We start from the raw sequence: 55,064 nt of genomic DNA, 5'->3' as shown, positions 1-55,064 counted from the left end.
GCAGGTAGAACAGGCGCGGCTCCAGGGTGTGCAGGTACGAGGTGCCGCCGATGGTGGTCTCGCGGTCGAAGAACATGCCCGCGTCCAGGCTGGCGATCGGCACGCTGCGGTGCGGCGAGGTGTTGCCGCGCAGCTGGTCGGGGGTTGCCGTGGCCGGATCGATGCCCGCGTCGCGGAGTGCCTGCAGCCGCGTCTGGTCGGCCAGCCCGCGGTCCAGCTCGTAACCGGTGTAGCGATAGGCGAGGGTCGGGGTGACGTACCAGGAGGCACCGGCGAACGGGAAGGTCACATACGGTTTCACGTCCAGGCGCGAGCCGTTGTAATACGGCGTCACGGTGCCGCTGGGCGCGAAGTCGTCCTCGATGCCCAGCTTTCCGTCGACATCGTCATGGGTGAAATGCACCGCTTCGGCGTACACGCCCGCTTCCAGCCACGGCAGCAGCGGCTTGTCCCAGTTGACGAACAGGCGCGGCTGCCGGGAGTAGGGCAGCGACGCGTCGGTCAGCGTGTAGTCGGTGTTCTGCCAGTAATCGGCCATCAGCCCCGCGGTCCAGTTCTCGCCGGTTCCGTAGATGCCGACCTGGCTCTGCAGGCTGGAGGTGGTCACTCCCAGCAGCTTGCTGGAGAAGTCCTCGGTGTAGCGCTCGTCGCTGACCCAGGCGATGTTGGCGCGGGCCTGCCAGTTCGCGTCGATGTTGTGGTAACCCTGGTACTCGACCTGGCCGCGGTCGCGGTCGCGCAGCTTGTCATTGGGCAGGTAGGCGGTCTGCAGTTCGCCACGGCCGCCGTCGTACAGATAGCGGAACTCGTTGTCGAGCATCAGGCCGCGCTTGCTCATGTAGCGCGGGGTCAGGGTGTCGTCGTAGTTCGGCGCCAGGTTGAAGTAGATCGGCTGGGCGTAGTCGAAGCCATTGCGCCCGGACAGGCCCAGCTGCGGATACAGCAGGCCGGTCTGGCGGCGGTCATCGATCGGGAACTTGAAGTACGGCGCCCACAGCACCGGCACCTTGCCGATGCGCAGCACCGCATTGCGGGCGGTACCGAAGCCTTCGTCGTTGTCCACGTCGATCTGCGGTGCCGACAGCTTCCACACCGGCTGCGAGGGGTCGCAGGTGGTGTAGGTCGAGCGGTGCATCTGGCCCACCGAACCCTGCAGGTCGATCGAATCGGCGTCGCCATGGCCACGCCGGTCCACCAGCTGGTACTGGATGTCGCTGATCTTGTGGGTGTCCGATTCCTGGTTGCCTTCGGCGCGCTTGGCGGTCATCCGGATCGACGAATCCTGGTAGCGCACATTGCCTTCGGCGATGTAGTTGCCACTTTCGGTGTCGAAGCTCAGGTGGTCGGTGCCCAGGAACTGGTCGCCGCGCTTGAGCGCCACGTTGCCCTGGTACTGCGGCACGGTCGTGGTACCGGAGAGGGTATTGCCTTCGATATCGGTGGGTTGCTGGTCGCGGGTTTCGGCCGCGGCCTTGTCCGCCACGGGGGCGTCCTGGAAGGCGGGCAGGACATCGGCTACCGGGCACAGGCCCCAGTTCACCGGTTTGTCGTCGGCCATGGCCGGCAGGCAGATGGCGATGCTCAGGGGGAGAGGCAGCAGGCGGAGGGCTCGGCGCACGCGGGATTCGGATTCGGACGAAAACGGATCGTAGCTTGCCCCATCCCTTGCATAGGGGCAATGAAGGCCTGCTGCGGCCAAGGGTTCAGGTTCATCTCACAGCATCGCACCCACATGCGCCACGGAACATTCGGCCAGCGCCTGCAGGTCGTATCCGCCCTCCAGCATGGACACCATGCGGCCGCCACCATGGCGGCGGGCCAGGCTGCGCAGCTCGGCGGTGATCCAGGCGAAATCCTCGGTTTCCAGCATCAGGTCGGCCTGCGGATCGCGCAGATGGGCATCGAAGCCGGCCGAGACCAGCAGCAGCTGTGGGCGGAAATCGTCAATGGCCGGCAGCATTTCGTCGGCCCACGTGTTGCGGAAGCGGAAACTGCCGCTGCCCGGTGGCAGCAGGATGTTGAGCAGGTTGCCCGCGCCCCGGTCGCGGCGCAGGCCCGAGTTGGGGAACAACCCGGCCTGGTGGGTGCTGTAATAGGCCACGCGCGGGTCGGCCACGAAAATGTCCTGGGTGCCGTTGCCGTGGTGGACGTCGAAATCGACCACCGCGATCCGCTCCAGCCCATAGCGATCGCGCGCGTACGCGGCTGCAACGGCAATGTTGTTGAAGAGGCAGAACCCCATCGCCGTGGTCGCGGTGGCGTGGTGGCCGGGCGGGCGCACCGCGCAGAACGCAACCGGATCCCCGCCCAGCATCACCGCATCCACCGCAGCCACGCCGGCACCGGCGGCATGCAGCGCGGCGCTGGCCGAACCGGGCGAGGTCATCGTGTCCATGTCGATCAGCCGCAGGGCCTCAGTCTGTGGCGCCAGCACCAGGTCGATCAGCGCGCTGTCGTGCACACGCGCCAGTTCGCCGAACTTTGCCGGCGGCGCCTGGCGCCAGTCCAGCTGGTCCGGGTAGGCGGACCGCAGCGCGTCGAGCACCACCTGCAGGCGCTCGGGACATTCGGGGTGGCCGCGGCCGGGATCGTGTTGCAGACAGGCGGGATGGGTGAAAACCAGCATGCGGACAGGGTTCCGGGGCGGTAGGACGGCTCAGCCGTGGCGGCGGGTGTGCTGCCAGAGGACCTCGCCGTGGCCATCGGCGCGGGCGAGCACGCGGGCCAGCACGAACAGCAGGTCCGACAGCCGGTTGAGGTAATGCAGGGCTTCGGCGCGCACCGGTTCCTGGCGGGCCAGGGTGACCGTTTCGCGCTCGGCGCGGCGCACGATCGTGCGGGCCAGGTGGCAGCGTGCGGCGGCTTCGCCGCCACCGGGAAGGATGAATTCCTTCAACGCGGGCAAGCCGGCGTTGTAGTGATCCAGGTGGTGTTCCAGCGCCTGGACGTCGCCCGCCTGGATTGCCGCATGGCCGGGAATGCACAGCTCGCCGCCCAGGTCGAACAGCTGGTGCTGCACCGTGGTGAGCAGAGCACGCACGTCATCGGGCAGCCCGACCGCCAGCAGCACGCCGAGCGCCGAGTTGGCCTCGTCCACGCTGCCGAAGGCGTTGACCCGCGCCGCATCCTTGGCCACCCGGCTGCCGTCGCCGAGGCCGGTGCTGCCGTCATCGCCGGTGCGGGTGTAGATGCGCGACAGCCTGTTGCCCATGCGCGCCGGGCTCAGCGCAGCGCGTCGCGACGGGCGTGCAGCAGCTTGACGACCTGTTCGGTGGCCAGCTGCAGCGCGGCTGCCAGACCGACGTAGACGGCCACGGTACGCAAATAAGGCAGGAACCAGTCCGCGTAGTTGCGGGCCCAGCCCTGCACGGTGGGGGCCGCGACCACGTCACTGGTCCAGTAGAAGCCGCTCTGCGCGAACAGGTGGCACACCGCCACTGCGGCCAGCAGCAGGGCGGATCCCTTGGCCAGTGCGGCCCAGTCCGCGCTGCGGTAGCCCTGGCGCAGCAGCGCGCCGCCGGCCCACATCGCGAAGTAGGCGGGCACCAGCAGTGCGGTACCCGGCGAGACGCAGTAGTGCTGCCAGTAGCCGATGCCGCTGGCGCGGATCACCAGCACGTCGATCACGATGGCCAGCACCATCAGCAGCGGAAAGGCCCAGCGCGTCCAGCTGCGCAGGTGGAAGCCGGCAATGAAGAACACCGCCCAGGACGCGTCGGGGATCGCCGCGAAGTGGTTGACCCGGGTTGCCGCCATCAGCAGCACGAGCACGAACAGGATGAAGGCGCGTTGGGCAGTGGAGGTCATGGGGGCGGGGGTCGGGAGTCCAGCGTTCATTCTAGCGCCTGCCGCCACGGGGCGTAGCCGGGCCGCACGCACTATCATGGGCGGCATGAGTAAACGTCATGACGTAGTGATCGTGGGCGGCGGCCTGGTCGGCGCCAGCCTGGCCATTGCCCTGGACCGGGCCGGCCGCGATGTCGGGCTGGTCGAGATCGCGCCGGCCGGCATGCTGCCGCCAGTGTTCGACCAGCGCAACCTCAGTTTTGCTGCCGCCACGGTCAACGCTCTCACCACCTTGGGGGTGATGCCGCTGCTGGGCGCGGCGGTGGGCCCGATCACCCGCATCCACGTCAGCCGCGCCGGCGATTTCGGCCGGGTCCAGATGGAGGCCGCGCAGTACGATCGGCCCTGGTTCGGCCAGGTCGTGGTGGCGCGCGATTTTGGCCAGGCACTGGAAACCCGGCTGCAGGGCCTGCACCACCTGACCCGCTACCGGCCGGCCCGTTTCGTGCGGCTGGGCGCCACGATCGATGGCTGCCGCGAAGTGGTGATCGCCGATGATGGTGGTGAGCGCAGCCTGCTGGCGCGGCTGGTGGTCGGCGCCGATGGCACCCGCAGCGGCGTGCGCGACGCACTGGGCATCGGCGTGGATGAACATGATTTCCAGCAGACCCTGTTCGTAGCCCGCGTCCGCCCGGCGCGCGCGCCGGACGGCACCGCGTTCGAACGCTTTACCGATACCGGCCCGACCGCCTTGCTTCCGCGGGGCGACCGCCACTACGGAGCGGTACACGGCGTGGCCCGCGACCAGGCCGAAGCGGTGCTGGCACTGGACGACGCGGCGTGGCTGGCGCGGCTGCAGCAGGCCATCGGCTGGCGTGCGGGGCGCCTGCTGGAAAGCGGCCCGCGCAGCGCCTACCCGCTGGTGCAGGTGCTGGCGCAGCAAGTGGTGGGTGAGCGCGCGGTGCTGCTGGGCAATGCAGCGCAGACCATCCATCCGCTGGGCGCGCAGGGCTTCAACCTGGGCCTGCGCGATGCGCTGACCCTGGCCGAACTGATCGAAACGGCCGACGACGTCGGCAGCGATGCACTGCTGCAGGCGCATGTCGCGCGCCGGGACGAGGATCGCCGCCAGACCATCGCGTTCTCCGGTGGGCTGGCGCGGCTGACCAGCAATCCGGCGCCGCTGATGCGCCCGCTGCGCAGCCTCGGGCTGCTTGCGGCGCAGGCCACCTCGATGCAGTCGATGCTGGTCGGCGGCGCGATGGGCTTCCGCGGCGAGGTCCCGGCGCTGTGCCGTGGAGCCGGCGCATGAGCCGGCGTGCGCGGGATGTGATCGTGGTGGGCGGCGGCGTGGTCGGCGCCGCGTGCGCGTTGGCGCTGGCCGAGGCTGGGCTGCAGGTCACCCTGGTCGAAGGGCGCGAGCCGCCGGCGTGGCAGCCGCAGCAGCCGGACCTGCGGGTGTATGCCTTCGCCCCGGACAATGCGCAGCTGCTGCGCACGCTCGGGGTGTGGCCGGCGGTGCTGGCCGCGCGGGCCTGCGCGTACCGGCGCATGCGGGTCTGGGACGCGGCTGGCGGCGAGGAACTGCAGTTCGACGCAGACCGCCTGGGCCGTGAGCAGCTGGGCTGGATCGTAGAGAACGATCTGCTGGTGGACCGGCTGTGGGCGGCCCTGCCGGCGGCGGGTGTGCAGCTGTGCTGCCCGGCGCGGGTTGACGCGCTGGAACAGGATGCCGACGGCGTGCGCGTGCGGCTGGAGGACGGACGCCGGCTGGACGCGGCGCTCGCCATCGCCGCCGACGGTGCGGACTCGACCCTGCGCGGCTTGGCCGGACTGCAGGTCAGCCGACAGGAGTACGGTCAGCGTGGCGTGGTCGCCTACATCGATACCGAGCAGGGCAACCAGGCCACCGCCTGGCAGCGCTTCCTGACGACCGGGCCGCTGGCGGTGCTGCCGGCGGGCACGCACCGCAGCTCCATTGTCTGGACGCTGCCCGATGCCGAGGCCGAGCGCGTGCTGGCACTGGACGAGGGGGCCTTCAACGCCGAAATTACCCGCGCCTTTGGCGCCCGGCTGGGCGCGATGACGCTGGCCTCGCGGCGCGCCGCCTTCCCGCTGCGCCGCCAGCTGGCCGGTGCTTACGTGGCCGGCCGTGTGCTGGCGCTGGGCGATGCCGCGCATGTGGTGCATCCGCTGGCCGGGCAGGGCGTGAACCTGGGCCTGCGCGATGTGGCGGCGCTGCATGCCACGGTGCTGCGTGCGCAACAGCGGCGGCAGGACTGGGCGTCGCCCGACCGCCTGCAGCGCTGGGCCCGCGAACGCCGCAGCGAGAACACGGTGTCGGCCTATGGCTTTGACGCAATCAACACCATTTTCTCCAACGACGAGATGCATTTGACCCTGGCGCGTGGTTGCGCGCTGGGCAGCGTGGGCCGGGTGCCGCCACTGGTGTCGGCCCTGTGGAAGCGCGCGGCGGGGTTGTAGGTCCAGGGGGATCGAAATCTGGAAGCGGGCCGGGCTGCCATTGCGCAGACTGCGGCGCGGCTGGCGCTGTCCGGCCCCGGCAGCACGCCGCGCGTCCCATCTTCCGGAACTCCCTATGGCACTTTCGCCCCTTGATCGTCCCCAGCCGCCTTCGTCGTCGCGCGCTCCCGAGTGCGCTCCGCGTGGTGGCTCCGGCGGGCGAGGACTGCAGCTCACCAGCATGCGCAACGGTGGCATGGCGTCCAAGCCGCTGGGTGATCTTCCTATGGTCACGCGCACTGCGCCTGTCAGTGCCCCCAGGACTACCACGGCGCCCGCTGAGCTGCAGCGTGACGGGCCCATAAGTTGCAAGGAAGCGCTGGAGCTGTTGATGTCCATGAAGCAGGGCCTCCCCGTAGAAGTATGCGTCGAGCTCAATAAGCTCAATTCGCGCGGTCACGTCTGACGCTGGCCAGCGGGTTGCCGCAACCGGCCTGGGATGATTGATTCTTGAAAGTGAATGCCCCCTGCGTTTACGCAGACTGAGCGGGTCTGGAGGCGTCCCACCGTAATGGGTGCGGCCGCATCGCCCCCTTTCCCGAGGAAGAATCATGAGCATTGCCAAGGTTCTCAACCAGCTGTTCCGGCCGGCGTCGTTCAACGCTGAAAAGACCGTGCGCGCGATCGTTGCCCATCCCGAGGCGGCCGCGGAGGATTTCAATGGGCTGATCACGCACATCAACAACAGGTGCCACCCGTACGGCATCGGCTGCCGGGGCGAGGAGGGCCGATGGGCGCAGGCGAACCTGGACAAGTTCGCCCGCTCCAAGGGCGCCGCCGCGCCGACCGAGGTCCAGGCCAAGCTCCTTCTGAACAGCCTCAAATCCCTGCAGCGCGACCTGGAGAGCCAGCGTCGCCCCGCGCAGTTGGCTGCCGGGGCGCACCCCAGCTGGAACAATGACCGTCTGAATGAATTGAACAAGGCGCTGAAACTGACTCACAGCCTGCAGCACTTCCGGGGCCCCGCCAGGGGCTGAGATTTCTTCAGCGCCCGGTCCAGGCCAGCACCGTGATTTCCTCACGGTCGTGGTAGAGCTGCTTGGCACGCACGGTGAGCGGTCGCCCGGCCTGCGCTTCGAACAGCTCCAGGCACAGCCGGGTTTCGTCCCAGCGCTTCTTCATCGGCAGCTTGAGGTTGAAGATCGCGTGCCGGCACCAGCCCTCGCGGAACCAGGTGGCCATGCGTTCGGCCACACGGCGCGGTTGCTCGACCATGTCGCAGACCATCCAGTCCAGTGGAGCTTCGGGCTGCCAGTGGAAGCCATCGGCGCGCAGGTGTTCGACCAGACCGGTTTCCAGTACGTGCTCACGCAGCGGACCGTTATCCACGCTGATCACATGCATGTGCTGGCGGGTGAGCACCCACGTCCAGCCGCCGGGTGCGGCGCCCAGGTCTGCCGAGCGCATGCCGGGCTTGACCAGCTGCTCGCGTTCTTCCGGGCTCATCAGCGTGAGCAGGGCCTCGTCCAGCTTCAGGGCCGAGCGTGACGGTGCGTCCGGCAGCAGCTTCAGCCGTGGAATGCCCAGCGCCCACGGGGCGCTGTCGCGGGTATCGGCCACGCAGACGAACGCATGGCGACCGTCGACGAACACGATGTGTACGCGCGGCAGGCTGGTGTTGGGCTTGTCGGTGAGCAGGCCGGCCTTGCGCAGCGCCGGACGCAGCGCATTGCCGAAGGCGCGGGCCAGGCCCGCCAGCGGTTTGCCTTCATCCGAATCGGGATGCTCCACCCACATGTCGCCGAAGCGCTGCTGGCCTTCCAACGCGGCCAGGATCGGGGTGATCCGGTCGGTCGGGTCCAGCTCGCGCAGTTCGGCCAGCACCACCAGCTTCTGGCGGGCGAAGATCAGCGAACGCCAGGGCAGCGCCTTGGACAGCGCGGCGCCTTCGTCGGTGGCGAACACTACATAGCCATCGTTGCGCTGGGTGCGGGCATAACCGGCAATGTTGGCGTAGGCGGCACGCTCGGCCAGCTCACCGGCCAGTTCGGGCTCGAAGCCCTGCCGGCACAGGCACAGCAGGCCACTCATCGACGCACGCCCATGGCGTGGCAATCAGTAATGCGCACCGTTGATCTCCCCGTACTGGCGCAGCACGGCGCGCGCTGCATCGCGTTCGATGCCGCGCACGACCTCGATGCCGCGCTTGTTGAGTTCGCCGATCCAGTCGGCCGGCAGCGGACCTTCATCGAACGGGGTCAGTTCTTCCACATCCTGCGCGCTGGCGCCGATCAGCAGCCGGTCGATGCCGGCCCAGATGGTGGCGCCGTAGCACTGGCAGCACGGCTGCGAGGAGGTGGCCAGGGTGATCGGGGACAAAACGTCGTTCAGGCGGGGGCTCTGCAGACGCTGCTGGGCCAGCATGTAGGCCATGTTCTCGGCATGCGCCAGCGAGGTGCTGTGCGGCACCACGCGGTTGACGCCGGCCGCGATGACGCGGTCGTCCGGTCCGAACACCACCGCGCCGAACGGGCCGCCGGTTTCCGCCTCCACGTTCAGCCGCGACAGTTCGATCGCCAGGGCGACCTTGGCGGCATCGCCGGGGTATGCACGGGCCAGGTCGATCTGGTCGTGGATCCAGGCGGGCAGGGTGAGGTGGACTTGCGCGTACAGCATGGGACAGGCCTTTCGAATGCGGTGGGGCTTACGCCGACCAGGTGTCGCGCAGGGTGACGCTGCGGTTGAACACGGGGGCGGCGGCGGTGTGGTCGCGGCGGTCGGCGACGAAATAACCGGTGCGCTCGAACTGGAACGACTGTTCTGGCGCGGCGGTGGCCGCGGCCGGTTCGACGTAGCCGGTGACGGTGCGGCGCGACTCGGGGTTGAGGTAATCGCGGTAGGTCTTGCCTTCGGACTCATCGTCCGGGTTGGGCACCGAGAACAGGCGGTCGTACAGGCGGATTTCGGCCGGCACGGCATGCACGGCGCTGACCCAGTGGATGGTGCCCTTGACCTTGCGGTTGGCGCCTTCCATGCCGGGACGCGATTCGGGATCCAGCCAGCCGCGCAGTTCGGTGATGGTGCCGTCGGCATCCTTGATCACTTCATCGCAGCGGATGATGCCGGCACCGCGCAGGCGCACTTCGCCACCGGGCACCAGGCGCTTCCAGCCCTTGGGCGGCACCTCGGCGAAGTCGTCGCGCTCGATCCACAGTTCGCGGGCGAACGGCACCTCGCGGGTTCCAAAGGCGTCGTCCTTGGGGTGGTTGGAGAAGGTCAGCGTTTCGGCATGGCCCTCGGGCAGGTTGGTCAGCACCAGCTTGACCGGGTCGACCACGGCCATGCGGCGCGCGGCGGCACTGTCGAGGTCTTCGCGCAGTGCGCCTTCGAGCACGCTGAAATCGATCATCGAGTTCTGCTTGCTGATGCCCACGCGTTCGGCGAACAGGCGCATCGCCGCCGGGGTGTAGCCGCGACGACGCAGGCCCTGCAGGGTCGGCATGCGCGGGTCTTCCCAGCCGTCGACCAGCTGTTCGGTGACCAGCGCCATCAGCTTGCGCTTGCTCATCACGGTGTAGTTGATGTTCAAACGCGAGAATTCGATCTGGCGTGGCTTGGCGGCTTCGCGCGGCAGGCCACGCTCGACCAGCGGCGCGGTCAGTGCATCGTCATGGGCGAAGTCGACGTTGTCCACGCACCAGTCGTACAGGGGGCGGTGGTCTTCGAACTCCAGCGTGCACAGCGAGTGCGTGATGCCTTCGATGGAGTCGCCCAGGGCATGGGCGAAGTCGTACATCGGGTAGATCGGCCAGGTATTGCCGGTGTTCTGGTGTTCGACGTGCTTGATGCGGTACAGGGCCGGATCGCGCAGGTTGATGTTGCCGCTGGCCATGTCGATCTTGGCACGCAGGGTGCGCGCGCCGTCCGGGAACTCACCGGCGCGCATGCGGCGGAACAGGTCCAGGTTCTCGTCGACGCTGCGGTCGCGCCAGGGCGAAGGGCGGCCAGGTTCGGTGAGGGTGCCGCGGTAGGCGCGCACTTCCTCGGCCGACAGGTCACAGACATAGGCCTTGCCATCGCGGATCAGCTTTTCGGCGGCCAGGTAGTAGGCGTCGAAGTAATCGGAGGCATGCCGCAGTTCGTTCCAGGTGAAGCCCAGCCAGCGCACGTCATCCTGGATGGCGGCCACGTACTCGGGGTCTTCCTTGGCCGGGTTGGTATCGTCGAAGCGCAGGTTGCAGACGCCGGCGAACTCACCGGCGATGCCGAAGTTCAGGCAGATCGACTTCGCATGGCCGATGTGCAGGTAGCCGTTCGGCTCGGGCGGGAAGCGCGTCTTGATTGCGGCATGCTTGCCGGCGGCCAGGTCCTCGCGGACGATCTGACGGATGAAATCCCGCTTTTCGTGGGTTTCCGGAAGGGCGTCGGTGGGGGCGGCAGTAGGCTCGGACATGATGCGCAGGCAGAAGGCAGAAAGAACGTCAGTCTAACGCGTCCCCCCGGGGCGCGTTAGACGGTAGGTGCCGACCGTTGGTCGGCACTCATCCCCCCGGGGCGCGTTAGACGGTAGGTGCCGACCGTTGGTCGGCACTCATTGGAGCACCAGCGTATGCTGCCCCCAGAATCCACCGGAGCGCGCCCATGCACGTGATCTACCAGGCCGACAACCTGTTCGACGCCCATCTGGTCAAGCACGCGCTGGAGGCAGCGCGGATTCCGGCCTTTGTGTTCGGCGAGTCGCTGTTGGGCGGAATGGGCGAGCTGCCGCTGTTCGGGGTGCTGCGGGTGTGCGTGCCGGACCTGGCCAGGCCCGAGGCCGAGCAGATCGTGGCCGGCCTGGACTTGGGCGGGCCGCAGGACGACCCCATATGGGACGGTGACGAAAGCGCCGGCCCGTTGCCGGCCTAGGAGAGCGCCATGTTGGGAATTGCCAAGGGCCTGTTGGGGATCGGGGCGTTCAAGCAGCGCCTGCCGCGCCCGGATGAAGCGTTGCCCGGCCGCGAACACCCGCTGCCGCTGCACAACCGGCACTACGTGAACAGCCACCCGCTGAAGGACGGCTTTGCCGGACTGGAGCGGATCCGCTTCGCGATGGGCTGCTTCTGGGGCGCCGAGCGCAAGTTCTGGACGCTGCCGGGGGTGTATTCGACCTCGGTGGGCTATGCGGGCGGGGTGACCCCGAACCCGACCTATGAAGAGGTCTGTTCAGGCCTGACCGGGCACACCGAGATCGTGGAGGTGGTGTTCGACCCGTCCATCATCGGCCTGGGCGAGCTGCTGCAGGTGTTCTGGGAGAACCACGACCCGACCCAGGGCATGCGCCAGGGCAACGATACCGGCACCCAGTACCGTTCGGCGGTCCACGCTACGTCCCAGGCCCAGTTCGATGCTGTGCTTGCCAGCCGTGATGCCTATCAGCAGCGGTTGACCGAGGCTGGGTTGGGGGCCATCACTACCGAGATCGAGTTCCCGGCGCCGGCGTATTACTACGCTGAGGATTACCACCAGCAGTATCTGGCCAAGAACCCGAACGGTTATTGCGGGATTGGTGGGACCGGGGTGAGTTGCCCGATCGGGGTTGGGGTTTAACAGCCTGCGATTGCGTTTGATGCTGGGGCTGCCGGGCGTTTGCCCGGCAGCTTCATGCGTTTTGGCGAACAGCCGCTGGGCCCGCGCATGGCCTGAGCTGGGCCGGCGGGTGCGGGTTTGCGGGACACGCCGCAAGTACGTCCGTGTAGGCTCGTTCGCGCCATCCATGGCGCTCTACGGTCCCGCAAACCCGCCCCCGCCGACCCTCGACGGTGCGTAGGTGGCCACGGGAAGATCAAGAACGGCGCCGATCATTTTCATGCGTTGCCGGACGCGGTGGCGTTCCGTGCGTATTGATTCCTTGTGCGAGGCCGTAGAGCCACGCCCTGCGTGGCTGCCTTTTGCATCCGCCCGCGACTCACCATCTGGGGCGGCCGACGGCCGCCCTGCTCGGATCAATCGAAACGCCGGCCGTTCGCGGATATCCAAACAAAAACGGGACAGATGCAATCGCTGCATCCGTCCCGTATTGCGTTCGAGAACGCAGGAACTGCTTACAGCCGTTCGCGAATCGTCTGGCGCAGCGCTTCCAGGTCCTTGGCAAACGCGTCGATGCCGGCGGCCAGCTTCTCGGTGGCCATCGGGTCGGCCGCGAGGTCGGCGGCGAATTTCGCTGCGTCGATCGGGGTGACGTTGACCGCTTCGGCGGCGCCAGCCACCAGCCTGCGTGGCAGCTCGCCGTGGTCGGCGTCCAGCTTTTCCAGCAGGTCCGGCGAGATGGTCAGGCGGTCGCAGCCGGCCAGCGCTTCGATCTGCGCGGTGGAGCGGAACGAGGCGCCCATCACCACGGTCGGCGAACCGCGGCGCTTGAACTCGGCATATACGCCGCGCACGAACACCACGCCCGGGTCGGCGTCGATGTTGGCCGGGGCCTGGCCGTTGGCCACGTACCAGTCCAGGATCCGGCCGACGAACGGGGAGATCAGGAACGCGCCGGCCTCGCTGCAGGCCAGGGCCTGGGTCGGGTTGAAGATCAGTGTCAGGTTGCAGTCGATGCCTTCAGCCTGGAGCTGGCGTGCGGCGTCCACGCCTTCCCAGGTAGCCGCGATCTTGATCAGCACCTTGCTGCGCGGCACGCCGGCCGCTTCGTACATGGCGATGAACTGGCGTGCCTTGGTTACCGTGGCCGCGGTGTCGTGGGCCAGGTCGGCGTCGACTTCAGTGGAAACGCGGCCGGGTACCAGCGTGCTCAGCAGCGTGCCCACTCCGACGGTGAGACGATCGGCCACGGCGTTCACGACGGTTTCGCGATCGCCCGCCTGCGTGCGGCCCCAGGCCAGTTCGCGCTCGATCAGCTCGGCATAGACCGGCAGGTCAAGCGCTTTTTTCACCAGCGTGGGATTGGTCGTGCAGTCGACCGGCTTCAGGCGCTTGATTGCCTCGTAATCGCCGGTATCGGCCACGACCACGGACAGATCGCGCAGCTGCGAGAGTTTGGACGGGGTTGCGGTGCTCATTGCGGCTCCTGGAACGTTACCTGGGCCCTGCGGGGTGCGTGGCAGGGACGATCAAATTCTGGGGGTGTGGACGGCCTTCACCCGCAGGCGCAGTTTGCGGCCGCCAGGTGCATCCCAGTCCATCGACTGGCCAACGGCCAGGCCAAGCAGCGCGGTGCCCACCGGTGCGAGGATGGAGACCTTGCCCTGGTCGACATCGGCTTCGCGCGGGTAGACCAGCGTCAGCTCGTGCCTGTCACCGTGCAGTTCATCTTCGCATTCCACCCGCGAATGCATCATGACCACGCCTTCCGGCATGTGTTCCGGCGCCACCACGGTCGCACGGTTCAATTCCTCGACCAGTGCCAGCGCCGCAGGCGTCCTGGCAACGGCGGGCGAGTCGAGCATGGACTCGAGGCGGTCCATGTCGTGGCTGGACACGGTGATGGAAGGCGGCAGGCCGCTGGCGGTGGACATCTGAAGTTCCTTGGTGATGGAAAAACCCATGCAAAAGGCGGCGCCTGCTGGCGCCGCCCTGTCGTATTGTGCGGCCTATCGGTGGCGGATGCGACCCGGTCCCGGGCCGCCCCGGCATCGCCGGTTCAGCGTGACCGTCGAGCCGGCGCCTGGAGCGCTCGCGGCCGGCCCGGCGCGCCATCGGCGCCGTCCAGGGTGAACAGCGCCTCTGGCAGCCGCTTGAACTGGTCGGCGAGCTGCTCCAGGAAGCCGGTCATGGCAGAGCTGCGCCGCCAGACCATGGCGATGCGCCGACTGGGGCGGTCATCGCCCTCGAAATCGAGCAGGCGGATGTTGTCCGAGCGCGGCACTGGCGGCTTCACTGACAAGGTCGGCAGCAGGGTGATGCCGACGTCGGCCGCGACCATCTGTCGCAGCGTCTCCAGGCTGGTGGCGCGGAATTCGGACTTCTCGTTGGCGCCGAACAGACGGCATACCGCCAGCGCCTGGTCGCGCAGGCAGTGCCCGTCTTCCAGCAGCAGCAGCTTCTGCGACGAGAGTTCCTGGACATCAAGGTGAAGGCGTCGCGCCAGCGGATGTTGGCCGGAGACGGCCAGCAGGAACGGTTCCTCGAACAGAAACTCGGCGTGCAGCTGGTCGTCGTCCAGTGGCAGCGCCAGCAGGGCCGCATCCAGCCGGCCGTCGCGCAGTCGGTTCAGCAGCTCATCGCTTTTTTCTTCGACCAGCAGAAGCTCAAGTTGGGGAAAGCGTCCGCGGATGTTCGGGATGACGTGCGGCAGCAGGTACGGACCCAGCGTGGGAAAAATGCCCAGCCGGACCGTGCCCGCTTCGGGGTCGCGGCTGCGCCGCGCCGCCTCCTTGAGTTGTTCGATTTCGCCCATGATGGTGCGTGCGCGGGCGGCCGCTTCCAGGCCGGCCGGAGTCAGCATCACCTTGCGCGGGGAGCGTTCCACCAGCGGCAGGCCCAGCTCATCCTCGAGCTTGCGGATCTGGGTCGAGAGCGTGGGCTGGCTGACGAAGCAGGACGCCGCCGCTCGACCAAAGTGGCGATGGTCAGCCAACGCCACCAGATATTTCAGATCACGTAGGTTCATTTCCTTGTACCTCTAGACGGTAATGGACCGGGCGATGGCGTGGTTTTCCCAGCAGGCAAAAAAAGGTTCCCCGCAAGCGGGGAACCGGACGTTTCAGGCAGCTTCGGCGACGGCGCCGCTGCTCTTTGGAACGGTGGTTCGGATCAGGTGGTCAAAAGCGCTCAGCGCGGCCGTCGAGCCGGCGCCCATCGCGATGATGATCTGCTTGTAAGGTACGGTTGTGCAATCTCCTGCGGCAAACACGCCCGGAACACTGGTCTGGCCGCGGTCGTCAATGACCACTTCGCCGCGCGGAGACAGTGCCACGGTGTCCTTGAGCCACTCGGTATTGGGCAACAGCCCGATCTGCACGAAGATGCCTTCCAGCTCGACCCGGTGGGCATCGCCACCGACGCGGTCCCTGTAGACCAGACCGTTCACCTTCTGGCCATCGCCCAGTACTTCCTGGGTGAGCGCGCTGGTGATGATGGTGACATTGCCCAGGCTTCGCAGCTTCTTCTGCAGGACTTCATCGGCGCGGAGTTTGTCATCGAACTCGAGAAGGGTCACATGCGTCACGATGCCGGCCAGATCGATCGCCGCCTCGACGCCGGAATTGCCGCCGCCGATCACCGCCACGCGCTTGCCCTTGAACAACGGACCGTCGCAGTGCGGACAGTAGGCCACGCCCTTGTTGCGGTACTGGTCCTCGCCGGGCACGTTCATCTGCCGCCAGCGTGCGCCAGTGGACAGGATCACCGAACGCGACTTCAGTGACGCACCGTTTTCGAGTTTGATCTCGACCAGGCCGTCCTCGCCGGCCGGCACCAGGCCGCTGGCGCGCTGCAGGTTCATGATATCCACGTCGTATTCGCGCACATGCTGTTCCAGCGCGGTGGCCAGCTTCGGGCCTTCGGTTTCCTTGACCGAGATGAAGTTCTCGATCGCCATGGTGTCCAGCACCTGGCCACCGAAACGTTCAGCAGCAACGCCGGTGCGGATGCCCTTGCGCGCGGCATAGATCGCTGCAGCGGCGCCGGCCGGGCCACCGCCGAGCACCAGCACGTCGTACGGCGCCTTCGCCGCAATCTTTGCCGCATCGCGCTTGGCCGAGCCGGTATCGAGCTTGGCCACGATCTGCTCCAGACTCATTCGGCCCTGGTCGAACACTTCGCCGTTGAGGTACACGGTGGGCACGGACATGATCTGGCGCGCTTCGACCTCGGCCGGGAACAGGCCGCCGTCAATCGCCACGTGCTGGATGCGCGGGTTCAACACCGCCGCCAGGTTCAGCGCCTGGACCACGTCCGGGCAGTTCTGGCAGGACAGCGAGAAGTAGGTTTCAAAGCGGTACTCGCCTTCCAGGCCCTGCACCTGTTCGATCACTTCGGCGGTCGCCTTGGACGGATGCCCACCCACCTGCAGCAGCGCCAGCACCAGCGAGGTGAACTCATGGCCCATCGGCAGGCCGGCGAAGGCCAGGTGGATGTCCTGGCCCGGCGTGGTCAGGGCGAAGGAAGGGGTGCGCTCGGCGCCGTCCCGGCGCACGTCCAGGGTGATCTGGCTGGACAGGCTGACCAGGGTTTCGAGCAGCTCCAGCATCTCCTGCGACTTGGCGCTGTCATCGGCATGCGCGGTGATCTGGATCGGCCGGGTGACGCGTTCCAGGTAGGTCTTCAGCTGGGACTGGAGGTTGGCATCCAACATCGAAAAACTCCTTGATTCAGGCAAAGGAACTACGTCGACGTACCGCTACGGTACATCTGGGCGGCGTAGGGGTGAACCGAAGCGGGCGCGCGGCACCGGCTTGGATTCACCCCCACTCCCGTCGAAACGGGAATGGGAGTGGAGCGTTACCTGTTGCGGGCCGGACTCAGATCTTGCCGACCAGGTCCAGCGACGGGGTCAGGGTCTTCTCGCCTTCCTTCCACTTGGCCGGGCACACCTGGTTCGGGTTGGCGGCGGTGAACTGGGCAGCCTTCAGCTTGCGCAGGGTCTCGGAGACGTCACGGGCGATCTCGTTGGAGTGGATCTCGAGGGTCTTGATCACGCCTTCCGGGTTGATGATGAAGGTGCCGCGCAGGGCCAGGCCTTCTTCGGCAATGTGCACGCCGAACGCGTTGGTCAGCTGGTGGGTCGGGTCGCCGACCAGCGGGAACTGGGCCTTGCCGACGGCCGGCGAGGTTTCGTGCCAGACCTTGTGCGAGAAGTGGGTGTCGGTCGTGACGATGTACACCTCGGCACCGGCCTTCTGGAATTCGGCGTAATGATCGGCGGCGTCTTCAATCTCGGTCGGGCAGTTGAAGGTGAAGGCGGCCGGCATGAAGATCAGGACCGACCACTGGCCCTTCAGGGTGCTGTCGGACACCTTGATGAACTCGCCATTCTGGTAGGCGTTGGCTTCGAACGGCTTGATCTGGGTGTTGATGAGCGACATCGATATTCCTCGTGGTGAAGGGGATGGGTGAAGCAGCCAACACAGAGTACCGGCTGGGTTTCGATAAGGACAATGCATTGATTTCATCTAATCGATAGATGCAGTCTATCGAAGAGCCCTGATTGGGGAGTGAACGATGGCCGTCACCAACGCGTAAGTCATTGTGTAGAAAGAATTTGGCTTCATTCGGCTGCCGACAGGTTGATAGCCGCAGGTTATGCGACTTCCCCGCTGGCTGAACGGCAGGTCAGTCCGGCGCGCGTCCTGCGACACGCCGTCTCAACGCCTGCAGGGTGCCGCCATTGGCCTACACTGCGCCCCCATCGCCATTCCCCCAGGCCCCCATGACCGCCGCTCCGCAGGAGATCCGCCAGCTGCTTGCCGCCGCCGCCCGCGCGCTGCCCGGAGTGGAAGGTCGGCACGAGGCCGAACTGTTGCTGCTGCATGTACTGGGGCGCGAGCGGGGCTGGCTGTTCGCGCACGCCACCGACATGCTCGAGCCGGCCACGGCGGAGGCGTTCGCGACCCTGCTGCAGCGGCGCATTGCCGGTGAGCCGGTGGCCTATCTGCTGGGGCGCCGTGGCTTCTGGACCCTGGACCTGACGGTCAGCCCGGCCACGTTGATTCCGCGGCCGGAAACCGAACGGCTGGTCGAACTGGCCCTGGAGCGCCTGCCGGAAGGCGTGCCGCTGCGGGTGGCCGACCTGGGTACCGGCAGTGGCGCCATCGCGCTGGCGTTGGCCAGCGAACGCCCGCTGGCGCAGATCGTGGCCACGGACATGAGCAGCGATGCGATCACGGTTGCTGCCGGCAACGCCCGCCGGCACGGGCTGGCCAACATCGCGTTCCGGCAGGGGTCCTGGCATGCGCCACTGGCCCGCGAGCGCTTCGACCTGATTGCCAGCAATCCGCCGTACATCGCCAGTGACGACCCCCACCTCGCGCAGGGCGACCTGCGCTTCGAGCCTGCTGCTGCGCTGGCCTCCGGTCACGATGGGCTGGACGACATCCGCCTGATCATTGCCGGCGCGCCCGCGCACCTGCAGCCAGGCGGCTGGCTGTTGATGGAGCACGGTTGGGACCAGGGCGCGCCGATCCGCACGCTGCTGGAGGGCGCCGGATTCGTCGACGTGGACACCGCGCTGGATCTTGAGCAGCGCGATCGGGTAAGCCTGGGACGGTGGCCGGCTGCCCAGCGGTAGAATGGGCGACCGTGATTCCACTGGAGCTCCACCCATGCGCACGCTGTACCCGGCCATCACCCCTTACGACGTTGGCAGCCTGAAGGTCGACGACCGCCACACGCTGTATTTCGAGCAGTGCGGCAATCCGCAGGGCAAGCCGGTGGTGATGCTGCACGGCGGCCCCGGTGGTGGCTGCAGCGACAAGATGCGCCAGTTCCACGATCCGGCCAAGTACCGCATCATCCTGTTCGACCAGCGCGGCGCCGGCCGTTCCACCCCGCACGCCGACCTGGTGGACAACACCACCTGGGACCTGGTGGCCGATATCGAGAAGCTGCGCGAGCACCTGAAGGTGGAGCGCTGGCAGGTCTTCGGCGGCAGCTGGGGCTCCACGCTGGCACTGGCCTACGCGCAGACCCATCCGCAGCGGGTCACCGAGCTGGTGCTGCGTGGCATCTTCATGCTGCGCCGCTGGGAACTGGAATGGTTCTACCAGGAAGGTGCCAACCGCCTGTTCCCGGATGCGTGGGAGCATTACCTGGCGCCGATCCCGGCGGTGGAACGCCACGACCTGATTTCCGCCTTCCACCGCCGCCTGACCAGCGACGATGAAGCCACCCGGCTGGCCGCAGCCAAGGCGTGGAGCGTGTGGGAAGGCGCCACCAGCTTCCTGCACGTGGACGCTGACTTCGTGAACAGCCATGAAGACCCGCGCTTCGCGCTGGCCTTCGCGCGTATCGAGAACCACTACTTCGTCAACGGCGGTTTCTTCGAGGTCGAGGAGCAGCTGCTGCGCGATGCGCACCGTATCGCCGATATCCCGGGCGTGATCGTGCACGGCCGTTACGACGTGGTGTGCCCGCTGCAGAATGCGTGGGAGCTGCACAAGGCCTGGCCGAAATCCACGCTGGAAATCAGCCCGGCGTCGGGCCATTCCGCGTTCGAGGCGGAGAACATCGACGCGCTGGTGCGCGCCACGGATGGCTTCGCCGCGTGATGCCCGTGCCCACTCACGGTGGGTACCTGCCGGCGATACGGTTGCGGTAGGCCACGACCGTTGGTCGTGGCGGCGTCAGTTCGACCGCGCCGTGATCTCCAGCGCGGTGAACACCCGTGCCAGGCGTTCGGCCCAGGCCCGCTGACCGGCGGCATCGGCGATCAGGTCCTGGCGGATTTCCAGCTCCACGTGCAGCAGCCCGCGGCCTTCGCCGTGCACCGGCACCGCGTAATCGCTGGTGCTGCTGACCGAATACGGTTGGTTGTCGCCCACCACCAGGTCGCCTTCATCGCGCAGTGCCTGCAGCAGCGCATGCGCCAGGCGCGTGTCCTGGTGGTACAGCACCCCGGCATGCCACGGCCGGTCCGCACCATTCATGCGCGGGGTGAAACTGTGCATCATCACCAGCAGCGTCGGGCGCTGCTGCCCGGCGCGCGCATCCAGCTCCGCAGCGATGCGCGCGTGGTAGGGCGCGTGGATCGCATCGATGCGCTGCTGGCGCTGCGCGGCCGACAGCCCGGCGTTGCCCGGCACCACGGTATGGTCGCTGACCTCGGGGATCAGCGTCGGTGAGGCCAACGGCCGGTTGCAGTCGATCACCAGCCGCGAATAGGTCTGGGTGATCGCCCACGCGTCGAGCAGCCCGGCCAGTTCGCGGGTGACCCCGGCAATGCCGATGTCCCAGCCGATATGCCGGTCGCGCTCGACCTGCGCCAGCCCCAGGTTCGCCAGCACCTCCGGCACCTGCTGGCCGGCGTGGTCGGCGATCAGCACATAGGGCGAACGCCCGGCCGGGTGCAGCACGGTGAACGGCGCAGGATCCCCCGCGCCAAGCAGGGGCGTGGCCGCCTGCGGACGTGCGCGTGAATCAGCCACGCGCGGTCCCATCCAGGTGGTGCTCGATCATCCACAGGCCGGCCCACAGCTTGGCGTCCAGCTGGTAGCCCTGGCCCATCTTCTCCACCAGCCAGGCCGCCGCCCGGGCACGGGGAACTTCATGCACGGTGATGTCCTCGCTGGCATCGCCGCCGCCCGCGCCGACCTTGCGCAGGCCGGTGGCGCGCACGAAGGCGATCTTCTCGCTGCTGGCCCCGGACGAAGTCGGTCCGATCATCAATACTTCGGCATGCTCGGCGGTCCAGCCGGTTTCCTCTTCCAGCTCGCGCACGGCGGAGTCTTCAATCGATTCACCCGCGTCGATATCGCCCACCAGCCCGGCCGGCATCTCGATCGTATTGGCCTGCAGCGGTACGCGGAACTGCTCCACGAAAAGCACGTTGTCGTCGGGGGTGACGGCGATGATGATCGCGGCCAGCCCGCCGGCATGGGTACGTTCGCTGTACTCCCACGTTCCGCGCACGACCATGCGCTGGTACTTGCCTTCGTAGACGACCTTCGGGGCTTGCGTGTTGGGACTCATGCGAACTCGCTGGCAGGAGGGGAAATGTCAGGAACGCCGGCCGCAGTGAACAACCGGCGTCGCGTCAGTGGACCAAAGCGCAGCGCCTCGCACAGGCCCTGCAGCATCTGCGGGTCGGCGCTGGTGCGACTGAAATCGGCCTGCGCCGCGTCCAGCGGCGCATCCAGCGCGATGGTGGTCAGCTGCCGCCACAGCAGCGCATGCTCGCGCTGCTCGCGCAGGCGCACCGCCATCTGGGCGGCGCCGCGCAGGCGCAGGAACGGTACTTCGTCCAGTCGCTCATACAGGGTGTCCAGGCTGCCGAAATGGGCCAGCAGCACCGCCGCCGATTTGGCGCCGACGCCGGTCACCCCGGGAATGTTGTCGACCGCATCGCCGCACAGCGCCAGGTAATCGGCGATCTGGTGGGCATGCACGCCGTGGCGCGCCTTGACCCCGGCCATGCCCCAGCGCTGGTTGCGGGCGTAATCCCACTGTTCGTCATGCTCGAACAGCAGCTGCGACAGGTCCTTGTCAGCGGATACGATCACCCCGCGCATGCCGGCCGCGCGGCGCGCATGCAACGCGCTGCCGATCAGATCGTCGGCCTCGTACTCGTGGTGAGCCAGCACGGTCAGGCCGAGCGCGCTGCACAGTGCCTTGCAGTGCGCGAACTGGCGGCGCAGCGCGTCCGGCGCCGGGTCGCGGTTGGCCTTGTAGGCGGCATAGAGACTGTGACGGAAGCAGCTGTCCAGCGCCTCGTCGAAGGCAATGGCAATGTGCTGCGGGCGCTCGCGTTCGAGCAGGTCGAGCAGGAAGCGGGCAAAGCCATGCACTGCATTGGTCGGCCAGCCCTGCTGGTCCTGGAACTCATCGGGCATCGAGTGCCAGGCCCGGAACACATACAGGCTGGCATCCACCAGATAGAGAGGCGTGTGCACTCAGCCCACCCAGTCCTGCAGCAGCGCGGCCGGATCGGGGCGCTCGCGTTCGGGCACCGCGGTCCTGGGCGTACCGATATGGATGAATCCTGCGATCCGCTCATGGGCGGCCAGGCCCAGGTGGGCGTGCACGTCCGGGTCGAAGGCAATCCAGGCAGTCAGCCACTGCGCACCAAAGCCCAGCGCCTGCGCGGCCTGCAGCAGCGCGAAGCAGACGCAGCCGGCGGTCATCAGCTGCTCCTGCTCAGGCACCTTCGGGCTCGGCGTAGGCGCGGCGATGACCGTGATGATCAGCGGGGCATGTGAAAAGCGCAGCCGGTCCTTCTCGATCTGTGCGTCGGAGGCGGTGGGGTCGCGCTCACGGCTGCGCCGGGCCAGGAATTCACCCAGGCGCAGGCGCGCATCGCCGGCGATTCGCAGGAACCGGTAGGGCACCCGCTTGCCGTGGTCGGGCACGCGCACCGCTGAGGTCAGCATCCGCTGCAGGGTGGCAGGGTCCGGTCCGGGCGCGCCCAGTTGCAGGGCGGGAACCGAACGGCGGGCGTCCAGGGCTTGCAGCGCGGGGGAGTCGAGCATGGGGTCTCTATGGGGCATCCAGATGGCCCTGATTATAGTCGGGGCAGTTTGTGACCCGCCTTGCGGCGATCTCCCGCCCATTTGCGACAAACCGTGATGAACCGCACCTAATTAATGGCATTCCTTCACGTCGCTGTACTCGCTTCCCACCCGCGCTGGCCTTACGATACAAGGCCTGCCGGCGCCCGGGTCATGAGGTTCAAAGTGCGGACTGTTTCACTGTCCCTGACCGGTGGGCCGTCCTACCATCCGCGTGCTGGTGTCTTGGGGATGCCCGTGCCTGTTGTATCCATGCTGCATTCTGTACCTGCGAGGGTGGGGAGCCTTTTCGCATGATCGCCACGCCCAACGTATCGGGACAACCGGGCCGCGACCCGGCGCTGTTGAAGCTTGCGCGCGAGGCCGCCCTGCCGGGGCTGGTCGAATCGTTCGCGACCGTGATCGCACGCTTCGACGACGTGCTGTTCGACCGTGCCGGCACTGCAGGCGCGTCGCAGCTGCTGTTCCTGGATGGCATGCGTGAACTGCGTCGGCGCCGCGAGGACATCGTGGCCGGCTTCCGTGGGCATCTGGACCGGGCATGGGAGGCATTGGAGCGCGCTGAACCGCTGTCGGCCGAAGCCACGCTGGCCGGCCAGGGCGAGGAAGGGCTGAGCCTGGTTCCCGAGCACGTGCTGGAATCGCGGCTGGCGGTGCGCAACTTTGCCACCGTGCTGCTGCGCGACTGGAAGCCGGTGCTGGGCCGTCTGGACCGCCGCCTGGGGTGGATCGCCGGCGGCCTGGAATTGAGCGCCGACACCAACCCGATCAGCCCGGAGCATATCGGCGTGGCCATCCATGAGGCCTTTGCAGACTGTGAACTGGCGCCGGAAGTGCGCTTGGTGTTGATCAAGCTGTGCGAGCGCGACCTGCACGCACCCATTGGCAAGCGTTACGAGAAACTCGACGAACAAATGGCGGCCGCCGGTGTGATGCCGCAGATGGCTGCGCCGCGCCGTGCCGCGCCGCGTCCGCCTTCGCCCCGGCAGGAGCTGGACGAGCTGGTCGAGGCACTGGAAACCGAAAGCGGCGCCGCCGACGACAATGCGGCCCCGGCGTGGGCGCGCCGCTTCGCCGACCGCTGGGCGGCCAGCCGTGGTCGCATGCAGTCGGCACAGGCCGCGCATGACCATGCCAGCGAAGGCCCGGATGGGATGAGCGGCAACCAGGGCATGCTGCTGGAAGCGCTGCACGAGCTGCTGCAGCAGACCCGGCATGTCCGCGAAGACGCGACCTCCGCCGCCAGCGTGGCGGTGGGGCAGCAACGCCCACTGAGCCAGCGTGAAATGATGTCGGTGCTTTCGCTGCTGCAGGCCACCCCGAGTGCGACCCTGCGCGCGGCGATCGGCGAAGACGGTGAATCGCTGGCCCAGCGGCTAAAGAGCGAAGTGCTGTCCGGCGCGACCCGGCTTGGCGTGGACCCGGCCCAAGCGCGCCTGGACCCGCAGGATGAAGACGCGATCGACCTGGTCGGCATGCTGTTCGATGTGATGCTCGATGAGCGCGACCTGGAAGGTCGCTCGCGTGAGCTGATCGGCCGGCTGGTGGTGCCCTTCGTGAAGGTGGCCATGCTCGACCGCCGCATGTTCGTGCAGAAGACCCACCCGGCGCGCAAGCTGCTCAATTCACTGGCCGAGGCCTGCGAAGGCAACACCGGCGAGAGCCAGGCCGAACGCGTGCTGATGGGCAAGGTCGAGGAGATCATCGAGCGGCTGGTGGCGGAGTTCAATGAGAACCTGGCCATCTTCCTGACCCTGGAAGAAGAGTTCCGCGATTTCCTAGCCCAGCACCGGCGCCGGATCGAGATTGCCGAGCGCCGCGCGGCCGAGACCCAGCGCGGCCAGGAAAAGCTGGAAGTGGCACGCACCCGCGCGGCCTCCGAGTTGGACTGGCGGATCGCGGACACCGCGCTGCCGCAGGCCATCGGCGATTTCCTGCGCCAGCCGTGGCAGCACCATCTCACCCTGGCCGTGCTGCGGGAAGGCGATGACGGCCCATCGGTGAGCGAGGCGCTGGCGCTGGCCGACGGGCTGCTGGAAGAAGTGGCCGAGGCGCGCCGGCAGATCGTCGGCAAGCCGTGGCTGCAGGCGTGGCACCCGGTGCTGCGCAAGGTGTTCGCCAGTGTGGGCGTGCATGCCGATAGTGCCAATGCGGCGATCGATTCGCTGCATGACACGCTGCAGTCCATCGCTGAATCGCGCCCGGAACTGGAACGCGCGCTGCCGGAGCTGCCGCAGGTGGTACTGCCGACGCCGCCGGCGGCGGACAGCCCGGGCGTCGAGCTGGGCAGCAAGGTCGATGTCACTGACTTCGACAATGCCGATGCCGACCGTTTCCGCGGCCTGGAGATCGGCAGCTGGCTGGATTTCGTCGACAAGGACGGCAAGGTCCAGGCCGGCAAGCTGTCCTGGGTCAGCCCGATTTCGCAGCGCCTGCTGTTCGTGAACCGTCGCGGCGTGCGCTTCTGCGTAGCCTCGCCGGAAGAACTTGCGGTCATGGTGCGCCTCGGCCGCCTGCGCGCGCACATCGACGATGGCGCCTTCGACAGCGCCATGCAGGGCGTGATCGATCGCCTCGATACCAAGGGCGCTACGGTTCACTGAGGTTGCCGCTGGCAGCAACGTCAACGTCAACGGCAGCGTTTCGGGTGCTACGTGTTGGGGAGGCCGGCGGGCAGCCCCTTACGGGACACGCCGTAAATACATCCTTGTAGGCTTGGCAAAAACATCCATGTTTTTGACAGTCCCTACGGGGGCTACCCGCCGGCCTCCCCCGACGCTGGGTCGCACGCGGATGCAGAGAGCAGCCACGCAGGGCGTGGCTCTACGCGAATCAAACGGCTTCTTGGGCACGGTAGGGTCGGTTCCCAAACGACTGCCGTTGCGCCCTCCGCGCCCGGTAACGCATCACACTGATCGAATTCGGCTTTTGACCTTCGTTGACAACCGACCCACTGTCGAGGGCGGGTCGGGGCGGGTTTGCGGGGGTGTGAGCCGCATGGATGCGGCGACCAAGCCCCCATGGATGGGTTCACGGCGTCCCCCGCAAACCCGCACCGTCCCGCCAAGCCAGACGGCCTCTCAGCACCAGACTGTTCGCCCAACTGCATGAAGCTGCCGGCCAGCGGCCGGCACCCAGGCGACGCCCGATTCCAGGCACCGCTTCCAGCGGAAAGGTCTCCCACCCGACCAATCGGGTTACGATCCCACCACTTACCGCTGCTCGGGGACATGCATGGCTGTCGAGGTGTTGGGGGTCAAGGAACACGCGCAGGGCGAACGCCGTGTAGCGTTGACGCCGGAAACGGCGCGCAAGTACATCGCGCTGGGCGCCACCGTGTGGATCGAGCCGGGCGCCGGAACCCGCGCCGGGTTCACCGACCAGGCCTATCTGGACGTCGGCGCACAGCTTGCCGATGACACCCGCCTGGGCCAGGCCGACATCGTGCTGTGCGTGCAGCCGCCGGAAACCGCGCGGCTGGGCCAGCTCAGATCCGGCGCCAGCCTGGTCGGCATGCTGCACCCGCAGGCCGACGCCGAACGTGCCGGCATGATCCAGTCGCGTGGGCTGCAGGCGTTTCCCTTGGAGCGCCTGCCGCGTACCACGCGTGCGCAGTCCATGGACGTGCTCAGTTCGCAGGCCGGCATGGCCGGCTACAAGGCGACGCTGATTGCGGCCCAGCTGGCCCCGCGTTTCTTCCCCATGCTGACCACTGCCGCCGGCACCATCCGGCCGTCGCGCGTGCTGGTGGTGGGCGCCGGCGTGGCCGGGCTGCAGGCCATTGCCACCGCGCGCCGGCTTGGGGCGCAGGTGGAGGGCTTCGATGTGCGCCCGGAAACCCGCGAACAGATTGAATCGCTCGGCGGCAAGTTCCTTGATCTTGGGGTCAGCGCGGTGGGCGAGGGCGGTTATGCGCGGCCGCTGACCGACGAAGAGCGGGCCGAGCAGCAGCGCCGGCTGGGCGAGCACCTGCGGTTGGTTGATGTGGTGATCTGTACCGCCGCCGTGCCCGGCCGCCCCGCGCCGAAGATCGTCACCAGCGCGATGGTGCAGGGCATGCGCCCGGGCAGCGTGATCGTGGACCTGGCGGCTGAAACCGGCGGCAACTGCGAGGCGACCCGGCCGGGGGAGACCGTCGACGTGGGCGGAGTCACCGTGGACGGCCCGCTCAACCTGGCCAGCCAGGGTGCGGTGCACGCCAGTGAGATGTATGCGCGCAACCTCTACAACTTCGTCGCCCTGTTCCTGAAGGACGGCGCGGTGGCGTTTGATTGGGACGATGAGCTGCTGGCGAAGACGCGGTGGATTGCGAATTGATGGAACGCACAGGGTAGCGCGGGCTGTCAGCCCGCCGCCTGGGCGCATCGCCGACCGGCCGCCGGCACTAGCGCGGCGGCAGATCCTTCACCGGGTTGGCCTTGAGCCACTCCTGCCGCTGTTCCGGGCTCATGCTGCCCCAGCGCTCGCGCAGCGCATCGCGCTGGGCCGGGGTCATGCCGCGCATCTGTGCGAACAGCGCGCGTGCCTGCTCGCGCTGCTCCGGGCTCATGTTCTCGAAGCGGTGGCGGCCGCGCCGGGCCAGCTCGCGCTGTTCCGGGGTCATGCTCTGCCAGCGCTGGCCATGCTGGAGCATGCGCTCGCGCTGCGGTGGCGGCGCGCCGTTCCAGCGGTCACGCACCGGCGCTATCAGCGCATCGCGCTGCTGCGGGGTGAGCTTGTCCCACTCCGGCAGCGTTGGGGCCTGCGCGGCGCTGGCCGCGCTCAGCGACAGCAGCAACAGCGCCAGGGTCAGTCGCGGTTTCATGTCTACTCCATTGCCAGGTCGGTGGCGCCCAGCCACAGGTACAGGTCCGGATTCTCGTCGAGCACGTCGCCGCTGTCATCCGCCGCCACGCCGGCCACCTGCGCGGGTGGCGCCACCGGCGGGCGCGCGTTGAAGCTGATGCCCAGCCCCAGCGCCACCACCAGCGAACACGCAGTGGCCAGCCACCAGCCGTGCGCGCGCCCCCGCTGCGGCACATGCCGTGCGGCGCGCAGGCGTGCCAGCGTGGCCGGAGAAAGCTGGGTCACCGCGTGCGCGTGCAGCTGCGCCAGCGCGGTGTCATCGGGAAGGGCGGGGGGCACGGGGCGGCTCACAGTTCAATCTCCAGGTGCTGCTGCAGCGCCTGCCGGGCGCGCGAAAGATGGGTTTTGACTGCGCCCTCGCTGCAGCCCATGGCCGCCGCGGTGGTGGCGCCATCGAGCTGCTGCAGCACGCGCAGGGTGAACGCCTCGCGCTGGCGCGCGGGCAGTTCACGCAATGCCCTGACCAACGCGGCGTACTGATCTCGTTGCTCGTGGGCCTGGGCCGGGCCCGGTCCAGGATCGGCCCAGTCGATGTCGTGGTCGCCGGCCAGCTCATCGCTGCTGCGCCAGAACCGCAGCCGGAAGCCGCGGCGGCGCTGCAGGTCGACTACCCGGCGGCGCAGGATGCTCCAGAACAGCGGTGACCACTCTCCTGCGGGCTTGTCGCGGTAGGCCAGCATGCGCAGCATCGCGTCCTGCACCGCGTCCAGCGCATCGTCACGCTGGCGCAGCCCGGCCTCGGCGAAGCGGAACGCGCGCGGGCCGATCCCGGCCAGGAACGCATCCAGTGACACCGGCAGCGCGGTTTCGGCATCGGCATCGTTGGCCAGGGTCGGCAGGGAAGGGCTCACCAGCACAGGGTAGCGCTCGCGCAGGGGGATACCGTGAGAACGCGCCAGCACGGCCTGGGTTGACCGCCCTGCAGAACGGTTCAGCGCATGGTTATGATGCACGGGACGGGATGACCGCCGGGAAGAGGGACAGCAATGAGCGACGGGTTCGTGGCGTTGTATATCTTCATGCTGGCTGCGATCGCAGGCCACGTGATCATTTCGCGGGTGCCGGTGATCCTGCATACCCCCTTGATGTCCGGGTCCAATTTCATCCACGGCATCGTGCTGATCGGCGCCATGGTGGTGCTGGGCCACGCGCAGACCCCGCTGGAAAAGATCATCGGCTTCATCGCCGTGGTGCTCGGTGCGGGCAATGCCGCCGGTGGCTACGTGGTGACCGAACGGATGCTGGACATGTTCAAGCCCAGCCAGAAGCGTGACGCCGGGGAGAAGGCGCCTTGAACGTCACCACCGCGCAACTGCTGCAGTGGCTCGTGCAGGTGAGTTACCTGGTCGCCGCCACCCTGTTCCTGCTCGGCCTGCAGCGCATGGCCTCGCCGATGACCGCGCGCAGCGGCATCCGCTGGGCCGGTCTAGGCATGCTGATCGCCACGGTGGCGACCTTCTTCCTGCCCGACCTGCACAACGTGCCGCTGATCCTGGCCGCGGTGGCGATCGGTACGGGCGTGGCGTGGTGGTCGGCCAAGCGCGTGGCCATCACCGACATGCCGCAGATGGTGGCGCTGTACAACGGCATGGGCGGCGGTTCGGCCGCCGCAATCGGTGCGGTGGAGCTGCTGCGCTTTTCGTTCCTGGCCAACCGCGATACCACGCACTGGAGCGCGCAGGCCATCGCCGAACTGAGCGCGCGCCAACCCTCGGCCACGGTGCTGGCGCTGGCGGTGATCGGCTCGGCGATCGGCGCGGTGTCGCTGTCCGGCTCGATCATTGCCTGGGCCAAGCTCGATGGCCGGCTGGACCGGCGCGTGACCTTCCCCGGCCAGCAGGCGTTCAACCTGCTGGTGGCGCTGGCGATGGTGGTGCTGGGCATCTGGGCGGCAGTGACCCTCAGCCCGGTGGCGATCATCAGCTTCTTCGTGGTCGCGCTGGCGCTGGGCGTGCTGATGACCCTGCCGATCGGCGGCGCCGACATGCCGGTGGTGATCTCGCTGTACAACGCCTTCACCGGCCTGGCGGTGGCGTTCGAAGGCTATGTGCTGGGCAACGAAGCGCTGATCATCGCCGGCATGATGGTCGGGGCGGCGGGCATCCTGCTGACCCGCTTGATGGCCAAGGCGATGAACCGGCCGATCAGCGGCGTGTTGTTCTCCAACTTCGGTGGAGGCGGCACGGCGCAGGAAATCACCGGCGCGCAGAAGCCGATCGAAGCCAGCGATGTGGCCGCCATGCTGGCGTTTGCCGAGCGCGTGGTGATCGTGCCCGGTTACGGCATGGCCGTGGCCCAGGCCCAGCACAAGGTGTGGGAGCTGGCGCAGCGGCTGATCGAGCGCGGCATCAAGGTGAAGTTCGCGATCCATCCGGTGGCCGGGCGCATGCCGGGTCACATGAATGTGCTGCTGGCCGAAGCGGGCGTGCCCTACGACCTGATCGCCGACATGGACGACATCAACCCCGAGTTCCCCACCACCGACGTGGTGCTGGTGATCGGTGCCAACGACGTGGTCAACCCCGTCGCGCGCACCGACCCGGCAAGCCCGATCTACGGCATGCCGATCCTGGACGTGGTCAACGCGCGCAACGTGGTGGTGATCAAGCGCGGCAAGGGTACCGGGTTCGCCGGCATCGAAAACGCGCTGTTCTACGCCGACAACGCGCGCATGCTTTACGGCGATGGCGCCGGCGCGGCGAGCGCGCTGGTCAGCGAGCTCAAAGCCCTCGACGGCGGGCATTGATTCGATCGGCGGGTCACGACCAACGGTCGTGACCTACCGGGTATGCGGACGCCGTTGAGCAACAACGGTCGTGACCCTGATCGACGGTAGTCACGACCGTTGGTCGTGACGCGCTCACCGCGCGATCCACCAGCCGACGACAAGGGCAACTGCCAGCCACAACAGCTCGCCAACCCCGTTGGCCAGCTGAACCAACGTGAACGCCATGAACGGCCCCATCCGCAACGCTGATTCCCACGGACCCAGTCCCAGCGAGCCGCCCAGGTAGGCCGAAGCGATGCCCCAGTTGGCCGCCAGCGCCACCAGCAGGGTGCCCAGCAGGGTCAACGCCACCCGCGGCAGGCCACCGCGCAGGTTGCCCAGGCGCAGCATGAAACCCAGCTCAAGGGCCACCAGCACGGCCATCCAGCCTGCCTGGCGGCCGCTCAGCAACGCGATGAACAACCAGGCCAGCGTGGCCGTGACGACTCCTAGCAACAACAGCGGGGGCCAGAGCCAGTGGGCGGACCTGGCGGGCGCAGAGGTGGGCGGCATGCATTCTTCCTTTGGACCGCAACAGGATACCGGCTTGCAGGGTGACCGGCGCGTGGGCGGCCACTGGGCTAAAATAAGCGCCTTGCGGGAATCGGCCGCGACCCCATATCGATCCACATGTACTCCCGTAGCAGCGAACCCGTCCACTTCGAACGCGACTGCGAGGCCGTCATGGTCCCGCAGGGCGAAACGGTCACCTTGCCCGCCGGCAGCTATGGGTACATCACCCAGGCGCTGGGCGGCAGCTACACCGTGTTTGTCGAAGGCAATCTGTTCCGCATCGCCGGCAAGGATGGCGACGCCATGGGCAAGGAACCGCCCGCGCCGCTGGAACTGCCCGCCGACGCCTCCGATGAGGAGGTTGAAAAGCTGGTGTGGCAGCAGCTCCGGACCTGCTTCGACCCCGAGATCCCGTTCAACATCGTCGACCTGGGCCTGGTCTACGAGGTGGAGCTCAAGCACCTGGACGATGGCCAGCGCGAGGTCGACGTCAAGATGACCCTGACCGCGCCGGCCTGCGGCATGGGCGACATCCTCGTCGACGACGTCCGCAGCAAGCTGGAAATGATCCCGACCGTGGCCGAAGCCGATGTGGAGCTGGTGTTTGACCCGCCGTGGAACCAGAACATGATGTCCGAGGCCGCGCGCCTCGAAACCGGCATGCTGTAATCGAACCCGTAACCAGAACAGGAAATTCCCGGTGTCCCAGTCTTCCGTGAGCTTCACCACCACCCGTTCCGCCCAGCCGCGCAGCAGCGAGGAGCGTGAGCGCATCCTGGCCGCCCCCGGTTTTGGTCTGCACTTCACCGACCACATGGTGGAAGTGCGGTGGGACAAGGACACCGGCTGGCACAACGCCAGCGTGCGGCCGTATGGCCCGCTGCAGCTGGACCCGGCCGCAGCGGTGCTGCATTACGGCCAGGAAATCTTCGAAGGCATCAAGGCCTACCGGCATGCCGACGGCTCGATCTGGACCTTCCGCCCCGAGGCCAACGGCCGCCGCCTGCAGCGTTCGGCGCAGCGCCTGGCGCTGCCGGAACTGCCGGTGGAGATCTTCGTCGAGTCGCTCAGGCAGCTGATCGCCGTGGACGCCAGCTGGGTGCCGTCGGCCGACGAATCCAGCCTGTATTTCCGTCCGTTCATGATCGGCGATGAAGCGTTCCTCGGGGTGCGCGGCGCGCAGAAGGCGGGCTACTACGTGATCGCCAGCCCGGCGGGCCCGTACTTCGCCAAGGGCGTGGCGCCGGTGTCGATCTGGCTCTCCACCGAATACGCGCGTGCGGCCAAGGGCGGCACCGGTGCGGCCAAGTGCGGCGGCAACTACGCCGCCTCGCTGCTGCCGCAGCAGAAGGCGCAGGCCCAGGGGTGCTCGCAGGTGCTGTTCCTGGATCCGGTCGAGGGCAAGTACCTGGAAGAACTGGGCGGCATGAACGTGTTCCTCGTCTACAGGGACGGCACCCTCGTGACCCCCGAGCTGTCGGGCAGCATCCTGGAAGGCATTACCCGTGAAAGCATCCTGCAGCTGGCCCGCGACCGTGGCATGAAGGTCGAAGAGCGCAAGGTCAGCATCGATGAGTGGAAGCAGGGCGTGGCGTCGGGCGAGATCACCGAAGTGTTTGCCTGCGGTACCGCCGCGGTAGTCACCCCAATCGGGCAGCTGAAGGGCGAGGGCTTCTCGGTGGGCGACCTGGGCGCGCCGGCCGGCGAAGTGACCCTGTCGCTGCGCAAGGAGCTGACCGACATCCAGTACGGCCGCGTGCCGGACCGCCATGGCTGGCTGGTACGCCTGGACGCCTGATCGCGCAAGGTCGCTGGACACCCAAGGCCCACCTGGCAACGGGCGGGCCTTTTTCATGGGCGTGGAACGCGCAGGCCACAGCTTGCCCTGGCTGCGCGTGGGACTGTTGAAACTCATCTCTGAACGATCCAAACATACCCAACCCATTGATGCGCAAGCAATGTCCTTGTCATGACGCACAAGACAGTGACGCAGGACACGAAAAACGCTCGGGGTGACCGCATCGGCCCCCGAAAGTTTCTTCACATTCACAAACCGTTGACCCGAAAAGTCTCAGATCGGAATTTTCACAACCCTGAAAGCGGGCTGAAACATTGTTGGCCTGAATCGAAACTACTAGCGTCCGGGTTCGGACGGTTTCGCAGGGGAAAGCCGATCCGTCTTCCGGGTTCTGTCCACGCCGTCTCTCCACAGCGCCGGATCGAACCGACCTTTGCCGCCTAGACGGCTCCTCAAGACTTGAAGGGAATTCCGATGTCTCATGATCCGCAGCGTCTGCGTCAGCGTGCCCTGGTTGTGCTCGGTGGTTCGGTGCTTTCAACCCTGCTCCTGGCGGCCCCGGCATTCGCCGGTGACGTGCAGTTGAGTGGCCTGGCTTCAGCGCCGACCCACCAGCGTTTCATCGTCAAGTACAAGGACGGTGCCACCGACGTGGCCACCCCGAGCGCGCTGGCCAGTTCGCTCAAGGCCGCCGCACAGGCCGTTCCCGCAGCGCAGGGCCGCGCGCTGGGCCTGCAGAAGCTGCGCCAGCTGGCGATCGGCCCGACGGTGGTCAAGGCCGACCGCCCGTTGGATGCGGCCGAAGCGGAGCTGCTGATGCGGCGCCTGGCCGCCGACCCGAACGTGGAATATGTCGAAGTCGACCAGCTGATGCACGCCACCCTGGTACCCAACGACAGCCGCCTCTCCGAACAGTGGGGCTTCGGCACCAGCAATGCCTCGATCAATGTGCGCCCGGCATGGGACAAGGCTACCGGCACCGGCGTAGTGGTGGCGGTGATCGATACCGGCATCACCAACCATCCGGATCTGAACGCAAACATCCTGCCCGGTTATGACTTCATCAGCGATGCCGCGATGGCGCGCGATGGCGGTGGCCGCGACAACAATGCCAATGACGAAGGCGACTGGTATGCCGCCAACGAATGCGGTGCCGGTTACCCGGCGTCCAATTCGAGCTGGCACGGCACCCACGTGGCCGGCACCATCGCCGCGGTAACCAACAACAGCACCGGCGTGGCCGGCACCGCTTTCAACGCGAAGGTTGTTCCGGTGCGCGTACTGGGCAAGTGCGGCGGCTACACCTCCGACATCGCCGATGCGATCGTGTGGGCCTCCGGCGGCACCGTCAGCGGCGTGCCGGCCAATGCCAACCCGGCCGAAGTGATCAACATGTCGCTGGGTGGCGGCGGCAGCTGCTCGACCACCTACCAGAATGCGATCAACGGCGCGGTCTCGCGCGGCACCACCGTGGTGGTGGCAGCGGGCAACAGCAACACCAACGTGTCCTCGTCGGTGCCGGCCAACTGCGCCAACGTGATCGCGGTGGCCGCCACCACCTCGGCCGGCGCCCGCGCCAGCTTCTCCAACTACGGTGCCGGTATCGATGTCTCGGCGCCGGGCCAGGCGATCCTGTCCACGCTCAACACCGGCACCACCGTTCCGGGCGCCGCGTCCTACGCGTCCTACAACGGCACATCGATGGCGGCCCCGCACGTGGCCGGCGTTGTCGCGCTGGTGCAGTCGGTGGCGCCGACCGCGTTGTCGCCGGCGGCCATTGAAACGCTGCTCAAGAACACTGCACGGGCCCTGCCGGGCGCGTGCAGCGGCGGCTGCGGGGCCGGTATCGTCGATGCGGATGCGGCCGTCACCGCCGCGCTGGGCGGGACCAATCCGAACCCGGGCACCGGCACGCTGCAGAACAACGTGCCGGTTACGGGCCTCGGTGCCTCCAGCGGTGCATCGCTGGCCTATACGGTGGCCGTGCCGTCGGGCCGCTCGCAGTTGAAGGTGACCATCGCCGGTGGCAGCGGTGATGCAGATCTGTACGTGCGGTCGGGCAGCGCGCCTACCGATACCGTCTACACCTGCCGGCCGTACCTGAGCGGCAACAATGAAACCTGCACGATCAACGCCCCGGCCGCGGGGACCTGGTACGTCCGGGTGAAGGCCTATAGCACCTTCTCCGGCGTGACCCTGACCGCGCAGTATTGAGAAAAGGTCGCCCGACCAACGGTCGGGCGCTACCTGCGCATGAGGCGGTTACCGCCTCATGCGTCTTCGAACCGATTGGCGGCCACGTTCTTGCGCACGTGTTCCGGGTTCCAGATGCGACCGTTCATGGCGATGTACACGCCTGGCTGCAGCGACTGCACCGCGCCGATCGCACAGCCGATGTTGAACTCCGCGTCCGAGCCGCGGAAGCGTGCCGGGCTGAGTGCGCCGGTCATCACGATGGTCTTGTCGGGAATGCTTTTGAGCACCTGGCCGGTCTGCACCATCGAATCGGTGCCATGGGTAACCAGCACGTGGCGGGTCGGCTGTGCGGCGATGGTGGCGCGGATCAGTTCGCGGTCCTCGTCGGTGATGTGCAGTGAATCCTTGCGCAGGATCGGAATCACGTTGAAGCGGAAGGTCACGCCCAGCTCGCGCAGGATCATCCCGATCTGTGGATCGCCGATCTGGTAGTCCGACTTGTCGTCGAAGTAGATCTTGTCGATCGTGCCACCGGTGGTGATGATCAGTAGTTCTTCCATTGCAGGCTTCCTGGAGTGCGGGCGGTACCGCGCGGCAACCCCCGCGCTGGGTGCCCATGATACGGCTGCAGGCGCCGGCCCGCAGCCGGGCGCGTGACCCTCAACGCTTCGAAAAACGCCGGCGCAGGCCCGGCGCGCTGGATACTCCGATCACCGCCAGCGCCAGCAGCAGTTCCAGCCAGGCCCAGTGCGCGGTTTCCGGGTGGCTCCAGGCACTCATCACGCCGTGGCTGAACCAGAACAGGGCCAGCACGCCGGCCCAGAACATCGCCTTGCCGCGCCCGGTGAGTACGCCCAGCGCGAGCAGCAGCGGCGGAGCGGTGAAGACCAGCTGGCTGGCCAGCCAATGCCGGTCGTGCGCGAACCACACCGCGAACACCGTGGCCAGCCCCAGCAGCAGGGCCGCCAACGTCCACCTCTGCACGCGCGGGCTCATCCCAGCCGCCGTGCGATGTCGGCCACGCGCCGGCCCAGCGCGCGCGCCAGGATCGCCTCATCGTCGCTCGGTACCGGATTGTCGTCGGCACCGGCCACGTGGCTGGCGCCGTAGGGCGTACCGCCGGTGGTGGTATGGCTGAGCGCGGGCTCGGTGAAGGGAATGCCCACGATCAGGCAACCGTGGTGCAGCAGCGGCACCTGCATCGACAACAACGTGGATTCCTGCCCGCCGTGCAGCGACGCGGTGGAGGTGAACACTCCGGCCGGTTTGCCCGCCAGCGTGCCGTTGACCCACTCGGCGCCGAGCCCGTCAAGGAAATGCTTCACCGGCGCGGCCATGTTGCCGAAGCGGGTCGGGCTTCCCAGCAGCAGGCCGCTGCAGTCGGCCAGGTCCTCCACGCTCACGTAAGGCGCACCGTCATCAGGCACAGGCGGCCGTGCGGTCTGGGTGACCGCCGCCACCGGCGGTACGGTACGCAGCCGCGCGCTCATGCCGGGCACTTCGCCGACGCCACGCGCGATCTGGCGCGCCAGTCGCGCCACCGACCCGCCGCGGCTGTAATACAGCACCAGGATTTCCGCCATCTCGCTTCCGTCGTGATCAGTTGGCGTCCAGTATGGCATTGCCTCCACCCCGCTTCAGGTACGCTTGCCTGGATGGAACCTCTGGATACCCTCAACCTGTGGATGGAACGCGTGCGCGACCGCGCCCGCACCGCCAGCTTCGGTCGCTTCCTGTGGCGCCGCTTCCTCGACGACCGCCTGTTCCAGGCCGCCGCCTCGCTGGCCTACACCACCGTGTTCGCGCTGGTGCCGCTGGCGATCGTGGTGTTCGGCGTGCTCTCGGCGTTCCCGGTGTTCGACCGTTGGAGCGACACGCTCAGCGACTACGTGTTCTCCAACTTCGTGCCCAACGCCGCGCGCGCAGCCGAAGGCTACCTGCGCCAGTTCTCGGCCAGCGCCGGCCAGCTCACCGCCGCCGGCTTCATCGCCCTGGTGGTCTCACTGCTGATCACCCTGAACAGCGTGGAAGAAACCTTCAACCAGATCTGGCGGGTCAGCTCGACGCGGCCCAAGCTGACCCGATTCCTGGTGTACTGGACCGTGCTGACCCTGGGCGCGATGCTGGCGGCCGCGTCGCTGGCGGTCTCGGCCCGGGTGTTCGCGTTGCCGCTGTTCGGCACCAGTGAAGGCCGCCTGCTGGCCAATGCCTCGCTGACCCTGGCGCCGATCCTGATCGAGTTCGTCTGCATCATGCTGGTCTACCGGGTGGTCCCGCACCATACGGTGAAATGGCGGCATGCCATTCCCGGCGCGATCCTCGCCGCGGTGATGCTGGAGCTGGTGAAGTGGGGCATGGGCGCCTACCTGGGCAGCTTCCAGTCCTACCAGAAGCTCTATGGCACCGTTGCCTTCGTGCCGATCCTGCTGTTGTGGATCTACCTGTGCTGGGTGTCGGTGCTGCTGGGTGCGTCGCTGGCCTCGTCGATCGCCGCGTTCCGCTACCAGCCGGCCGAGCTGCGCCTGCCCACCGGGTATGAACTGTATGGGCTGCTGCGCCTGATCGGCCGCTTCCACCAGGCGCGCGCCGACGGGCGCGGGCTGGACGACGACGAGATCCTGCGGATGGAGCCGATGCTGACCGACTCACTGCTGCAGAGCATGCTGTGCGACCTGGAGGCAATCCGCGTGGTACGCCGCGACGAGCAGGGCGAATGGCTGCTGTCACGCGACCTGGACAAGCTCACCCTGGCCGACCTCTACGAATCCACGCAGCTGCGCATTCCGGTCAAGGAAGCTTATCTTCCCTGTCGCGACGACAGCCTTGGCTCCGCCTCGGTGGCGGCGCTGGATGCACTGCGGCTGCCCCTGCGTGAGCTGCTCAAGCGCCGCGTCAGCGATATCTATCCCCCGTCTGGAGACACCCCATGACCTTCAAGCCCCTGCTGCTGGCCGTCGGCCTGCTGGCCCTGGCCGGATGCAACAAGCCGGCACCGCAGCCGGCAGCGCCCGCGCCGGCCCCGGCCCCCGCGGCGGAGCCTGCGGCCCCGGCCGCCGCTGCCGCCACGCCGGACCTGGAGCGAAAGACTGCGGCCCAGCCGCGCCTGGTGCTTCCCGCCATCGACGGTACTACCTACGACCTGGCCGCGCATCGCGGCAAGTGGGTGGTGGTCAACTTCTGGGCAACCTGGTGCGCGCCGTGCCGCAAGGAAATGCCGGAGCTGTCGGCGCTGCATGCCATGCGCGAGGAGATCGAGGTGGTCGGCCTGGCGTATGAAGACATCGAGCTGGCGGAAATGAAGGCGTTCCTGCAGAAGCTGCCGGTGACCTATCCGATCGTGCTGGTGGACACCTACAACCCGCCGGAAGACTTCGCCATCCCGCGCGGCCTGCCGCTCACCTACCTGATTGCCCCGGATGGAAAAGTGGCAAAGGAATTCCTGGGCCCGGTGACGGCGGCGGACATTGAAAAAGAGATCGCGCTGAAAAAATGATCCGCAGTACCCGGCAACGGTGGGTACCTAGCGGTCTTCCGCCGCGAACGGCTGAATCGGCTTCAACACGCCGAAATGTTCCTCGTGCAGTTTGCCCTTCAGCGGCGGCAGGTCCGGGATGGGATCGTCCACCCCGGTATCCGGCAGCCGGTCCAGCAGGTCGCGGATCAAGGCGAGCCGCCCGCGCTTCTGGTCGTTGAAATCCACCAGCGTCCACGGCGCCTGCTCCCGGTGCGTCGCGCGCAGCATCGCCTCGCGCGCCTCCGTATAGGCGGTGTACTTGCTGCGTGACTCCAGGTCCACCGGCGACAGCTTCCAGCCCTTGAGCGGGTCCAAATGGCGCTCGGCAAAACGCTTTTCCTGCTGCGCCTGATCAACCGTGAGCCAGTACTTGAACAGCAGAATGCCATCGTCCACCAGCAGCTTCTCGAACACGGGTGCCTGGGCCAGGAAGGCGTCGTACTCGGTATCGCTGCAGTAGCCCATCACGCGTTCGACCCCGGCCCGGTTGTACCAGCTGCGGTCCATCAACACGATCTCGCCGGCGGCCGGCAGGTGCGACACATAGCGCTGGAAATACCACTGGGTGCTTTCGCGGTCGGTTGGCTTGGGCAGCGCCACCACCCTGCACTGGCGGGGGTTGAGGTGTTCGGCGATGGCCTGGATGGCGCCGCCCTTGCCGGCGGTATCGCGGCCTTCGAACAGCACCAGCACGCGCTGCCCGGTGTGCTGGGCCCAGCGCGCCATCGCGGTGAGTTCGAGCTGCATCGGTTCGAGCAGTGCCTGGTACGCCTTGCGCTTGAGCTTGCCCATCGGTGCGGGATTCCGGCTGACAGAAGAAGCCCGAGCCTAGCGCAGTGCGGGGTCAGCCCGTGTGTGCGTCCTGCCAGCCGTGCAATCGCGCCATTGCCTGCACCTCGGCACTGAAGTCGCGCGCGAACCCGGCCATGTCGAACAGGCTGCTGTCCGAACGCCGCTGGGCCAGGGTGGTCCGCAGCGCTGCCAGTGCCGCCGGGTCGTTGCCCAGCGCGATTGCGGTATCCACGAACGCGCGGTCATCGGCGACGTTCATCGCCGGCAGTCCCAGGTGGTGGTTGAGCGACCCGGCCACGCGCGACGCGAATGTCGCGCCCGGGCAGGTCAACACCGGGCAGCCGGCCCACAGCGCATCGGAAGCGGTGGTGTGCGCGTTGTACGGGTGCGTGTCCAGGAACAGGTCCGCAAGCGGGTAGCGCGCCAGATAGGTCGGGTGCGGCAGCTTGGGCATGAACACCAGCCGTGCGGGGTCCAGCCCCGCGTCGCGCGCGGCGGTGCGCAGCCGCGCATCGGCATTGCCGGGCCCGGACAGCAGCCACAGCACGCTGCCCGGTACGCCCTGCAGCACTGCGAACGCGCGGCGCATGCTGCGCGGGTTGAGCTTGTAGCTGTTGTTGAAACAGCAGAACACCACCCCCTGCGCAGGCAGGCCACAGGCATCGCGGCCCGGCGCAGGTTCCAGCATGCGGGTGTTGTCCGAGGGCTGGAACGCGCGGGGCAGGTGCCGGACCTGTTCGCTGAAAGCCGGTTCCATCGCGGAAGGCAGTACGTAACCATCGGCCAATACGTAGTCCATCCACGGCGCGCCCGAGGTGCCTGGATAGGCCAGCCAGTTCACCTGTACCGGGGCAGGGCGCATCGCCAGTACCGCCGGCGTGCCGCCGCCGCCCCAGCCGCGCAGGTCGAACAGCACATCGATGCCGGCCTCGCGGATGCGTGCGGCGATCACCGCGTGCGGCAGGGGCGAGACGTCGTGCAGTGCGGTGGCAGCGGCCTGCAGGCGCGCGCGGATCGCGCTGCCGTCATCGGCATTGAGGGCGAACAGATGCAGCTCCAGCGCGCCCAGCGCGTGCAGCTGCTCGAACAGCGCCACGGTCAGCAGTCCGGTCGGGTGCGCGCCGAAGCCATTGGAAAGGAAACCTACGCGCAGCGGCCCCTTGCGGCGCACCTGCGCGGCCGGCAGCGCCCGCACGCCCTCGGCAATGCCTGCGGCGCGCTGCCGTGCACATGCCAACTGCTCGGCGGCGCTGGCGTCTTCGCTGAGGAAGGCGAACGGCTCGACCACCGCCACGCCCTGCGCCACGGCCTGGCGGACCTGCTGGGACAGCGGCTCCAGCCCGCGCCAGTCGCACAGCCGGCGTTGCCAGTTGAGGAGCTGCGCGGTGATGTAAGGCTCGCCGGGCAGCAGCTGATGCGCATGGCGGTAGGCATCGGCAGCGGCTTCGGGCTGGCCGGCGTCCTCCAGAGCGTGGCCCAGCCACAGCGCGATGCCAGGATGCTCCGGGACCTGGTTGGCGGCCTGGCGCAGCAGGGCGGCGGCCTCCCCATGGCGGCCCTGCATCCAGCGCGTGCGGCCCAGCCGGGCCAGCGCTTCGGGGTGGCCGGGGCGCAGCTGCAGCGCGCGCGAGGCTGCGTGGTCGCCCGCAGCGACATCACCGACTTCAAGCTCCGCGTCGGCCAGCATCACCCAGGCGATGAAATCCTGGGGCTGGCGCTGCACGGCGCTGCGCAGCTGCTCGCGCTGCGGGTCCATGCTCACGCGCCAGCGGACAGCTGGGCCAGTTCATCGGCCTGGTGTTCGTGGATCAGCCGTTCCACCAGCGTATCCAGCTCACCGGCGATGATGTTGGGCAGGTCGTACAGGGTCAGCCCTTCCACGCGGTGATCGGTAATGCGGCCCTGCGGAAAGCTGTAGGTGCGGATGCGCTGGCTGCGGTCGCCGCTGCCGACCTGCAGCCGGCGGCTTTCCGCGGTGGCGGCCGCCTGCCGGTTGCGCTCGGCATCGAGCAGCTGCGCCTTCAGGCGCTTCATCGCCTTGTCGCGGTTGGCGTGCTGGCTGCGCTCGGTCTGGCATTCCACCACCACGCCGCTCGGCACGTGGGTGATGCGGATGGCCGATTCGGTCTTGTTGACGTGCTGGCCACCGGCGCCGGACGAGCGGAACGTATCCACCCGCAGGTCGGCCGGGTTGATGACGATCTCGTCGACCTCGTCGGCTTCGGGAATGATCGCCACGGTGGCCGCCGAGGTGTGGATGCGCCCCTGCGACTCGGTCGCCGGCACGCGCTGCACGCGGTGCGTGCCGGATTCGAACTTGAGCTTGGAATAGGCGCCGCGGCCCACCACGCGCGCCACGATTTCCTTGTAGCCACCGTGCTCGCCGGGGCTGTCCGATTCGACCTCGACCTTCCAGCCCTGGCGTTCGGCGTACCGCGCGTACATGCGGAACAGGTCACCGGCGAAGATCGCCGCCTCGTCGCCACCGGTCCCGGCGCGCACTTCCAGGAACAGGTTGCCGTCATCGCGCGGATCGCGCGGCACCAGCAGCAGGGCCAGCTCATGGTCGAGCTGCTGCAGGCGCGCCTGCGCGGCGGTGATTTCCTCCTCGGCCAGCTCACGCAGGTCCGGGTCGGCACGCATTGCTTCAGCGGCGGCCAGATCGGCCAACGCCCGCGCTTCCTCGTCCAGTGCGGCGGCGATCGGCTGCAGTTGGGCGAACTCACGCGAAAAATTGCGGAAGCGCTCGTTGCCGCTGACCACGGCCGGGTCGGCCAGCAGGCGTTCAAGTTCTTCGCGGCGCTCGGCCAGCGCTTCCAGCTTACGGCGCAGGGTCGGCGTCATCGTTGCTCACGGCAGGGTGGTGGTAGCCCGGCTTGGCCGGGAACAGGCGCTCGGCGGCGCGGGTCAGTTCAGTATCGCCGCTGAGCGCGGCTGCACGCAGCGCGGCGGTCGGCGGGTGCAGCAGGCGGTTGGTCAGGCCATGGGCGAGCAGCTCCAGCACCTCCTCCGGCGTCTTGCCGTGGGCCAGCTGCTGGCGCGCCTTGCCCAGCATTTCCTGCCGCGTGGCCTCGCCATAGGCGCGCAGCTGGCGCAGCGGCGCCTGGTGCGCGTTGGCCTGCAGGGTCTCGACGAACCGCGACACCTGCAGCTCGATGATGGCTTCGGCTTCGGCGGCCGCCTCGCGCCGGCTGCGCCGGTTGTCTTCGACCGCGCGCTCCAGGTCGTCCACGGTGTACAGGAATGCATCCTGCAGTTCGCCGACCCCGGTTTCGATATCGCGTGGTACTGCCAGGTCGAACAGCAGCATCGGCTTGTGTCTTCGCGAGCGCAGCGCGGCCGCGATATGTGCCGTGGTGATGACCGGCTCGCGCGCGGCGGTCGCCGAAAACACCACGTCGGCTTCACCCAGGTGGCGTTCCAGCTCGGTCAGCGGCAGCGCCACGCCACCATGGCGGGTGGCCAGTTCCTGTGCATGGGCCAGGGTGCGGTTGGCGATCAGCAGCCTCCGTACGCGGCCTTCACTGAGGTGGCGGGCGGCCAGTTCGATGGTTTCGCCAGCGCCGACCAGCAACACGGTGGAGTCTTCCAGCCGCGCGAACGAGTTCTGCGCCAGGCGGACCGCCGTGGAGGCGACCGAGATCGGGTTGGCGCCCACGCGGGTGTCGGTACGCGCGCGCTTGGCCACCGAAAAGGTCTGCTGGAACAGGCGGTCCAGGCGCTGGCCGAGCAGGCCATGATCGCGCGCAGTCGCCCACGCATCCTTCACCTGGCCCAGGATCTGCGGCTCGCCCAGCACCATCGAGTCCAGCCCGGTGGCGACCCGGAACAGGTGGCGCACCGCATCGGCATCGGCATGCTGGTACAGATACCCCTGCAGCTGCCCGGCGTGCGACTCCAGCCACTGTGCCAGCGCCTCGCCCGAATCGGCCACGGCATACAGCTCCGTGCGGTTGCAGGTGGACAGCAGCACCGCCTCGGCCACCTGCGGGGTGTCGCGCAGCGACGCCAACGCCTGGGGCAGGGCGTCGCCGCCAAAGGACGCGCGTTCGCGCAGTTCCACTGGCGCGGTCTGGTGATTCAGTCCGAGCACCCACAGGGTCATTGTTCAGTTGCTTGCGATAAGCTGCTGGCCATTCAAGTCGCCATTTTAAGGCCAGAAGCCCCCGATGCCCGCATTGATTCGCATCTCCAGCGTTCTGCTGCTGTCCCTGTTCACCGCCAACGCCCTGGCGGCAGCCCCGGCGGCCCCCCCTGACAAGGCCGGAATGGCCCAGCCGGCGTCGCTGACCCCGGTGATGGCCGGGGAGTTCGCACTGCAGGCCGGCAAGCTCGCCGAAGCCGCGCGCTGGTACCTGGAGGCCGCCGAGGCGGGCCGCGACGACGCCGGCCTGGCCGAGCGCGCCACCCGGATCGCCATGCTCGCCGACGATGACAAGCGCGCCACCCGCGCGTTGGCCCTGTGGGAGAAGCGTGCGCCCCGTTCGCTGGCCATGCGCAGCGCCGCCGCCGCGCTGGACCTGCGCAAGGGTGATGTGAAGGGCGCGCGGACCGAGCTGGGCACCCTGCTGCGCGACCCGGACCCGCGCGGCTGGAAGTTCGCGCTGGCCGCGCTGGCCGGTGGGGGCCGCGACCCGGCCGCTGCCGCCGATGTGCTGGGCCGGCTGGTCGACGACAACGCCATCCCCAACCAGCTCGAGCCCTGGCAGGAATTTGGGCGACTGGCCATGCGCATGGACCGGCCCGAACTGGCCCGGCGCATGGTCGATGAAGTGGTGCGCCGCTTCCCCGGTGAGCCGCGCGTGGCGCTGCTCAATGCCAGCCTGATGTTCCAGGCCGGCAAGACCGACGACGCCTTGGCCGCGCTGCGTTCGGTGGAACCGCGCACCGCGCAGGACCCGGAGCTGCGCAATGCCGTGGCCATCGCCTACGACGCCATGGGCGATGCGAAATCGGCCGAGCGCGTGCTCGCGGTCGGTCCGCAGAACGTGCAGACCTGGGGCATGCGCGCCTCGCTGCTGGCCAAGCAGAAGGACGACGCGGCGCTGCTGGCGCTGTACACCGCCCTGTCGAAGCAGGCGACCAAGCCGGACCCGGCCCAGCGCCTGCTGCTGGGCAAGATCGCCGAGTACCTCAAGCGCCATGCCGAAGCAGTGGACTGGTACCTCAGCGTGCCGGGCGGCGAAGAGCGCGCCGAAGCCCGCCTGCGCGCGGCCAGTGCCCAGTACGAACTGGGCCAGACCGACAAGGCCTTCGCCGGCGTCCATGCCATCCAGTCCGACGCCATGATCGATGATGAAGCGCGGCGCGACGCCTACCTGCTCGAGGCCGAACTGCGCCAGCGGGGCAACGACCTGCCGGGTGAGCTGGACGCGCTGGCCCGGGGCCTGGCCGCCTACCCGGACGAGAACGCGCTGCTGTATGCCCGCGCGCTGGCCTGGGAGCGCCGCGATGATGTGCCGCGCGCCGAAGCGGACCTGCGCAAGATCCTGGTGACCGAACCGGAGAACGTGGCCGCGCTCAACGCCCTGGGCTATACCCTGGCCGACCGCACCGCCCGCTACCAGGAGGCGCTGGAGCTGATCGACCGCGCCCGCGTGGCCGAGCCGGACAACGCCGCCATCGTCGACAGCTACGGCTGGGTGCTGTATCGCCTGGGCCGCAATGAAGAAGCACTGGTGCAGCTGCGTCGCGCCTGGACGCTGGCCAAGGATCCTGAGATCGCCGCGCATGTGGGCGAGGTGCTGTGGGTGCTTGGCCGCAAGGACGAGGCCCGCCGCTTCTTCGATGAAGCACGCAAGCTGGACCCGGAAAACCGTGCGCTGCAGCGCGTGATCGAGAAATACGGCGTATGAACCTGATTCCCATGAAGGCCGCCTTCGCGGCGGTCCTGGCCGTGTCGTTGTCGGCCTGCGTGTCGCTGGACACGCGCAAGGCCCCGGCCGCCCCCGCTGTGGTGACCACCGTGAGCGCCGAGGCGCAGCAGGCCGAGGCTGCGCGAGTAGACGCGCTGCGCGCGCAGCCGGCGTGGTCGTTCCAGGGTCGGGTCGCGGTCAACAAAGGGAGCAACGGCGGCAGTGGTCGCATCGACTGGCAGCAGCAGGCGCGCCAGTACGTGGTGTCGCTGAGCGCGCCGGTCACCCGGCAGAGCTGGACCCTGAGCGGCGACAGCCAGAACCGCAGCGGGCGGCTGGACGGTGTGGAAGGTGGCCCGCGCCAGGGCGAGGATGCGCAGCAGGTGCTGCTGGAGGCCACCGGCTGGGATATTCCGGTCAACCAGTTGCCGGACTGGGTGCGCGGCCTGGTCGCCGAAGGGTCGACCGCGGCCGAGCAGATCGATCGCGATGCCGAAGGCCGGCCGCGCAGGGTCCGCCAGATGGGCTGGGATATCCACTTCCTGGACTGGTACCCGGCCGAAGGCGATCGCCCGGTGCTGCCGCGGCGGATCGAGGCGGTCAATGGCGACGCCAAGGTGCGCCTGCTGGTCGACGGCTGGGTGCTGGGCAGCCCATGAGCGCGTTGGACCTGAACGGCAGTGGGCCGTGGTTTCCGGCCCCGGCCAAGCTGAACCTGTTCCTGCACATCACCGGCCGCCGCGCTGATGGCTACCACGAACTGCAGAGCGTGTTCCGGCTGCTGGACTGGGGCGACCGGGTTCGGCTTCAGGTGCGTGAAGACGGCCAGGTGCGTCGTATGGGGCCCTCCGTGCCCGGCGTGGAAGAGGCCGATGATCTCGCCGTGCGCGCTGCCGTTCTCCTGAAAAAGCATTGTAACGTCGCCCAAGGTGTGCATATCACCGTCGAAAAGCGCATTCCAGCGGGCGGCGGTTTTGGCGGTGGGTCTTCCGATGCCGCGACGGTCCTGGTGGCGTTGAACGCGCTCTGGAAAACGGGGCTGGACGAAGACACGCTGGCCGGACTGGGCCTGCAGCTGGGCGCGGACGTGCCGGTCTTCGTGCGCGGACGCAATGCCTGGGCCGAAGGGGTGGGGGAGCAGCTGACCCCGCTGGCCCTGCCGCCGGCCTGGTATGTGATTGCCGACCCCGGCGTCCATGTGCCCACCGCTGCACTTTTCGCCAGTTCCGATTTGACGCGCGACGCCCCAGTAGCGAAAATAGCGGACTTCGCTTCCGGGTCTTTGCTCGGGAATGCGTTCGAGCCGGTGCTGCGCCGTCGCGAACCTGCCGTCGAGGCAGTGCTCATCGCGTTGGACAGGATCGGCCGGGCACGACTCACCGGGTCGGGAAGCGGTTGTTTCGTCGAGTTCGCCACGCGCGCTGCTGCAGAGCAGGGCCTGGCGCGGTTGCCGAAGGAACTGCGGGCATGGGTGGCTGCGGGCGTGGAGCGCTCGCCACTGCTTGATGTACTCGAGCGTTATTGATTTTTGATGCAGGGGCGTCGCCAAGAGGCCCAAGGCACCAGGTTTTGATCCTGGCATTCGGAGGTTCGAATCCTCCCGCCCCTGCCACTTGCGGACGCCAACCGCGTTCCATGCGCATGCTGCGCGGACACGGTTGAACGGCCGCGGTGTTGTCACCGCAGACGTCCCCGGGCGCCGGCGGCAGAGTTCTCCGCCAATCGCTCCCGCCCGAGACCGTCATGATGCAAGATCACCCGAACCTGCTGGTATTTTCCGGCAACGCCAACAAGCGCCTTGCCCAGAGCATCTGCAAGGAACTGGGGGTGCGACCGGGCAAGGCATTGGTTTCGCGCTTCTCCGATGGTGAAGTGCAGGTCGAAATCGAAGAGAACGTCCGCAAGCAGGACGTCTTCGTGATCCAGCCGACCTGCGCCCCCAGCGCCGAGAATCTGATGGAGCTGCTGGTCCTGATCGATGCGCTCAAGCGCGCCTCGGTCAACAGCGTCACCGCCGTGGTGCCGTACTTCGGTTACTCGCGCCAGGATCGCCGCATGCGCTCCTCGCGCGTGCCGATCACCGCCAAGGTGGCCGCCAAGATGTTCAGCGCCGTTGGCGCCGACCGTGTCCTGACGGTGGACCTGCATGCCGACCAGATCCAGGGGTTCTTCGACATGCCGGTGGACAACGTGTATGCCTCGCCGCTGCTGCTCGCCGATATCTGGCGCGCCTACGGCACCGAAAACCTGATCGTGGTGTCCCCGGACGTGGGCGGGGTGGTGCGCGCCCGCGCCGTCGCCAAGCGCCTGGACGATGCCGATCTGGCGATCATCGACAAGCGCCGCCCGCGCGCCAACGTCTCTACCGTGATGAACATCATCGGTGACGTCGAAGGCAAGACCTGCGTGATGGTCGATGACATCGTCGACACCGCCGGCACCCTGTGTGCGGCCGCCGCCGCGCTGAAGGCGCGTGGCGCCCTCAAGGTGGCCGCGTACTGCACCCACGCCGTGCTCTCGGGCCCGGCGGTGGACAACATCAACAACTCCCAGCTCGATGAGCTGGTGGTGACCGATACCATCCCGCTGCGTGAAGAAGCGCGCGTGTGCAGCAAGATCCGCCAGCTCAGCGTGGCGGAGATGCTGGCCGAAACGATGCGCCGCATCGCCTTCGGCGAGTCGGTCAGCTCGCTGTACGTGGACTGATTCGTTTTTCCTGGCCGCCGGCGACGGCAGCCAGGGCCCCGGGGACGTCTGGTCGCGGACGTGCCCTTCATCGCCAAGCCATTCCGGCAAGGCAACAACTGGTAGAAGTAAAATGTCGAAGACCCATGAAATCAAGGTCACCAAGCGTGAACTGCAGCGTAAGGGTGCGAGCCGCCGCCTGCGTCACGCCGGTGTGATCCCGGCCATCGTGTACGGTGGCAACGCCGAACCGGTCGCCATCAGCCTGGACCACAACGCTACCTGGCTTGCCCAGCAGAACGAGTGGTTCTACTCGTCGATCCTGGACCTGAACCTGGATGGCAAGATCACCAAGGTCCTGCTGCGTGACATGCAGCGCCACCCGCACAAGCAGCTGATCATGCACCTGGATTTCCTGCGCGTGGATGAGAACCAGACCCTGACCGCGTCGGTGCCGCTGCACTTCCTCAACGAAGACACCTCGCCGGCCGGCAAGGCTGCCGACGTCGTGGTCACCCACGAACTGAAGGAAGTCACCGTCAGCTGCCTGCCGAAGGATCTGCCGGAGTCGATCGACGTCGACCTGGGTGAGCTCAAGGCCGGTGACGTGGTGTACCTGTCCAACATCAAGCTGCCGAAGGGCGTCGAGATCGTTGCCCTGGCCCAGGGCAAGGACCACGACGACGCCATCGTCACTGCCAAGCACGGCAAGGGCGAAGCCGCCGACGAAGAAGTGGCTGCTGCAGAGTAAGTGATTGCGGCGCCTGCCCTTCTGGGCAGGCGCCGTTTCTGCATGTACCGGCACACCGCCGGTAGCGATGAAGAAGAGCGATGACAGGATTGCGATTGATCGTTGGCCTGGGTAACCCCGGACCCGAGCACGCCCAGACCCGGCACAATGCCGGGTTTCGTTTCATTGACGCCCTGGTCGCCCAGGCCGGCGCGCGCTGGAGCGTGGACAGCAAGCTGTTCGGCGAGACCGCCAGGGTCGACATTGCCGGGCAACCGGTGTGGCTGCTCAAGCCTGCCACCTTCATGAATCTCAGCGGCAAGTCGGTCACCGCCGCCCAGCGCTTCTGGAAGATCGAGCCTGAAGAAACCCTGCTGGCGCATGACGAACTGGACCTGCCGCCCGGCGTGGCCCGGCTCAAGTTCGACGGTGGCCACGGCGGCCAGAACGGCCTGCGCGACACCATCCGCCTGCTCGGCCATGGAAAGTTCCACCGCCTGCGCATCGGCATCGGCCATCCTGGCCACAAGGACCGCGTGGTGCCGTGGGTGCTCGGCCGCGCAAGCAAGGACGATGACGTGCTGATCGGGCATGCCATCGACGACGCCATCGACGTACTGCCGCTGGCCGTGCGTGGCGATTACAGTGAGGCGATGAAGCGCCTGCACACCCCGAAATAACAGAGGCTGTCAAAGATGGGTATCAAATGCGGCATCGTCGGCCTGCCCAACGTCGGCAAATCGACCCTGTTCAACGCGCTGACCAAGGCGGGCATCGCCGCGGCCAACTTCCCGTTCTGCACCATCGAGCCGAACGTCGGCATCGTGCCCGTGCCGGATCCGCGGCTGAACGAACTGGCGGCGATCATCAACCCGCAGAAGGTCATTCCAACCGCCGTGGAGTTCGTCGACATCGCCGGCCTGGTTGCCGGTGCCGCCAGCGGTGAAGGCCTGGGCAACAAGTTCCTGGCCCACATCCGCGAAGTGGATGCGATCACCCACGTGGTGCGCTGCTTTGAAAACGCCGACGTCATCCACGTCAACAACAAGGTTGACCCGCTGTCGGACATCGACACCATCGACACCGAGCTGGCCCTGGCCGACCTGGACAGCGTCGAGAAGGCGCTGAACCGCGCCGAGCGTGCGGCCAAGGGCGGCGACAAGGACGCGGCCGCGCGCAAGCCGGTGCTGGCCAAGCTGCAGGCTGCCCTGGCCGACGGCAAGGCCGGCCGCAGCGCCGGCCTGGACGAGGAAGAGAAAGCCCTGGTCCGCGACCTGTTCCTGCTCACCCTCAAGCCGGTGATGTACATTGCCAACGTGCTGGAAGACGGCTTCGAGAACAACCCGCACCTGGACGCCGTGCGCGCCCGTGCCGCCGCCGAAGGCGCGCAGGTGGTGCCGGTTTCGGCCGCCATCGAAGAAGAGCTCTCGCAGCTGGACGACGAAGACCGCGACACCTTCCTGGCCGACCTCGGCCTGACCGAGCCGGGCCTCAACCGCGTCATCAACGCCGCCTACAGTCTGCTCGGTCTGCAGACCTACTTCACCGCCGGCGTGAAGGAAGTCCGTGCCTGGACCGTACGCAAGGGCGCCACCGCCCCGCAGGCAGCCGCCGTGATCCACACCGACTTCGAGAAAGGCTTCATCCGCGCCGAAACCATCGCGTATGACGACTTCATCAAGTACAAGGGCGAAGCCGGCGCCAAGGAAGCCGGTCGCCTGCGCCTGGAAGGCAAGGAATACCGCGTCCAGGAAGGCGACATCCTGCATTTCCGCTTCAACGTCTGACCGGTCGGGCGGACCGTTGGTCCGCCGCCCGCCATCGCAGACGCCCCGCCCCGTGCGGGGCGTCTGCATTTCAGCCTGGACAATAATTCACCACGGCCTGAAACCCTTCCAGCGCAGTGTTCAGCCGGGTTGTCCACAGCAAATTCCCATGGCTTTCCACGTCCTGTGTGGAAAACCCGCGCATCGACTGGACAAAAATTCACCACCCTGCAGAACCGTTGCAGCGCGTGGCTCAGACAGGGTTGTCCACAGCAAACCCCCATCGCTTTCCACGCACGGTGTGGAAAAGTAGAACAACTACAGCGCGGTGCCGCCAAACTTGTGCGTGTACTGCAGGTTCAACTGCCTCCCCACCGTGTCAAACCACGACACGTCGTAATACGGGTACGAGGTGTACGTCGCATCCTTCGGCGGCATCTTGTTGAACATGTTCACCACCGACAGCGACAACCGCGAATGGTCGTCGAAGCGGTACTGCACCGACAGGTTGTAGCGGTAGGTCGCCTTGATCCACGGGCTGGCGCCGCTCTCCCAGTCGAAGCTCTGGTCGTAGCTGTCGAAACTCGGCAGCCTGCCCAGGCGCTGGCCGTACAGCGTGGCCGACCACGCCGCGTTCTCCCAGGTCAGGCTTGCGCTGGTCTTGGTGCGTGGAATATCGAAGCCACTGTTGACCGCGAACTGGTCTTCCACCACGTCCCCGGCGAACTGCTGGAAATCATGGCGCTGCACCCACGTGTGATTACCGCTCAGGATGAAATCACCCACGCCGGTGGTCAGGCGGTAGCGCAGGCCCACATCGATGCCGCGGGTGGTCTCGCGTGCGATGTTGATCGGGCTCACGTGCACCCCGTACAGGCGCCCATCGCTGGTGCGGTTGACCCGGTTGAGCGCATCCACGCAGGTCGGCGAGGCCGCATCGGCCTCGCCCAGGCGGCAGGCCGCCTCGTCGCGCAGGATCGTGCTCACGTCCATGTCCTGCACCTGGTCGCGCATGTCGATGTCGAACCAGTCCACCGACAGGTCCAGGCCCATTGCAGGCGACCACACCAGTCCGGCGCTCCAGGAGGTGCTGGTTTCCGGATGCAGCTGGCGGTTGCCCTCGCGGGTGCGGATCAGGTTTTCCTCGTAATCCGAGCAGTCGTCCGCGCCGTCCACCGCGCACGCGTAATAGTCGTTCGCGCTGGTTTCATCGTTGCCCGGGCCGGCATACACATAATGCAGGTCCGGCGCGCGGAACGCGGTGCCGTATGAGCCGCGCACCAGCAGCGAGTCGATCGGGCGCCACTCGATGCCGCCGCTCCAGGTCGCCTTGCCGATGGTGTTGCCCGAATAGCGGTACTGGTCGAAGCGGCCGGCCACGCTCACATTGAGCGTGTCATGCAATGGCAGGCGCAGCTCCGCCGCGGTGGCCCAGCGGTTGCGGCTGCCATGGCCGTCCGAATCCTTCCAGCTGTAGTAGTAGTACTGCGTGGCCAGCGGATCGGGATTGAGCGCGTAGGACTGGTTGCCGAACTCGGCGGTGGCCGCAAAGCCGGCCTTGCCGCCGGGCAGTTCGAACAGTTCGCCGTTGGTCAGGGTCAGCGCAGCGGTATCGGTGCGCGATTTCGGCCTGTAGGTGGTGCGCGCGGCGATCGAATCGTACTCGGCGCGGGTCAGCGGCCGGTACAGGCGCGCCGGGTCGGCGTTGTAGATCGGGAGGCCATCGTCGTCCTCGCCCAGCTGTGGGCCCAGGAACAGGTCGTTGGCCTTGGCCGCGATGATCTGCGGCCAGCGGATCGACGACTGGTACTGCGAGTGGCTCAGCGAAGCATCGTAATCCCAGGCCGCGCCCAGCGAGCCCTTGAACCCCGTGGTGACGCTGAAGGTCTTCTGGGTGCTGCGGATCATCCCGTTGCGCAGCCCGCCCATTTCCTCGGGCGAGAACTGGCGCTGCCAGAACTCCACCTGATCGGTGGCCTGGTTGTGGAAGTAGCCGTCCTCGTTGCCATCCGGCGCCATCAGCCCCCACTGGGTCACATCGCGCATCAACGCGATGTCGTGGTAGCCCAGCTGCACGTCGGCAAACCACTCCGCGCCGTTCTCGAAGCCATAGCGCAGCGATGCATAGCCGTTGGCGCCGCGGCGCTCGCTGAGGATCGTGCCGTAGCCGATCGAACGGTCACTGCCGCAGTAGAAGCCATAGCGTGCGCGCTCGGCGTAGTAGGTGCTGCCCTGGTTCTGGCTGGCCAGTGCATCGCAGGTGGCCAGGCCCGGATCCAGGTAATCGTCGTTGTAATCCGTGCGCAGGTACGCGCGGCGCGCGGCGCGCGCGCTTTCGGTGGGGGCGTCGAGGGTGGAATCCTGCTGGGCGCGCTCATGGGCCCACAGCGGGGTCTGCGACTGGAGCTCCAAGCTGTATACCGCGCTGAACTGGCCCGCATCGAAGCCGCTGGCCATGCTCATGTCGAACGACTCGCCACCGCCCTCGCTGGTGGTGCCCAGGCGCACATCCACCGTGGTGCCATCGACCTGCTTCTTCAGGATGAAATTCACCACGCCGGCAATCGCGTCCGAGCCGTAGATGGCGGACGCGCTGCCGGTCAGCACTTCGATCCGGTCGATCATGCCCAGCGGGATGTTGGAGACGTCGGTGAAGTTGCTGCGGCCCTGGAACGGCATCGGGAAATCGGCGATGCGCCGGCCATTGACCAGCACCAGCGTGTGGTTGGGCCCCAGTCCGCGCAGGTCGACCTGCTGCGCACCCGGCGAGAAGTCAGCGCCGCTGGCCGATTGCTGGCTCTGCGTCTCACCGCCGTTCTGGGTCATCGAACGCAGTACGTCCGGCACGCTGGTGAAGCCGCTGGCCTGGATCTGCCCGGCAGTGATCACCGTGACCGGGGCGGGGCCCTCGACCTGGGCGCGCGGAATGCGCGAGCCGGTCACCTGCACCGTATCCAGCTGCTGCACCCCGGGCGCCGGAGCCTGTGCCGCTGCCGTTGCGCCCACACCCATCAACGCCAGCTGGATCGACCACGCCATCGCCTGTTTACGCATGAGAATTCTCAAGAAGAAAGTAGGCCTCGAGGGAGGCCGCGACCCCCATTCACATTTGGTGAACGGACGGCGCGCATTTAACGCCTTTTTTACGTCCGCCGCCAGCGGGCGCGCTCCAGGCCTGCGGGTATCGACCGACGGTCGATGCCTACCAGATATCCGGCCAGCGGGTAGGTGCCGACCGTTGGTCGGCACGGCGGGGTGTGTCCGGCATGATGGACGCGCCACCCACACCCCGGTCAGCGCCATGCCCTGTCGACACGCCCTGCTGCTTTCTCTGCTCCTGCTCAGCCCACCCGCCCTGGCCGCCGAGCCGGTGCTCGTCCTCCACGGCGGCGCAGGGGTGCAGCGCAAGGATCTGTCGCCGGCCGAGGAAAAGGCGGCGCGCGCGGCGCTGCGCCAGGCGCTCATCCAGGGTCACCAGGTGCTGGCCGCCGGCAGGCCGGCACTCGACGCGGTCACCGCCGCCATCACCGTGCTGGAAGACGATCCCACCTTCAACGCCGGCAAGGGCGCGGTGTTCACCCATGACGGGCGCAACGAGCTGGATGCCGCGTTGATGGATGGCGCCACCCTCAAGGCCGGTGCGGTGGCCGGCGTGCAGCGCGTGCGCAACCCGATCCTGCTGGCCGAGGCGGTGATGCAGCACTCTCCGCACGTGATGATGGTGGGCGAGGGCGCCGAAACCTTCGCGGCCAGCCGGGGCATCCCCCTGGTCGATCCGTCGTACTTCCGTACCGAAAAGCGCTGGCAGCAGCTGCAGAGGGCCCTGAAGGAAGAGGCCGGCGGCCAGGCGCATGCCGATTTCGAAACCGCACGCCACTTCGGCACCGTCGGCGCGGTGGCGCTGGACCGCCAGGGCCACCTGGCGGCCGGCACCTCCACCGGCGGCATGACCAACAAGCGCTACGGGCGCGTGGGTGATGCACCGATCATCGGCGCTGGCACCTACGCCAATGCCACCTGTGCCGTGTCCGGCACCGGTTGGGGCGAGTACTACATCCGCACGGCGGCCGCGCACGACATCTGCGCGCGCATGCAGTACCTCAAGCAGGGCCCGGAAGAGGCCGGGCGCGAGGTGATCAACACGCGCATTCCCGCGCTTGGCGGCGATGGCGGTGCGATCGTGCTGGGCGCCGATGGTCGTGCTGCCACGCCGTTCAACACGCAGGGCATGTACCGCGGCTGGATTGGTGCCGATGGCGTGCCGCACGTGGCGATCTTCGCGGACGAAACGCTGACGCTTCCCGGCCAGTAGCCCGCATTGCGGGGGCAATTTGCGATTGATGTGAAAAAGTTCAAAAAGGTTGTTGACAGAACCCGCATTCACCCCCAAAATTCACGGCTCTTCCACCCCACACCGAAAACGCTTCGGCGCCACGGGACAGGGTGGTAAGGAGGGATACCCAAGCGGCCAACGGGGGCAGACTGTAAATCTGCTGGCTTACGCCTTCGGTGGTTCGAATCCACCTCCCTCCACCAGTTTCATGCAGTTTCAGGTTGTGGCAAGAGCTTCCTATGCGGGAGTAGTTCAATGGTAGAACCTCAGCCTTCCAAGCTGATGGTGCGGGTTCGATCCCCGTCTCCCGCTCCATTGAATGGATTTGAATATATTCAAATTCGTGCCATAATTCAAAACTCGCTCACGTAGCTCAGTCGGTAGAGCACCTCCTTGGTAAGGAGGAGGTCGAAGGTTCGATTCCTTTCGTGAGCACCATCCAAGCGCCACCATTCAGACGATTTCGAGATAAGCAGCCATGGCCAAGGGTAAGTTCGAGCGCACCAAGCCGCACGTCAACGTCGGCACCATCGGTCACGTCGACCACGGCAAGACCACGCTGACCGCCGCACTGACCAAGATCGGTGCCGAGCGCTTCGGTGGCGAGTTCAAGGATTACTCCGCGATCGACGCCGCGCCGGAAGAAAAGGCCCGTGGCATCACGATCTCGACCGCACACGTCGAATACGAATCCACCACCCGTCACTACGCCCACGTCGATTGCCCGGGCCATGCTGACTACGTCAAGAACATGATCACCGGTGCCGCCCAGATGGACGGCGCGATCCTGGTCTGTTCGGCTGCTGACGGCCCGATGCCGCAGACCCGCGAGCACATCCTGCTGTCGCGTCAGGTCGGCGTGCCGTACATCGT

Annotated in this window: 53 protein-coding genes and 4 tRNA genes (1 of these 57 running past the window's edge); 29 read left to right on the top strand and 28 right to left on the bottom strand. The window is 67.4% G+C overall.

What is annotated here, in order from left to right; translation table 11 throughout:
* The 4 genes from lptD to ACGFZ3_RS08250 all read right to left on the bottom strand — a co-directional run.
* Positions 1–1,618, bottom strand: partial view of an LPS-assembly protein LptD gene (gene lptD / locus ACGFZ3_RS08265; protein ID WP_392919037.1) — the 5' portion only. It extends 839 nt beyond the left edge of the window; only the first 1,618 of its 2,457 coding nucleotides appear in the window; it begins with the start codon at positions 1,616–1,618; the stop codon falls past the left edge of the window.
* Between the two features lie 96 nt (positions 1,619–1,714).
* Positions 1,715–2,626 carry a histone deacetylase family protein gene (locus ACGFZ3_RS08260; protein WP_392919034.1) on the bottom strand — a complete coding sequence of 304 codons (912 nt, stop codon included), beginning with the start codon at positions 2,624–2,626 and terminating at the stop codon, positions 1,715–1,717.
* Positions 2,627–2,656: 30 nt separating this feature from the next.
* On the bottom strand, positions 2,657–3,211 hold the full coding sequence (locus tag ACGFZ3_RS08255) for a cob(I)yrinic acid a,c-diamide adenosyltransferase (protein WP_392919031.1): 555 nt from the start codon (positions 3,209–3,211) through the stop codon (positions 2,657–2,659).
* An 11-nt stretch (positions 3,212–3,222) separates the two neighbouring features.
* A complete protein-coding gene (locus ACGFZ3_RS08250; RefSeq protein ID WP_392919927.1) occupies positions 3,223–3,807 on the bottom strand; it encodes a hypothetical protein in 585 nt (194 codons plus the stop codon).
* Between the two features lie 85 nt (positions 3,808–3,892).
* On the opposite strand from ACGFZ3_RS08250, the gene ubiH reads away from it, so the two are divergent.
* From ubiH to ACGFZ3_RS08235, 3 genes are all read left to right on the top strand, one after another.
* Positions 3,893–5,098 carry a 2-octaprenyl-6-methoxyphenyl hydroxylase gene (gene ubiH, locus ACGFZ3_RS08245; protein ID WP_392919028.1) on the top strand — a complete coding sequence of 402 codons (1,206 nt, stop codon included), beginning with the start codon at positions 3,893–3,895 and terminating at the stop codon, positions 5,096–5,098.
* Positions 5,095–6,270, top strand: coding sequence for a UbiH/UbiF family hydroxylase (locus ACGFZ3_RS08240; protein WP_392919026.1), 1,176 nt, complete (start codon positions 5,095–5,097; stop codon positions 6,268–6,270). The genes ubiH and ACGFZ3_RS08240 overlap by 4 nt, the downstream gene beginning before the upstream one ends.
* A gap of 590 nt (positions 6,271–6,860) precedes the next feature.
* Positions 6,861–7,286 (top strand): hypothetical protein, encoded by a 426-nt coding sequence (locus ACGFZ3_RS08235; RefSeq protein WP_282248248.1) that lies wholly within the window; start codon positions 6,861–6,863, stop codon positions 7,284–7,286.
* 7 nt (positions 7,287–7,293) lie between these two features.
* Here ACGFZ3_RS08235 and rlmM read toward each other — a convergent pair whose 3' ends face one another.
* The 3 genes from rlmM to ACGFZ3_RS08220 are packed head-to-tail and all read right to left on the bottom strand — an operon-like array spanning position 7,294 to position 10,702.
* Positions 7,294–8,340: a 23S rRNA (cytidine(2498)-2'-O)-methyltransferase RlmM gene (gene rlmM / locus ACGFZ3_RS08230; RefSeq protein ID WP_392919023.1), complete on the bottom strand. Its 1,047-nt coding sequence runs from the start codon at positions 8,338–8,340 to the stop codon at positions 7,294–7,296.
* Between the two features lie 24 nt (positions 8,341–8,364).
* On the bottom strand, positions 8,365–8,925 hold the full coding sequence (locus tag ACGFZ3_RS08225; RefSeq protein ID WP_282248246.1) for a nucleoside deaminase: 561 nt from the start codon (positions 8,923–8,925) through the stop codon (positions 8,365–8,367).
* 28 nt (positions 8,926–8,953) lie between these two features.
* On the bottom strand, positions 8,954–10,702 hold the full coding sequence (locus ACGFZ3_RS08220; RefSeq protein ID WP_392919020.1) for a glutamine--tRNA ligase/YqeY domain fusion protein: 1,749 nt from the start codon (positions 10,700–10,702) through the stop codon (positions 8,954–8,956).
* Positions 10,703–10,890: 188 nt separating this feature from the next.
* Between ACGFZ3_RS08220 and ACGFZ3_RS08215 the strand changes: the two genes are divergently transcribed.
* A complete protein-coding gene (locus tag ACGFZ3_RS08215; RefSeq protein ID WP_392919018.1) occupies positions 10,891–11,157 on the top strand; it encodes a DUF2007 domain-containing protein in 267 nt (88 codons plus the stop codon).
* Positions 11,158–11,187: 30 nt separating this feature from the next.
* Positions 11,188–11,838: a peptide-methionine (S)-S-oxide reductase MsrA gene (msrA, locus tag ACGFZ3_RS08210; protein ID WP_392919924.1), complete on the top strand. Its 651-nt coding sequence runs from the start codon at positions 11,188–11,190 to the stop codon at positions 11,836–11,838.
* Positions 11,839–12,332: 494 nt separating this feature from the next.
* Here the strand turns inward: msrA and ACGFZ3_RS08205 are convergent, their stop codons facing one another.
* From ACGFZ3_RS08205 to ahpC, 5 genes are all read right to left on the bottom strand, one after another.
* Entirely contained in the window at positions 12,333–13,295 is a 963-nt protein-coding gene (locus ACGFZ3_RS08205) for a transaldolase (protein ID WP_392919015.1), read from the bottom strand.
* A gap of 51 nt (positions 13,296–13,346) precedes the next feature.
* The gene (rnk, locus tag ACGFZ3_RS08200) at positions 13,347–13,751 is read right to left on the bottom strand and encodes a nucleoside diphosphate kinase regulator (RefSeq protein ID WP_392919012.1); all 405 of its coding nucleotides are present in this window, start codon (positions 13,749–13,751) and stop codon (positions 13,347–13,349) included.
* A 125-nt stretch (positions 13,752–13,876) separates the two neighbouring features.
* Positions 13,877–14,845, bottom strand: a complete 969-nt coding sequence (oxyR, locus tag ACGFZ3_RS08195; protein WP_392919009.1) for a DNA-binding transcriptional regulator OxyR — start codon at positions 14,843–14,845, stop codon at positions 13,877–13,879.
* 93 nt (positions 14,846–14,938) lie between these two features.
* Positions 14,939–16,531 (bottom strand): alkyl hydroperoxide reductase subunit F, encoded by a 1,593-nt coding sequence (ahpF, locus tag ACGFZ3_RS08190; protein WP_392919006.1) that lies wholly within the window; start codon positions 16,529–16,531, stop codon positions 14,939–14,941.
* 166 nt (positions 16,532–16,697) lie between these two features.
* Positions 16,698–17,261 carry an alkyl hydroperoxide reductase subunit C gene (gene ahpC / locus ACGFZ3_RS08185; RefSeq protein WP_068849365.1) on the bottom strand — a complete coding sequence of 188 codons (564 nt, stop codon included), beginning with the start codon at positions 17,259–17,261 and terminating at the stop codon, positions 16,698–16,700.
* A gap of 344 nt (positions 17,262–17,605) precedes the next feature.
* Here ahpC and prmC point away from each other — a divergent pair, with 344 nt between their 5' ends.
* Together prmC and pip are read left to right on the top strand one after the other, a co-directional pair.
* On the top strand, positions 17,606–18,463 hold the full coding sequence (gene prmC / locus ACGFZ3_RS08180) for a peptide chain release factor N(5)-glutamine methyltransferase (protein ID WP_392919003.1): 858 nt from the start codon (positions 17,606–17,608) through the stop codon (positions 18,461–18,463).
* Positions 18,464–18,497: 34 nt separating this feature from the next.
* The gene (gene pip, locus ACGFZ3_RS08175) at positions 18,498–19,442 is read left to right on the top strand and encodes a prolyl aminopeptidase (RefSeq protein WP_392919000.1); all 945 of its coding nucleotides are present in this window, start codon (positions 18,498–18,500) and stop codon (positions 19,440–19,442) included.
* Positions 19,443–19,517: 75 nt separating this feature from the next.
* Here pip and ACGFZ3_RS08170 read toward each other — a convergent pair whose 3' ends face one another.
* Genes ACGFZ3_RS08170 through ACGFZ3_RS08155 form a run of 4 tightly spaced genes read right to left on the bottom strand, consistent with a single transcriptional unit; the run spans position 19,518 to position 22,358 of the window.
* On the bottom strand, positions 19,518–20,330 hold the full coding sequence (locus ACGFZ3_RS08170; protein ID WP_392918997.1) for an N-formylglutamate amidohydrolase: 813 nt from the start codon (positions 20,328–20,330) through the stop codon (positions 19,518–19,520).
* Positions 20,311–20,862: an NUDIX hydrolase gene (locus ACGFZ3_RS08165; RefSeq protein WP_392918994.1), complete on the bottom strand. Its 552-nt coding sequence runs from the start codon at positions 20,860–20,862 to the stop codon at positions 20,311–20,313. The genes ACGFZ3_RS08170 and ACGFZ3_RS08165 overlap by 20 nt, the downstream gene beginning before the upstream one ends.
* Positions 20,859–21,782 carry a 5'-3' exonuclease H3TH domain-containing protein gene (locus tag ACGFZ3_RS08160; RefSeq protein ID WP_392918991.1) on the bottom strand — a complete coding sequence of 308 codons (924 nt, stop codon included), beginning with the start codon at positions 21,780–21,782 and terminating at the stop codon, positions 20,859–20,861. The genes ACGFZ3_RS08165 and ACGFZ3_RS08160 overlap by 4 nt, the downstream gene beginning before the upstream one ends.
* Positions 21,783–22,358 carry a nitroreductase gene (locus ACGFZ3_RS08155; protein WP_392918988.1) on the bottom strand — a complete coding sequence of 192 codons (576 nt, stop codon included), beginning with the start codon at positions 22,356–22,358 and terminating at the stop codon, positions 21,783–21,785.
* 332 nt (positions 22,359–22,690) lie between these two features.
* On the opposite strand from ACGFZ3_RS08155, the gene ACGFZ3_RS08150 reads away from it, so the two are divergent.
* Together ACGFZ3_RS08150 and ACGFZ3_RS08145 are read left to right on the top strand one after the other, a co-directional pair.
* On the top strand, positions 22,691–25,000 hold the full coding sequence (locus ACGFZ3_RS08150) for a DUF1631 domain-containing protein (protein ID WP_392918985.1): 2,310 nt from the start codon (positions 22,691–22,693) through the stop codon (positions 24,998–25,000).
* A gap of 631 nt (positions 25,001–25,631) precedes the next feature.
* The gene (locus tag ACGFZ3_RS08145; RefSeq protein ID WP_392918982.1) at positions 25,632–26,714 is read left to right on the top strand and encodes an NAD(P) transhydrogenase subunit alpha; all 1,083 of its coding nucleotides are present in this window, start codon (positions 25,632–25,634) and stop codon (positions 26,712–26,714) included.
* A 67-nt stretch (positions 26,715–26,781) separates the two neighbouring features.
* On the opposite strand, the gene ACGFZ3_RS08140 is transcribed toward ACGFZ3_RS08145, so the two are convergent.
* Genes ACGFZ3_RS08140 through ACGFZ3_RS08130 form a run of 3 tightly spaced genes read right to left on the bottom strand, consistent with a single transcriptional unit; the run spans position 26,782 to position 28,099 of the window.
* Positions 26,782–27,201 carry a DUF3106 domain-containing protein gene (locus ACGFZ3_RS08140; protein WP_392918979.1) on the bottom strand — a complete coding sequence of 140 codons (420 nt, stop codon included), beginning with the start codon at positions 27,199–27,201 and terminating at the stop codon, positions 26,782–26,784.
* 2 nt (positions 27,202–27,203) lie between these two features.
* Positions 27,204–27,533 (bottom strand): hypothetical protein, encoded by a 330-nt coding sequence (locus tag ACGFZ3_RS08135; protein WP_392918976.1) that lies wholly within the window; start codon positions 27,531–27,533, stop codon positions 27,204–27,206.
* The gene (locus ACGFZ3_RS08130; RefSeq protein ID WP_392919921.1) at positions 27,530–28,099 is read right to left on the bottom strand and encodes an RNA polymerase sigma factor; all 570 of its coding nucleotides are present in this window, start codon (positions 28,097–28,099) and stop codon (positions 27,530–27,532) included. The genes ACGFZ3_RS08135 and ACGFZ3_RS08130 overlap by 4 nt, the downstream gene beginning before the upstream one ends.
* A gap of 129 nt (positions 28,100–28,228) precedes the next feature.
* On the opposite strand from ACGFZ3_RS08130, the gene ACGFZ3_RS08125 reads away from it, so the two are divergent.
* Positions 28,229–28,537 carry an NAD(P) transhydrogenase subunit alpha gene (locus tag ACGFZ3_RS08125; protein ID WP_068849390.1) on the top strand — a complete coding sequence of 103 codons (309 nt, stop codon included), beginning with the start codon at positions 28,229–28,231 and terminating at the stop codon, positions 28,535–28,537.
* The gene (locus tag ACGFZ3_RS08120; protein ID WP_392918972.1) at positions 28,534–29,988 is read left to right on the top strand and encodes an NAD(P)(+) transhydrogenase (Re/Si-specific) subunit beta; all 1,455 of its coding nucleotides are present in this window, start codon (positions 28,534–28,536) and stop codon (positions 29,986–29,988) included. Before ACGFZ3_RS08125 ends, ACGFZ3_RS08120 begins: the two co-directional genes overlap by 4 nt.
* A gap of 114 nt (positions 29,989–30,102) precedes the next feature.
* Here the strand turns inward: ACGFZ3_RS08120 and ACGFZ3_RS08115 are convergent, their stop codons facing one another.
* Positions 30,103–30,522 (bottom strand): hypothetical protein, encoded by a 420-nt coding sequence (locus tag ACGFZ3_RS08115; RefSeq protein ID WP_392918970.1) that lies wholly within the window; start codon positions 30,520–30,522, stop codon positions 30,103–30,105.
* A gap of 117 nt (positions 30,523–30,639) precedes the next feature.
* Here ACGFZ3_RS08115 and sufT point away from each other — a divergent pair, with 117 nt between their 5' ends.
* From sufT to ACGFZ3_RS08100, 3 genes are all read left to right on the top strand, one after another.
* The gene (sufT, locus tag ACGFZ3_RS08110) at positions 30,640–31,191 is read left to right on the top strand and encodes a putative Fe-S cluster assembly protein SufT (protein ID WP_392918968.1); all 552 of its coding nucleotides are present in this window, start codon (positions 30,640–30,642) and stop codon (positions 31,189–31,191) included.
* A gap of 31 nt (positions 31,192–31,222) precedes the next feature.
* Positions 31,223–32,320, top strand: a complete 1,098-nt coding sequence (locus ACGFZ3_RS08105) for a branched-chain amino acid aminotransferase (protein ID WP_392918964.1) — start codon at positions 31,223–31,225, stop codon at positions 32,318–32,320.
* A gap of 474 nt (positions 32,321–32,794) precedes the next feature.
* Positions 32,795–34,534, top strand: a complete 1,740-nt coding sequence (locus tag ACGFZ3_RS08100) for a S8 family peptidase (protein ID WP_392918961.1) — start codon at positions 32,795–32,797, stop codon at positions 34,532–34,534.
* Between the two features lie 56 nt (positions 34,535–34,590).
* Here the strand turns inward: ACGFZ3_RS08100 and ACGFZ3_RS08095 are convergent, their stop codons facing one another.
* The 3 genes from ACGFZ3_RS08095 to wrbA form a co-directional block, all read right to left on the bottom strand.
* On the bottom strand, positions 34,591–35,076 hold the full coding sequence (locus ACGFZ3_RS08095; RefSeq protein ID WP_282247164.1) for an asparaginase domain-containing protein: 486 nt from the start codon (positions 35,074–35,076) through the stop codon (positions 34,591–34,593).
* Positions 35,077–35,176: 100 nt separating this feature from the next.
* Positions 35,177–35,512: a DUF2069 domain-containing protein gene (locus tag ACGFZ3_RS08090; RefSeq protein WP_392918958.1), complete on the bottom strand. Its 336-nt coding sequence runs from the start codon at positions 35,510–35,512 to the stop codon at positions 35,177–35,179.
* Entirely contained in the window at positions 35,509–36,099 is a 591-nt protein-coding gene (wrbA, locus tag ACGFZ3_RS08085) for an NAD(P)H:quinone oxidoreductase (RefSeq protein WP_392918955.1), read from the bottom strand. The genes ACGFZ3_RS08090 and wrbA overlap by 4 nt, the downstream gene beginning before the upstream one ends.
* A gap of 72 nt (positions 36,100–36,171) precedes the next feature.
* Here wrbA and ACGFZ3_RS08080 point away from each other — a divergent pair, with 72 nt between their 5' ends.
* Positions 36,172–37,446 carry a YihY family inner membrane protein gene (locus ACGFZ3_RS08080; protein WP_392918953.1) on the top strand — a complete coding sequence of 425 codons (1,275 nt, stop codon included), beginning with the start codon at positions 36,172–36,174 and terminating at the stop codon, positions 37,444–37,446.
* The gene (locus ACGFZ3_RS08075) at positions 37,443–38,009 is read left to right on the top strand and encodes a TlpA family protein disulfide reductase (protein WP_392918950.1); all 567 of its coding nucleotides are present in this window, start codon (positions 37,443–37,445) and stop codon (positions 38,007–38,009) included. Before ACGFZ3_RS08080 ends, ACGFZ3_RS08075 begins: the two co-directional genes overlap by 4 nt.
* A gap of 27 nt (positions 38,010–38,036) precedes the next feature.
* Here the strand turns inward: ACGFZ3_RS08075 and ppk2 are convergent, their stop codons facing one another.
* The 4 genes from ppk2 to hemA are packed head-to-tail and all read right to left on the bottom strand — an operon-like array spanning position 38,037 to position 42,927.
* A complete protein-coding gene (gene ppk2 / locus ACGFZ3_RS08070; RefSeq protein WP_392918947.1) occupies positions 38,037–38,822 on the bottom strand; it encodes a polyphosphate kinase 2 in 786 nt (261 codons plus the stop codon).
* A 52-nt stretch (positions 38,823–38,874) separates the two neighbouring features.
* Positions 38,875–40,584, bottom strand: coding sequence for a tetratricopeptide repeat protein (locus ACGFZ3_RS08065; protein WP_392918945.1), 1,710 nt, complete (start codon positions 40,582–40,584; stop codon positions 38,875–38,877).
* Positions 40,581–41,666: a peptide chain release factor 1 gene (gene prfA, locus ACGFZ3_RS08060; RefSeq protein ID WP_392918942.1), complete on the bottom strand. Its 1,086-nt coding sequence runs from the start codon at positions 41,664–41,666 to the stop codon at positions 40,581–40,583. The genes ACGFZ3_RS08065 and prfA overlap by 4 nt, the downstream gene beginning before the upstream one ends.
* On the bottom strand, positions 41,644–42,927 hold the full coding sequence (hemA, locus tag ACGFZ3_RS08055) for a glutamyl-tRNA reductase (RefSeq protein ID WP_392918940.1): 1,284 nt from the start codon (positions 42,925–42,927) through the stop codon (positions 41,644–41,646). The genes prfA and hemA overlap by 23 nt, the downstream gene beginning before the upstream one ends.
* A gap of 64 nt (positions 42,928–42,991) precedes the next feature.
* Between hemA and ACGFZ3_RS08050 the strand changes: the two genes are divergently transcribed.
* The 8 genes from ACGFZ3_RS08050 to ychF all read left to right on the top strand — a co-directional run bounded on the left by ACGFZ3_RS08050 (position 42,992) and on the right by ychF (position 49,879).
* Positions 42,992–44,677 (top strand): tetratricopeptide repeat protein, encoded by a 1,686-nt coding sequence (locus ACGFZ3_RS08050; RefSeq protein ID WP_392918938.1) that lies wholly within the window; start codon positions 42,992–42,994, stop codon positions 44,675–44,677.
* Positions 44,674–45,336 carry a lipoprotein insertase outer membrane protein LolB gene (lolB, locus tag ACGFZ3_RS08045; protein ID WP_392918936.1) on the top strand — a complete coding sequence of 221 codons (663 nt, stop codon included), beginning with the start codon at positions 44,674–44,676 and terminating at the stop codon, positions 45,334–45,336. Before ACGFZ3_RS08050 ends, lolB begins: the two co-directional genes overlap by 4 nt.
* Positions 45,333–46,202, top strand: a complete 870-nt coding sequence (ispE, locus tag ACGFZ3_RS08040; RefSeq protein WP_392918934.1) for a 4-(cytidine 5'-diphospho)-2-C-methyl-D-erythritol kinase — start codon at positions 45,333–45,335, stop codon at positions 46,200–46,202. Before lolB ends, ispE begins: the two co-directional genes overlap by 4 nt.
* Before the next feature lie 10 nt (positions 46,203–46,212).
* A tRNA-Gln gene (locus ACGFZ3_RS08035) sits at positions 46,213–46,289 on the top strand.
* 134 nt (positions 46,290–46,423) lie between these two features.
* A complete protein-coding gene (locus ACGFZ3_RS08030) occupies positions 46,424–47,383 on the top strand; it encodes a ribose-phosphate diphosphokinase (protein WP_038692467.1) in 960 nt (319 codons plus the stop codon).
* Positions 47,384–47,495: 112 nt separating this feature from the next.
* Positions 47,496–48,113 carry a 50S ribosomal protein L25/general stress protein Ctc gene (locus ACGFZ3_RS08025; RefSeq protein ID WP_392918931.1) on the top strand — a complete coding sequence of 206 codons (618 nt, stop codon included), beginning with the start codon at positions 47,496–47,498 and terminating at the stop codon, positions 48,111–48,113.
* A gap of 80 nt (positions 48,114–48,193) precedes the next feature.
* A complete protein-coding gene (gene pth / locus ACGFZ3_RS08020) occupies positions 48,194–48,772 on the top strand; it encodes an aminoacyl-tRNA hydrolase (RefSeq protein WP_392918929.1) in 579 nt (192 codons plus the stop codon).
* A gap of 15 nt (positions 48,773–48,787) precedes the next feature.
* Positions 48,788–49,879, top strand: a complete 1,092-nt coding sequence (gene ychF, locus ACGFZ3_RS08015) for a redox-regulated ATPase YchF (protein WP_392918926.1) — start codon at positions 48,788–48,790, stop codon at positions 49,877–49,879.
* A 297-nt stretch (positions 49,880–50,176) separates the two neighbouring features.
* Here the strand turns inward: ychF and ACGFZ3_RS08010 are convergent, their stop codons facing one another.
* Positions 50,177–52,912: a TonB-dependent receptor plug domain-containing protein gene (locus tag ACGFZ3_RS08010; protein ID WP_392918923.1), complete on the bottom strand. Its 2,736-nt coding sequence runs from the start codon at positions 52,910–52,912 to the stop codon at positions 50,177–50,179.
* 247 nt (positions 52,913–53,159) lie between these two features.
* Here ACGFZ3_RS08010 and ACGFZ3_RS08005 point away from each other — a divergent pair, with 247 nt between their 5' ends.
* The 5 genes from ACGFZ3_RS08005 to ACGFZ3_RS07985 form a co-directional block, all read left to right on the top strand.
* The gene (locus ACGFZ3_RS08005; protein ID WP_392918920.1) at positions 53,160–54,170 is read left to right on the top strand and encodes an isoaspartyl peptidase/L-asparaginase family protein; all 1,011 of its coding nucleotides are present in this window, start codon (positions 53,160–53,162) and stop codon (positions 54,168–54,170) included.
* Positions 54,171–54,308: 138 nt separating this feature from the next.
* Positions 54,309–54,394 (top strand) — tRNA-Tyr (locus ACGFZ3_RS08000).
* A 38-nt stretch (positions 54,395–54,432) separates the two neighbouring features.
* A tRNA-Gly gene (locus ACGFZ3_RS07995) sits at positions 54,433–54,506 on the top strand.
* Between the two features lie 47 nt (positions 54,507–54,553).
* A tRNA-Thr gene (locus ACGFZ3_RS07990) sits at positions 54,554–54,629 on the top strand.
* Between the two features lie 40 nt (positions 54,630–54,669).
* The coding region (locus ACGFZ3_RS07985; protein WP_392918917.1) for a GTP-binding protein at positions 54,670–55,064 on the top strand (395 nt) is incomplete at its 3' end.

It is taken from the genome of Stenotrophomonas sp. NPDC047960 (genome assembly GCF_043204395.1).
GTDB lineage: Bacteria > Pseudomonadota > Gammaproteobacteria > Xanthomonadales > Xanthomonadaceae > Stenotrophomonas.
The sequence above is the reverse complement of the archived record's forward strand: the minus strand, read 5'-3'. Positions and strand labels throughout refer to the sequence as shown.

Bases quoted from the DNA above. Each gene is read 5' to 3' on its own strand.
- prmC (WP_392919003.1), top strand. From the start codon at position 17,606: ATGACCGCCGCTCCGCAGGAGATCCGCCAGCTGCTTGCCGCCGCCGCC.
- wrbA (WP_392918955.1), bottom strand. From the start codon at position 36,099: ATGGCGGAAATCCTGGTGCTGTATTACAGCCGCGGCGGGTCGGTGGCG.
- ACGFZ3_RS08075 (WP_392918950.1), top strand. From the start codon at position 37,443: ATGACCTTCAAGCCCCTGCTGCTGGCCGTCGGCCTGCTGGCCCTGGCC.
- ACGFZ3_RS08050 (WP_392918938.1), top strand. From the start codon at position 42,992: ATGCCCGCATTGATTCGCATCTCCAGCGTTCTGCTGCTGTCCCTGTTC.
- lolB (WP_392918936.1), top strand. From the start codon at position 44,674: ATGAACCTGATTCCCATGAAGGCCGCCTTCGCGGCGGTCCTGGCCGTG.
- ychF (WP_392918926.1), top strand. From the start codon at position 48,788: ATGGGTATCAAATGCGGCATCGTCGGCCTGCCCAACGTCGGCAAATCG.
- ACGFZ3_RS08010 (WP_392918923.1), bottom strand. From the start codon at position 52,912: ATGCGTAAACAGGCGATGGCGTGGTCGATCCAGCTGGCGTTGATGGGT.
- prfA (WP_392918942.1), bottom strand. From the start codon at position 41,666: ATGACGCCGACCCTGCGCCGTAAGCTGGAAGCGCTGGCCGAGCGCCGC.
- ACGFZ3_RS08250 (WP_392919927.1), bottom strand. From the start codon at position 3,807: ATGACCTCCACTGCCCAACGCGCCTTCATCCTGTTCGTGCTCGTGCTG.
- ispE (WP_392918934.1), top strand. From the start codon at position 45,333: ATGAGCGCGTTGGACCTGAACGGCAGTGGGCCGTGGTTTCCGGCCCCG.
- ACGFZ3_RS08025 (WP_392918931.1), top strand. From the start codon at position 47,496: ATGTCGAAGACCCATGAAATCAAGGTCACCAAGCGTGAACTGCAGCGT.
- ACGFZ3_RS08090 (WP_392918958.1), bottom strand. From the start codon at position 35,512: ATGAGCCCGCGCGTGCAGAGGTGGACGTTGGCGGCCCTGCTGCTGGGG.
- ACGFZ3_RS08030 (WP_038692467.1), top strand. From the start codon at position 46,424: ATGCAAGATCACCCGAACCTGCTGGTATTTTCCGGCAACGCCAACAAG.
- ahpC (WP_068849365.1), bottom strand. From the start codon at position 17,261: ATGTCGCTCATCAACACCCAGATCAAGCCGTTCGAAGCCAACGCCTAC.
- ACGFZ3_RS08155 (WP_392918988.1), bottom strand. From the start codon at position 22,358: ATGCTCGACTCCCCCGCGCTGCAAGCCCTGGACGCCCGCCGTTCGGTT.
- ACGFZ3_RS08165 (WP_392918994.1), bottom strand. From the start codon at position 20,862: ATGAGTCCCAACACGCAAGCCCCGAAGGTCGTCTACGAAGGCAAGTAC.
- ACGFZ3_RS08095 (WP_282247164.1), bottom strand. From the start codon at position 35,076: ATGGAAGAACTACTGATCATCACCACCGGTGGCACGATCGACAAGATC.
- ACGFZ3_RS08235 (WP_282248248.1), top strand. From the start codon at position 6,861: ATGAGCATTGCCAAGGTTCTCAACCAGCTGTTCCGGCCGGCGTCGTTC.
- ACGFZ3_RS08145 (WP_392918982.1), top strand. From the start codon at position 25,632: ATGGCTGTCGAGGTGTTGGGGGTCAAGGAACACGCGCAGGGCGAACGC.
- pth (WP_392918929.1), top strand. From the start codon at position 48,194: ATGACAGGATTGCGATTGATCGTTGGCCTGGGTAACCCCGGACCCGAG.
- ACGFZ3_RS08115 (WP_392918970.1), bottom strand. From the start codon at position 30,522: ATGCCGCCCACCTCTGCGCCCGCCAGGTCCGCCCACTGGCTCTGGCCC.
- ACGFZ3_RS08220 (WP_392919020.1), bottom strand. From the start codon at position 10,702: ATGTCCGAGCCTACTGCCGCCCCCACCGACGCCCTTCCGGAAACCCAC.
- ACGFZ3_RS08225 (WP_282248246.1), bottom strand. From the start codon at position 8,925: ATGCTGTACGCGCAAGTCCACCTCACCCTGCCCGCCTGGATCCACGAC.
- ACGFZ3_RS08255 (WP_392919031.1), bottom strand. From the start codon at position 3,211: ATGGGCAACAGGCTGTCGCGCATCTACACCCGCACCGGCGATGACGGC.
- ACGFZ3_RS08215 (WP_392919018.1), top strand. From the start codon at position 10,891: ATGCACGTGATCTACCAGGCCGACAACCTGTTCGACGCCCATCTGGTC.
- ACGFZ3_RS08080 (WP_392918953.1), top strand. From the start codon at position 36,172: ATGGAACCTCTGGATACCCTCAACCTGTGGATGGAACGCGTGCGCGAC.
- rnk (WP_392919012.1), bottom strand. From the start codon at position 13,751: ATGTCCACCGCCAGCGGCCTGCCGCCTTCCATCACCGTGTCCAGCCAC.
- ACGFZ3_RS08150 (WP_392918985.1), top strand. From the start codon at position 22,691: ATGATCGCCACGCCCAACGTATCGGGACAACCGGGCCGCGACCCGGCG.
- sufT (WP_392918968.1), top strand. From the start codon at position 30,640: ATGTACTCCCGTAGCAGCGAACCCGTCCACTTCGAACGCGACTGCGAG.
- rlmM (WP_392919023.1), bottom strand. From the start codon at position 8,340: ATGAGTGGCCTGCTGTGCCTGTGCCGGCAGGGCTTCGAGCCCGAACTG.
- ppk2 (WP_392918947.1), bottom strand. From the start codon at position 38,822: ATGGGCAAGCTCAAGCGCAAGGCGTACCAGGCACTGCTCGAACCGATG.
- ACGFZ3_RS08260 (WP_392919034.1), bottom strand. From the start codon at position 2,626: ATGCTGGTTTTCACCCATCCCGCCTGTCTGCAACACGATCCCGGCCGC.
- ACGFZ3_RS08140 (WP_392918979.1), bottom strand. From the start codon at position 27,201: ATGAAACCGCGACTGACCCTGGCGCTGTTGCTGCTGTCGCTGAGCGCG.
- ubiH (WP_392919028.1), top strand. From the start codon at position 3,893: ATGAGTAAACGTCATGACGTAGTGATCGTGGGCGGCGGCCTGGTCGGC.
- ACGFZ3_RS08005 (WP_392918920.1), top strand. From the start codon at position 53,160: ATGCCCTGTCGACACGCCCTGCTGCTTTCTCTGCTCCTGCTCAGCCCA.
- ACGFZ3_RS08170 (WP_392918997.1), bottom strand. From the start codon at position 20,330: ATGGGACCGCGCGTGGCTGATTCACGCGCACGTCCGCAGGCGGCCACG.
- oxyR (WP_392919009.1), bottom strand. From the start codon at position 14,845: ATGAACCTACGTGATCTGAAATATCTGGTGGCGTTGGCTGACCATCGC.
- hemA (WP_392918940.1), bottom strand. From the start codon at position 42,927: ATGACCCTGTGGGTGCTCGGACTGAATCACCAGACCGCGCCAGTGGAA.
- ACGFZ3_RS08125 (WP_068849390.1), top strand. From the start codon at position 28,229: ATGAGCGACGGGTTCGTGGCGTTGTATATCTTCATGCTGGCTGCGATC.
- pip (WP_392919000.1), top strand. From the start codon at position 18,498: ATGCGCACGCTGTACCCGGCCATCACCCCTTACGACGTTGGCAGCCTG.
- ACGFZ3_RS08240 (WP_392919026.1), top strand. From the start codon at position 5,095: ATGAGCCGGCGTGCGCGGGATGTGATCGTGGTGGGCGGCGGCGTGGTC.
- ACGFZ3_RS08100 (WP_392918961.1), top strand. From the start codon at position 32,795: ATGTCTCATGATCCGCAGCGTCTGCGTCAGCGTGCCCTGGTTGTGCTC.
- ahpF (WP_392919006.1), bottom strand. From the start codon at position 16,531: ATGTTGGATGCCAACCTCCAGTCCCAGCTGAAGACCTACCTGGAACGC.
- ACGFZ3_RS08205 (WP_392919015.1), bottom strand. From the start codon at position 13,295: ATGAGCACCGCAACCCCGTCCAAACTCTCGCAGCTGCGCGATCTGTCC.